The organism is Pseudarthrobacter enclensis (genome assembly GCF_001457025.1).
Classification (GTDB): Bacteria; Actinomycetota; Actinomycetes; order Actinomycetales; family Micrococcaceae; genus Arthrobacter; species Arthrobacter enclensis.
In genome coordinates this window covers 113,991-170,282 of record NZ_KQ758605.1, presented here as the reverse complement: position 1 = coordinate 170,282, position 56,292 = coordinate 113,991, and the positions used below count along the sequence as shown (strand labels likewise).

General features: G+C 67.7%; 56 protein-coding genes and 1 pseudogene (2 of these 57 running past the window's edge). 10 read left to right on the top strand and 47 right to left on the bottom strand.

All coding sequences use genetic code 11. The features are described 5' to 3' along the window. From AS031_RS16210 to AS031_RS16180, 8 genes are all read right to left on the bottom strand, one after another. Positions 1-184 carry the 5' end (the start) of an MFS transporter gene (locus AS031_RS16210; RefSeq protein ID WP_058269188.1) on the bottom strand. Its footprint begins 1,103 nt before the window's first position, so 184 of the gene's 1,287 nt are visible here — the first part of the coding sequence; its start codon is at positions 182-184; the stop codon falls past the left edge of the window. Positions 185-239: 55 nt separating this feature from the next. After that, complete coding sequence (locus AS031_RS16205; protein WP_058269187.1) at positions 240-1,121, bottom strand: SseB family protein; 882 nt, start codon at positions 1,119-1,121, stop codon at positions 240-242. A gap of 18 nt (positions 1,122-1,139) precedes the next feature. Next, a complete protein-coding gene (priA, locus tag AS031_RS16200; RefSeq protein WP_058269186.1) occupies positions 1,140-1,886 on the bottom strand; it encodes a bifunctional 1-(5-phosphoribosyl)-5-((5-phosphoribosylamino)methylideneamino)imidazole-4-carboxamide isomerase/phosphoribosylanthranilate isomerase PriA in 747 nt (248 codons plus the stop codon). A 79-nt stretch (positions 1,887-1,965) separates the two neighbouring features. After that, a complete protein-coding gene (locus AS031_RS20055) occupies positions 1,966-2,124 on the bottom strand; it encodes a hypothetical protein (protein WP_169793886.1) in 159 nt (52 codons plus the stop codon). After that, complete coding sequence (gene hisH / locus AS031_RS16195) at positions 2,125-2,874, bottom strand: imidazole glycerol phosphate synthase subunit HisH (protein WP_058269185.1); 750 nt, start codon at positions 2,872-2,874, stop codon at positions 2,125-2,127. Next, complete coding sequence (gene hisB / locus AS031_RS16190; RefSeq protein ID WP_058269227.1) at positions 2,871-3,497, bottom strand: imidazoleglycerol-phosphate dehydratase HisB; 627 nt, start codon at positions 3,495-3,497, stop codon at positions 2,871-2,873. The genes hisH and hisB overlap by 4 nt, the downstream gene beginning before the upstream one ends. A gap of 60 nt (positions 3,498-3,557) precedes the next feature. Then, positions 3,558-4,676, bottom strand: a complete 1,119-nt coding sequence (locus AS031_RS16185) for a histidinol-phosphate transaminase (RefSeq protein WP_058269184.1) — start codon at positions 4,674-4,676, stop codon at positions 3,558-3,560. A 97-nt stretch (positions 4,677-4,773) separates the two neighbouring features. Then, positions 4,774-5,184, bottom strand: a complete 411-nt coding sequence (locus AS031_RS16180) for a LysM peptidoglycan-binding domain-containing protein (protein ID WP_082642030.1) — start codon at positions 5,182-5,184, stop codon at positions 4,774-4,776. Between the two features lie 336 nt (positions 5,185-5,520). On the opposite strand from AS031_RS16180, the gene lexA reads away from it, so the two are divergent. Continuing rightward, complete coding sequence (lexA, locus tag AS031_RS16175) at positions 5,521-6,267, top strand: transcriptional repressor LexA (protein ID WP_058269183.1); 747 nt, start codon at positions 5,521-5,523, stop codon at positions 6,265-6,267. Between the two features lie 150 nt (positions 6,268-6,417). On the opposite strand, the gene AS031_RS16170 is transcribed toward lexA, so the two are convergent. After that, a complete protein-coding gene (locus tag AS031_RS16170; RefSeq protein WP_058269182.1) occupies positions 6,418-8,475 on the bottom strand; it encodes an ATP-dependent DNA helicase in 2,058 nt (685 codons plus the stop codon). After that, complete coding sequence (hflX, locus tag AS031_RS16165) at positions 8,468-10,039, bottom strand: GTPase HflX (RefSeq protein ID WP_058269181.1); 1,572 nt, start codon at positions 10,037-10,039, stop codon at positions 8,468-8,470. Before hflX ends, AS031_RS16170 begins: the two co-directional genes overlap by 8 nt. 455 nt (positions 10,040-10,494) lie before the next feature. On the opposite strand from hflX, the gene AS031_RS16160 reads away from it, so the two are divergent. Continuing rightward, complete coding sequence (locus AS031_RS16160) at positions 10,495-11,118, top strand: class I SAM-dependent methyltransferase (protein ID WP_058269180.1); 624 nt, start codon at positions 10,495-10,497, stop codon at positions 11,116-11,118. Here the strand turns inward: AS031_RS16160 and dapF are convergent. The 6 genes from dapF to AS031_RS16130 form a co-directional block, all read right to left on the bottom strand. Beyond that, the gene (dapF, locus tag AS031_RS16155) at positions 11,090-12,034 is read right to left on the bottom strand and encodes a diaminopimelate epimerase (RefSeq protein WP_058269179.1); all 945 of its coding nucleotides are present in this window, start codon (positions 12,032-12,034) and stop codon (positions 11,090-11,092) included. The two genes, AS031_RS16160 and dapF, sit on opposite strands and share 29 nt — an antisense overlap. A gap of 84 nt (positions 12,035-12,118) precedes the next feature. Beyond that, a complete protein-coding gene (gene miaA, locus AS031_RS16150; protein WP_058269178.1) occupies positions 12,119-13,015 on the bottom strand; it encodes a tRNA (adenosine(37)-N6)-dimethylallyltransferase MiaA in 897 nt (298 codons plus the stop codon). A 3-nt stretch (positions 13,016-13,018) separates the two neighbouring features. Next, entirely contained in the window at positions 13,019-14,569 is a 1,551-nt protein-coding gene (gene miaB / locus AS031_RS16145; protein WP_228379657.1) for a tRNA (N6-isopentenyl adenosine(37)-C2)-methylthiotransferase MiaB, read from the bottom strand. A gap of 76 nt (positions 14,570-14,645) precedes the next feature. Next, positions 14,646-15,134, bottom strand: a complete 489-nt coding sequence (locus AS031_RS16140; RefSeq protein WP_141688854.1) for a regulatory protein RecX — start codon at positions 15,132-15,134, stop codon at positions 14,646-14,648. A 135-nt stretch (positions 15,135-15,269) separates the two neighbouring features. Further along, positions 15,270-16,328 (bottom strand): recombinase RecA, encoded by a 1,059-nt coding sequence (gene recA / locus AS031_RS16135; RefSeq protein ID WP_058269223.1) that lies wholly within the window; start codon positions 16,326-16,328, stop codon positions 15,270-15,272. Positions 16,329-16,523: 195 nt separating this feature from the next. Then, a complete protein-coding gene (locus tag AS031_RS16130) occupies positions 16,524-16,748 on the bottom strand; it encodes a DUF3046 domain-containing protein (protein ID WP_058269177.1) in 225 nt (74 codons plus the stop codon). Between the two features lie 40 nt (positions 16,749-16,788). On the opposite strand from AS031_RS16130, the gene AS031_RS16125 reads away from it, so the two are divergent. Next, on the top strand, positions 16,789-17,313 hold the full coding sequence (locus tag AS031_RS16125) for a MarR family winged helix-turn-helix transcriptional regulator (RefSeq protein WP_058269176.1): 525 nt from the start codon (positions 16,789-16,791) through the stop codon (positions 17,311-17,313). Between the two features lie 109 nt (positions 17,314-17,422). On the opposite strand, the gene AS031_RS16120 is transcribed toward AS031_RS16125, so the two are convergent. The 7 genes from AS031_RS16120 to AS031_RS16090 form a co-directional block, all read right to left on the bottom strand. Further along, positions 17,423-17,869, bottom strand: a complete 447-nt coding sequence (locus AS031_RS16120) for a helix-turn-helix domain-containing protein (RefSeq protein ID WP_058269175.1) — start codon at positions 17,867-17,869, stop codon at positions 17,423-17,425. 167 nt (positions 17,870-18,036) lie between these two features. After that, positions 18,037-18,516 carry a CinA family protein gene (locus AS031_RS16115; RefSeq protein WP_058269174.1) on the bottom strand — a complete coding sequence of 160 codons (480 nt, stop codon included), beginning with the start codon at positions 18,514-18,516 and terminating at the stop codon, positions 18,037-18,039. After that, positions 18,513-19,157 (bottom strand): CDP-diacylglycerol--glycerol-3-phosphate 3-phosphatidyltransferase, encoded by a 645-nt coding sequence (gene pgsA / locus AS031_RS16110; protein WP_058269173.1) that lies wholly within the window; start codon positions 19,155-19,157, stop codon positions 18,513-18,515. Before pgsA ends, AS031_RS16115 begins: the two co-directional genes overlap by 4 nt. Before the next feature lie 23 nt (positions 19,158-19,180). Further along, positions 19,181-22,093, bottom strand: a complete 2,913-nt coding sequence (locus AS031_RS16105) for an FtsK/SpoIIIE family DNA translocase (protein ID WP_058269172.1) — start codon at positions 22,091-22,093, stop codon at positions 19,181-19,183. A gap of 165 nt (positions 22,094-22,258) precedes the next feature. Continuing rightward, positions 22,259-23,950 carry a ribonuclease J gene (locus tag AS031_RS16100; RefSeq protein ID WP_058269171.1) on the bottom strand — a complete coding sequence of 564 codons (1,692 nt, stop codon included), beginning with the start codon at positions 23,948-23,950 and terminating at the stop codon, positions 22,259-22,261. Positions 23,951-23,991: 41 nt separating this feature from the next. After that, positions 23,992-24,900 (bottom strand): 4-hydroxy-tetrahydrodipicolinate synthase, encoded by a 909-nt coding sequence (dapA, locus tag AS031_RS16095; protein WP_058269170.1) that lies wholly within the window; start codon positions 24,898-24,900, stop codon positions 23,992-23,994. A gap of 79 nt (positions 24,901-24,979) precedes the next feature. Then, on the bottom strand, positions 24,980-25,315 hold the full coding sequence (locus AS031_RS16090) for a hypothetical protein (protein WP_058269222.1): 336 nt from the start codon (positions 25,313-25,315) through the stop codon (positions 24,980-24,982). Positions 25,316-25,435: 120 nt separating this feature from the next. On the opposite strand from AS031_RS16090, the gene AS031_RS16085 reads away from it, so the two are divergent. Beyond that, positions 25,436-26,677 carry a heparan-alpha-glucosaminide N-acetyltransferase domain-containing protein gene (locus AS031_RS16085; RefSeq protein WP_058269221.1) on the top strand — a complete coding sequence of 414 codons (1,242 nt, stop codon included), beginning with the start codon at positions 25,436-25,438 and terminating at the stop codon, positions 26,675-26,677. A gap of 9 nt (positions 26,678-26,686) precedes the next feature. Here the strand turns inward: AS031_RS16085 and AS031_RS16080 are convergent, their stop codons facing one another. From AS031_RS16080 to AS031_RS16050, 7 genes are all read right to left on the bottom strand, one after another. Further along, complete coding sequence (locus tag AS031_RS16080; RefSeq protein WP_058269169.1) at positions 26,687-27,166, bottom strand: hypothetical protein; 480 nt, start codon at positions 27,164-27,166, stop codon at positions 26,687-26,689. 2 nt (positions 27,167-27,168) lie between these two features. After that, positions 27,169-27,939 carry a 4-hydroxy-tetrahydrodipicolinate reductase gene (gene dapB / locus AS031_RS16075; RefSeq protein WP_058269168.1) on the bottom strand — a complete coding sequence of 257 codons (771 nt, stop codon included), beginning with the start codon at positions 27,937-27,939 and terminating at the stop codon, positions 27,169-27,171. A gap of 83 nt (positions 27,940-28,022) precedes the next feature. Next, the gene (locus AS031_RS16070; RefSeq protein ID WP_058269167.1) at positions 28,023-28,493 is read right to left on the bottom strand and encodes a molybdenum cofactor biosynthesis protein MoaE; all 471 of its coding nucleotides are present in this window, start codon (positions 28,491-28,493) and stop codon (positions 28,023-28,025) included. Then, positions 28,483-29,031, bottom strand: a complete 549-nt coding sequence (locus AS031_RS16065) for a MogA/MoaB family molybdenum cofactor biosynthesis protein (protein WP_058269166.1) — start codon at positions 29,029-29,031, stop codon at positions 28,483-28,485. The genes AS031_RS16070 and AS031_RS16065 overlap by 11 nt, the downstream gene beginning before the upstream one ends. After that, a complete protein-coding gene (moaC, locus tag AS031_RS16060) occupies positions 29,028-29,522 on the bottom strand; it encodes a cyclic pyranopterin monophosphate synthase MoaC (protein WP_058269165.1) in 495 nt (164 codons plus the stop codon). The genes AS031_RS16065 and moaC overlap by 4 nt, the downstream gene beginning before the upstream one ends. After that, positions 29,510-30,754 carry a molybdopterin molybdotransferase MoeA gene (locus AS031_RS16055; RefSeq protein WP_058269164.1) on the bottom strand — a complete coding sequence of 415 codons (1,245 nt, stop codon included), beginning with the start codon at positions 30,752-30,754 and terminating at the stop codon, positions 29,510-29,512. Before AS031_RS16055 ends, moaC begins: the two co-directional genes overlap by 13 nt. Before the next feature lie 23 nt (positions 30,755-30,777). Then, positions 30,778-32,274 carry a molybdopterin-dependent oxidoreductase gene (locus AS031_RS16050; RefSeq protein ID WP_371325993.1) on the bottom strand — a complete coding sequence of 499 codons (1,497 nt, stop codon included), beginning with the start codon at positions 32,272-32,274 and terminating at the stop codon, positions 30,778-30,780. Between the two features lie 328 nt (positions 32,275-32,602). Between AS031_RS16050 and moaA the strand changes: the two genes are divergently transcribed. The 3 genes and pseudogenes from moaA to AS031_RS16035 all read left to right on the top strand — a co-directional run bounded on the left by moaA (position 32,603) and on the right by AS031_RS16035 (position 35,827). Continuing rightward, complete coding sequence (gene moaA / locus AS031_RS16045) at positions 32,603-33,745, top strand: GTP 3',8-cyclase MoaA (protein WP_176716562.1); 1,143 nt, start codon at positions 32,603-32,605, stop codon at positions 33,743-33,745. Positions 33,746-33,750: 5 nt separating this feature from the next. Then, on the top strand, positions 33,751-34,017 hold the full coding sequence (locus AS031_RS16040; RefSeq protein ID WP_058269161.1) for a MoaD/ThiS family protein: 267 nt from the start codon (positions 33,751-33,753) through the stop codon (positions 34,015-34,017). Positions 34,018-34,067: 50 nt separating this feature from the next. After that, positions 34,068-35,827 (top strand): annotated as a pseudogene (locus AS031_RS16035) (DUF222 domain-containing protein). Positions 35,828-35,963: 136 nt separating this feature from the next. Here the strand turns inward: AS031_RS16035 and AS031_RS16030 are convergent. The 10 genes from AS031_RS16030 to truB all read right to left on the bottom strand — a co-directional run bounded on the left by AS031_RS16030 (position 35,964) and on the right by truB (position 46,152). Further along, entirely contained in the window at positions 35,964-36,560 is a 597-nt protein-coding gene (locus tag AS031_RS16030) for a DUF1579 family protein (protein ID WP_228379656.1), read from the bottom strand. Between the two features lie 212 nt (positions 36,561-36,772). Next, entirely contained in the window at positions 36,773-38,116 is a 1,344-nt protein-coding gene (locus AS031_RS16025) for a M16 family metallopeptidase (protein ID WP_058269160.1), read from the bottom strand. 112 nt (positions 38,117-38,228) lie between these two features. Next, on the bottom strand, positions 38,229-40,487 hold the full coding sequence (locus AS031_RS16020) for a polyribonucleotide nucleotidyltransferase (protein ID WP_058269219.1): 2,259 nt from the start codon (positions 40,485-40,487) through the stop codon (positions 38,229-38,231). Positions 40,488-40,728: 241 nt separating this feature from the next. Then, complete coding sequence (rpsO, locus tag AS031_RS16015) at positions 40,729-40,998, bottom strand: 30S ribosomal protein S15 (protein WP_009372966.1); 270 nt, start codon at positions 40,996-40,998, stop codon at positions 40,729-40,731. 204 nt (positions 40,999-41,202) lie between these two features. Beyond that, positions 41,203-42,456 carry a kynureninase gene (locus tag AS031_RS16010; RefSeq protein WP_058269159.1) on the bottom strand — a complete coding sequence of 418 codons (1,254 nt, stop codon included), beginning with the start codon at positions 42,454-42,456 and terminating at the stop codon, positions 41,203-41,205. Beyond that, positions 42,453-43,307 carry a tryptophan 2,3-dioxygenase gene (gene kynA / locus AS031_RS16005; protein WP_058269158.1) on the bottom strand — a complete coding sequence of 285 codons (855 nt, stop codon included), beginning with the start codon at positions 43,305-43,307 and terminating at the stop codon, positions 42,453-42,455. Before kynA ends, AS031_RS16010 begins: the two co-directional genes overlap by 4 nt. Before the next feature lie 33 nt (positions 43,308-43,340). Continuing rightward, the gene (locus AS031_RS16000) at positions 43,341-44,324 is read right to left on the bottom strand and encodes a bifunctional riboflavin kinase/FAD synthetase (protein WP_058269157.1); all 984 of its coding nucleotides are present in this window, start codon (positions 44,322-44,324) and stop codon (positions 43,341-43,343) included. Positions 44,325-44,417: 93 nt separating this feature from the next. Next, on the bottom strand, positions 44,418-44,846 hold the full coding sequence (locus AS031_RS15995; RefSeq protein WP_228379655.1) for a hypothetical protein: 429 nt from the start codon (positions 44,844-44,846) through the stop codon (positions 44,418-44,420). A 19-nt stretch (positions 44,847-44,865) separates the two neighbouring features. Beyond that, positions 44,866-45,219: a hypothetical protein gene (locus AS031_RS15990; protein ID WP_058269155.1), complete on the bottom strand. Its 354-nt coding sequence runs from the start codon at positions 45,217-45,219 to the stop codon at positions 44,866-44,868. After that, positions 45,220-46,152 carry a tRNA pseudouridine(55) synthase TruB gene (gene truB, locus AS031_RS15985; protein WP_074447002.1) on the bottom strand — a complete coding sequence of 311 codons (933 nt, stop codon included), beginning with the start codon at positions 46,150-46,152 and terminating at the stop codon, positions 45,220-45,222. Positions 46,153-46,254: 102 nt separating this feature from the next. Here truB and AS031_RS15980 point away from each other — a divergent pair, with 102 nt between their 5' ends. Next, the gene (locus tag AS031_RS15980) at positions 46,255-47,430 is read left to right on the top strand and encodes a pyridoxal phosphate-dependent aminotransferase (protein ID WP_176716561.1); all 1,176 of its coding nucleotides are present in this window, start codon (positions 46,255-46,257) and stop codon (positions 47,428-47,430) included. 21 nt (positions 47,431-47,451) lie between these two features. Here AS031_RS15980 and trxA read toward each other — a convergent pair whose 3' ends face one another. Both trxA and AS031_RS15970 read right to left on the bottom strand, forming a co-directional pair. Next, positions 47,452-47,889, bottom strand: a complete 438-nt coding sequence (gene trxA, locus AS031_RS15975) for a thioredoxin (protein WP_058269152.1) — start codon at positions 47,887-47,889, stop codon at positions 47,452-47,454. Between the two features lies 1 nt (position 47,890). Further along, the gene (locus tag AS031_RS15970; protein WP_058269151.1) at positions 47,891-48,376 is read right to left on the bottom strand and encodes a nucleoside deaminase; all 486 of its coding nucleotides are present in this window, start codon (positions 48,374-48,376) and stop codon (positions 47,891-47,893) included. Between the two features lie 179 nt (positions 48,377-48,555). Between AS031_RS15970 and AS031_RS15965 the strand changes: the two genes are divergently transcribed. Beyond that, entirely contained in the window at positions 48,556-49,716 is a 1,161-nt protein-coding gene (locus AS031_RS15965; RefSeq protein ID WP_058269150.1) for a ScyD/ScyE family protein, read from the top strand. Positions 49,717-49,797: 81 nt separating this feature from the next. Here AS031_RS15965 and rbfA read toward each other — a convergent pair whose 3' ends face one another. From rbfA to AS031_RS15940, 5 genes are all read right to left on the bottom strand, one after another. Continuing rightward, entirely contained in the window at positions 49,798-50,322 is a 525-nt protein-coding gene (gene rbfA, locus AS031_RS15960; RefSeq protein WP_058269149.1) for a 30S ribosome-binding factor RbfA, read from the bottom strand. Between the two features lie 235 nt (positions 50,323-50,557). Further along, positions 50,558-53,419: a translation initiation factor IF-2 gene (infB, locus tag AS031_RS15955; protein WP_058269148.1), complete on the bottom strand. Its 2,862-nt coding sequence runs from the start codon at positions 53,417-53,419 to the stop codon at positions 50,558-50,560. Positions 53,420-53,571: 152 nt separating this feature from the next. After that, a complete protein-coding gene (locus AS031_RS15950) occupies positions 53,572-53,919 on the bottom strand; it encodes a YlxR family protein (protein ID WP_074447004.1) in 348 nt (115 codons plus the stop codon). A 188-nt stretch (positions 53,920-54,107) separates the two neighbouring features. Beyond that, entirely contained in the window at positions 54,108-55,088 is a 981-nt protein-coding gene (gene nusA, locus AS031_RS15945) for a transcription termination factor NusA (RefSeq protein WP_058269146.1), read from the bottom strand. After that, a complete protein-coding gene (locus AS031_RS15940; RefSeq protein WP_058269145.1) occupies positions 55,088-55,705 on the bottom strand; it encodes a ribosome maturation factor RimP in 618 nt (205 codons plus the stop codon). The genes nusA and AS031_RS15940 overlap by 1 nt, the downstream gene beginning before the upstream one ends. Positions 55,706-55,813: 108 nt before the next feature. Here AS031_RS15940 and AS031_RS15935 point away from each other — a divergent pair, with 108 nt between their 5' ends. Then, on the top strand, positions 55,814-56,292 hold the start of the coding sequence (locus AS031_RS15935; RefSeq protein ID WP_228379654.1) for a DUF4439 domain-containing protein. 745 nt of this gene lie beyond the right edge of the window; only the first 479 of its 1,224 coding nucleotides appear in the window; the start codon lies at positions 55,814-55,816; its stop codon lies off the right edge, out of view.

Genomic DNA, 56,292 nt, shown 5'->3' with positions numbered 1-56,292 from the left:
TGCCGATGGTCATCACCGCGGCAGCGGCTCCGGCGGCGGCGTAGCCCTGCCCCAGGGTGAGGACGATGTGCAGGGTCAGCAGCACCCCGGCCGCCGAGTGCGGAATACGGGCAATCATGCCCACCAGCAACAGCCGCCGGATGGGCCGGACGGCGAGCAACTCCCGGTAGAGAGCGAAGTTCACGACAAGGTTCCTTACGTATGCCGCAGGAACCCGGGGATCGTCCCGTTCCTGCCGGCTAGCCTGTTGCGCGCCGCAGCTTGACCTCGAGCGAATCGACCCGCTCCCCAAACAATACATTCCGGGACCACGCCTCCTGCAGCGCGGCCACCAGCTGCTGCACGCCCGCGGCATCGAGCCCGTCTTCCAGGTAGAGCACCACCTGCAGTTCCGGTCCGGCACCGCCTCCCGGCAGCACGGCGCCGTCGGCTCCCCGGGAGGCCACTCCCCCGCCGGGCCTGAGTTCGACACGCCGGACGGCAGGGAACGCGGCGGCCGCGGCGCCCATTTCGGCGGCGAGCTCACCGTCCGCGTAGGACGGCGTCCAGTCACGCTGCTGGGCCAGGGCCCACACGGCCGGCCTGCGGACCACGAAGGTGACGTCCGCACCGGGATCCAGGACCAGCAGCTCGGCGCCCTCCGCCACGGCGGACAGGGCCGCCCGCGCGGCATAAACGGCGACCGGGCGGGCTTCCGGATGCCAGGCCGCCAGCGCTGCGGCCGAGGTGAAGGCCGGCAGCGCTGTCCTGCCGTCGGCTGCCTTCAGGGTCACCAGGGCCATGTCTGCCTGCTTGTCGGCCTGCAGGCCGTGGCTTCCCTCCGCCTCTTCAGCCAGCGTGGCCACGATGGGGATGAACACCCGTGCAGTGGCCAGGGATGCCACGACGGCGGCTTCGTCACCGGCTCCTCCGCGGATAGCGGCGATGGCGGCGAGGTAGCCGGCGTTGGCCGCGCCGTCGTCGTCCTCGAAGTTGTGGATCTTCGCGTCCCCACCTGCGAGGCTGCGGCCCGCCCAGGGCTGTCCTGCGGAGTCCGCCGCGCCGCCTGCGCCGGCCAGCGCGGCCGCGATGTGGCCGGGCAGCTGGCGGGGCGCCGGTGAGCCTGAGTCGTGGCTGGCCATCCTGGGAATCCCGGCAGCCTAGCGGCGGCCGGCCACGTCGAGTGCTTCGGGCAGCGTAAAGGCGCCGGCGTACAGCGCCTTGCCGACGATGGCCCCTTCAACGCCCAGCGGGACGAGGGACCGCAGGACCTTGAGGTCTTCGAGGCTGGAGATGCCGCCCGAGGCCACCACCGGTTTGCCGGTCTTCTCCACCATCTGGCGCAGCAGTTCAACGTTGGGGCCCTGCAGGGTTCCGTCCTTGGTGACGTCGGTGACAACGTAGCGGGCGCAGCCGGCCTCTTCGAGGCGTGCCAGTACGTCCCACAGGTCGCCGCCTTCCTTGGTCCAGCCCCGGCCGGCCAGGGTTGTTCCGCGGACATCGAGGCCGACGGCGATCTTGTCGCCGAAGCGCTCGATGGCCCGGCCCGTCCACTCGGGATTCTCCAGCGCGGCGGTGCCCAGGTTCACGCGGGCAACACCCAGGTCCAGGGCGGCTTCGAGGGATGCGTCGTCGCGAAGCCCGCCGGACAGCTCCACCTTGATGTCCAGCCGGCCCACCACCTCGCGGAGCAGCTCTGCGTTGGAGCCTCGGCCGAAGGCGGCGTCGAGGTCCACCAGGTGAACCCATTCCGCACCCTGCTGCTGCCAGTTCAGGGCGGCCTCCAGCGGGGTGCCGTAGCTGGTTTCGCTGCCGGCCTCGCCCTGGACCAGCCGAACGGCCTGGCCATTGACAACGTCGACGGCGGGCAGCAGTTCGAGGACCGGCAGGTCTTGTGCGGTGGTCATGTTCATCCTTGGTGTCGTGGGCGGTCGCTGCCGGCGCGTGCCGGACAGAAGTGCGGGGCGTGTGGCCACGCGGAAAGCGTCAGGTGGCCGGCAGTGTCAGCAGGTACGCGGCCAGCAGCGCCATGCCGGCCAGCACCCAGAACGATATCTGCGTCCACAGCGGCTTGTGCTGCTGCCTGAAGGACAGGGCCCCGCCCACCAGCAGGCCGGCGAGCCCCATCAGGACTATGGACCACATTCAGGCGTCGCCGCCGGTGGCACCGGCGGCCGGGCCTGCGGGCTTGCGCAGGGCATCGACCCAGTTGCGAAGCAGGCGGGCGCCGGCGTCGCCGGACTTCTCCGGGTGGAATTGGGTAGCGCACAGCGGGCCGTTCTCGACGGCGGCAATGAAGGGTGCGCCGTGCTCGGACCAGGTGACGAGCGGCGGCGCCATCCGCGGCTGGATGACGTCAAAGTTCCATTGCTGGACGCCGTAGGAGTGCACGAAGTAGAAGCGTTCGCCTTCCACTCCTTCAAACAGCCGGGACCCTTCCGGCACCTTGACGGTGTTCCAGCCCATGTGGGGTACCACCTCTGCCGGCAGCAGTTCCACTTTCCCGGGCCATTCGCCGATGCCCTCGGATTCGGTACCGTGTTCGACTCCCGCCTCGAAGAGCACCTGCAGGCCCACGCAGATCCCCAGGACGGGGCGGCCGCCCGCGACGCGGCGCCCGATCAGCCGGATGCCGTCCACGGCCTTGAGCTCACGCATGACCGTTTCGAAGGCTCCAACGCCGGGGACCACCAAGCCGTCCGCGTTCAGGACGTCTTCGGGCTTGGCGCTGAGGATGACCTCGGCACCGGCCCGCTCCAGGGCGCGCACTGCGGACCTGACGTTGCCTGAGCCGTAATCCAGCACGGTGACGGTGGGCTTGCCTTCCGGTGACACGGGCCGCCTCGACGCGGAGGGGTCGATGATGGCGCCGTCTTTCAGGATCTGGCCGCTCACAGTGCCCCCTTGGTGGACGGAATGCCCTCGACCCGCGGGTCCGGTTCGATGGCGGCCCGCAGGGCGCGGGCGAAGGCCTTGAACTGGGCTTCGACGATGTGGTGGGGGTCGCGGCCTGCCATGACGTTCATGTGGAGGCAGATTCCTGCGTGCAGGGTGATGGCTTCGAAGACGTGCCGGGTCAGCGAACCGGTGAAGTGGCCACCGATCAGGTGGTATTCCTGGCCTGCTGGCTCGCCGCCGTGCACCAGGTAGGGGCGGCCGGAGACGTCCACCACGGCGTGTGCCAGAGCTTCGTCCAGCGGCACGGTGGCTTCGCCGAAGCGTCGGATGCCGGCCTTGTTGCCCAAGGCGGTGCGCAGCACCTCGCCGAAGGTGATGGCGGTGTCCTCAACGGTATGGTGGACGTCGATGTGGGTGTCCCCGGTGGCCTTGACCGTCATGTCGATCAGGGAATGCTTGCACAGGGCCGTCAGCATGTGGTCGTAGAACGGCACTGAGGTGTCGATGTCCGAGACGCCGGTACCGTCGAGGTTGATTTCCACGAGCACGGACGACTCGCTGGTGGCGCGCTCCATGCGCGCGGTCCGGGCGGCTGCCGGGTTCGGTCCGGTGGAAGTCATGGTCACATGTCCTTTTGGGGCGAAGGGGTGGTTCAGGGCGTCAGAGCCGATGGTTCAAGTTTAGGCGCGGACTGCCGGCCGGTTGGCAAGGATGCTCTCCAGCGAAGTCAGGAAAGCTGTGGTTTCCGTCTCAGTGCCGGCTGTGACGCGCAGGTGTCCGGGGATGCCGACGTCGCGGATCAGCACACCGGCATCGAGCAGGTCCTGCCACACCTGGTGGGGGTTTTCGAGCCCGCCGAAGAACACGTAGTTAGAGTCCGATGCTGCCGGGGAGAGGCCCATGCGGGTCAGTTCCGAGACGATGCGGTCGCGCTGCTTTTTGATGTCCTCGACGTCGGCCATAAGGGCTTCGCGGTGCTGCAGCGCGGCAAGGGCTGTTGCCTGGGTGATGGCGGAGAGGTGGTAGGGCAGCCGGACCAGGCGCAGGGCATCGGCAACTTCGGGGGCTGCTGCCATGTAGCCCAGCCGGGCGCCGGCCAGCGCGAAAGCCTTGCTCATGGTGCGGGAAACGATGAGGCGTTCCCTGCCGGGCAGCAGGGTGAGGGCGCTGGGCGTGCCGTCATGGGCAAACTCGTGGTAGGCCTCATCCACGATCACGATGGTTTGGCTTTCGTTGCCGGCCTCGTAGACGGCCTCGACGACGTCCAGGCCAAGGCCGGTGCCGGTGGGGTTGTTGGGCGAGCACAGGAAGACGATGCCGGGCTTGAGTTCGCGTACCTGGCGCGCCGCCGATTCGGCACTGAGTTCGTAGCCTTCTTCGCGTTCGCCCTTGATGTACGTCGTGTCTGTGCCGCTGGCAAGCAGCGGGTACATGGAATACGTGGGCGGGAACCCGAGCGCGGTGCGGCCGGGGCCGCCGAACGCCTGCAGGATCTGCTGGAGCACCTCGTTGGATCCGTTGGCGGCCCAGATATTTGTCTCATCCAGTCCGTGGCCGAGGTAGTCGGCCAGTGCCTTCCGGAGCTCGGTGAACTCCCGGTCCGGGTAGCGGTTGAGGCCCATGGCAGCTTCGGAAACCGCGGCGGTGATGGCGGCCCTGACGTCCGCCGGCACGCCATGGGTGTTCTCGTTGACGTTGAGGAGGATGGGGACGTCCAGCTGCGGGGCGCCGTAAGGCGTCAGCCCGCGAAGGTTGCTGCGGAGGGGAAGACGGTTCAGGCGCTCAAGCTGGTCATTCACCTGAACAGTTTAGTGGGCGCCCGGGCCGCCGGAAAATGTGACGGTCCGGAGGCGCCCTGCCGGCGCCGGCGGGGCCTCCTGCCGGCGCGGCCTGTTCCTAGCGGGTGGGAACATACAGCTGCTGCCCCGGGAGGATCTTCCCGGCGGGCAGGTTGTTCAGCTGGACGATGTCCGCCACGACATCCCGCGCATCACGGTCCGGTGCGACAGCGCCGGCGATACCCCAGAGGGACTCCCCCGGTTGCACAGTCACCGTCACGGCAGGAGTCACTGCAAGGTCAGCCGCCGACTCGGATGCCTTGGCCGGCGAGTTGAAGAATCCGCCCAGGGAGAGCAGCAGGGCCGCCAGCAGCACCAGGGGGATGCCGAACAGCACGATCTTGCCGCGCCGGGTGAGGCGGAGCGGGGGCAGGGCCGCCTGGTTGTGCCGGGCGGATGGTGCGTGGTGCTCCGCCTTGGCGTTCGCTGCTCCGGATTCCCGCGCCGTGAATGCTGATGTAGCTGACATGACCTTAGCCCTCCTGGACCGTTCTGTTCCGCCCCGTGCCGCTCTGCGCCGCTTGCGCTGCTGCCGGCCTGGCGGGCCGACTGGTGTGTGTGTTCGAAGGTATCCCACATCCTTAGAACACATGTTCGAATACAGCCTGTTCCATTTTTAGCACTTATGGACGAACAATGTCGAGACTCGCTAGAACAAATGTTTGAAAATGCCCTGTGGCTGACCTAGTTTTGAGTGCAGGAACAACCACTCCTGAAGTTGATCAGCAGGGTCTGACAATGAGGGCAGAACCACCCAGTCCGGTGCACTTGTGAGCCCGGTGGCAACCGAAAGGCAACGGCAAACATGGCAGCAGCAGCCACCGGCGGCAGGGCAGCCCCCCAGCCCAAACGCACCGTCAAGGGGCTGACACCCCGGCAGAAGAAGATCCTGGAAACCATCCAGCGTTCGGTCAACGTCAACGGCTACCCGCCGTCAATGCGTGAAATCGGGGACACCGTCGGCCTGGCCAGCCTGTCCAGCGTGACCCACCAGCTGTCCCAGCTGGAGAAGCTTGGTTACCTCCGCCGCGATCCGAAGCGTCCGCGCGCCATGGAAGTCCTGATGCCGCTGACGCTGGACGGAGGCGCAGCAGGTGCAGCCGGCAAGGGCACCGCCGAACCCGCATCGCCAAAGAAAGCGCCGGGCGCTTCGGTCACGGAGCTGCCCACCGCATTGGATACGGCAATGGTCCCCTTGGTGGGCCGGATCGCCGCGGGCGGGCCCATCCTCGCCGAACAGATGGTTGAGGATGTCATGCCGCTGCCCCGCCAGCTGGTGGGGCAGGGCGAACTGTTCATGCTCAAGGTGGCCGGAGACTCCATGGTTGACGCAGCCATCTGCGACGGCGACTGGGTGGTGGTTCGCCGCCAGGCGGACGCGGCCAACGGTGACATCGTCGCCGCGCTCCTTGATGATGAGGCGACCGTCAAAACCTTCCGCCAGCGCGACGGCCACACCTGGCTGCTGCCCCAGAACACCCAGTACGAGCCCATCCTCGGTGACCACGCCACCATCATGGGCAAGGTGGTCTCGGTCCTCCGCTCGCTGTAGCGGCGCCGCCCGGAGCCAAACTGCGTCCACGCAAGTTCAAAACCGAAAGAGGCACTTTCCCCACGGGATGGTGCCTCTTTTCCGTATTGGCCGCAGGGCCTGCGGTGGGTTCGCGCCCCAGGTCAGCAGCCCAGGTCAGCATCCCAGGGGTCACGGTGTGCCGCCAGCCAGCCTCTGCAAGGCCGCGACCGCCGTCGTCCGGTCCGTTGTTGCCCAAAACGGCGGCAGGGCGCCGCGCAGGAAACCGGCGTAGCGTTCGGTGGCGAGCCGCGAATCCAGCACGGCCACCACGCCTTTGTCTCCCGTGGACCGGATCAACCGGCCGGCTCCCTGGGCCAGGCGGATGGCAGCGTGCGTGGCGGACACAGACATGAAGCCGTTGCCGCCTGCCTGGGCGACGGCGCGTGACCGGGCGGTCATCAGGGGATCGTCCGGACGGGGGAACGGAATCCGGTCGATCACCACCAGCCTGCAGGACACACCGGGAACGTCAACGCCCTGCCACAGTGACATGGTGCCGAACAGGCAGGTGTCCGGCTCGTCCGCGAACTGTTTGACCAGCGCCGTCATGGTGGAGTCACCCTGGCACAGGACGGTCATGTCCAGCTTGGGACGGAGCGCTTCAGCGGCGTCCTCCGCCGCCCGGCGTGACGAGAAAAGGCACAGGGCGCCGCCGTTGGAGGCCCGGATCAGCGCCTCGAGCTCGGCCAGCGACTCGGGGGAAGTCCCCCGGCCCGGCTTGGGCAGGTGCCCGGCGACGTAGAGGATGCCCTGCTTGGGGTAGTCGAAGGGCGAACCGACGTCCACCCCGCTCCACGAGGGCGCGCCGTCCCCCACGAGCCCCAGGCCGCCGGCCGCAGGTTCGAAGGCAGAGCCTATCGCCAGGGTGGCGGAGGTAAGGATCACGGTGTGGCCTGCGAACAGGCCTTCCCGCAGCCTGCCTGCCACGGACAGCGGCGCGATGTTGACCAGGGCCGGAGCGTTCTCGTCCGGTTGGGTGTAGCCCTGTGCGGGATCGAAGGAACCGGTGCGTGAGATCCATACGACTTCCCTGTTCTCGCGGGCGGCAAGCAGCCGTTCACACAGTTCAAGGATCAGCATCAGCCGTGAACGCGCCAGCTGCCTGCCGCCGTCGGCCGTGTTGCTGCTGTCGCCCTTGGAATCGGAGAGGGCCGCACGGCACGCCTCGCGGAGTTGGTCGACGCAGTCGAGCTGTTCATCGTTCAGCCCGTTGGGAAGCAACCCGCCGGGCGCGCCGGCCAGCGCCAGTTCAAGGTTGGCTGCGGCGGCGTTGAGGGCATCGACGGTGATGGCCGTGTGCTTGCGCGCACCGGCGGCGGCAGCGTGCACCATGGCGACGGACAGCTGGCCGGACACCGCACCCGTGACCCGGTCCTGCAGTTCGTGGGCCTCGTCCACCACCACGACGTCGTACTCGGGCAGGACGGCGAGGCCCTCAAAGGCACTGACGGCAAGCATCGCGTGGTTGGTGACCACCACATCGGCCTCTGCAGCGTCCTGGCGGGCCAGTTCGCTGAAGCATTCCTCCGCGAGGGGGCACTTTTGGGCACCCAGGCACTCCATGGCGGTGACGGAGACCTGCCGCCACGCCCGGTCCGTTACGCCGGGGAGGAGCTCATCGCGGTCACCGGTGGCGGTCTTTTCCGCCCACTCGCGCAGCCGTACAACCTCCTTGCCCAGTTGCGAGGACGGACCGCCGACGGCGGCCGCGAAGTGGGGAACACTGGTGTCCTCGCCCAGGGAGAACAACTGGCCCTCGGATGGTTCCTCGGACGGGAATCCGCCCTCCAGCTTGTGCCTGCACACGTAGTTGGAGCGGCCCTTGACCAGGGCCACCTTGACGGGCCGGTCCAGTGCGGGGGTGATGGCCTTGAGCAGCCGCGGCAGGTCGCGCCCAACGATCTGGGTCTGCAGTGCCAGGGTTGCCGTGGACACCAGGGCCGGCCTGTTGCTCTTCAACGCATGCGCGATAAGCGGGATCAGGTAGGCGAGTGATTTGCCGGTTCCGGTGCCGGCCTGGACCAGCAGGTGGTTGCCCGTTTCAATGGCGTTCGCCACCTGCCGGGCCATTTCATGCTGCCCGCTGCGGCTTTGGCCGCCCATGGCGGAAACGGCCCGGTCGAGCAGTTCGATGGCGAACTGCCCGCCGGCCGTTTCCGTTTGTCCTTTGGCCACAACCTCAGTCATTGACGGCGAAGGATTCCAGTTCGGCGGCGAGGCCCTCGCGGACCATCACCACCGCCCGGGTGCCGGCTTCCACATGGTCCATGCTGATGATTTCGGCATCGGAGTCATGCAGTTTGCTGATCAGGTCGCCGCGGTTGTACGGGATGAGCAGCTCAAGCTTGACGCCGGGCCGCGGTATCGAGTCGCTGATGGCTTTCAGCAGTTCCGCGATGCCCTGGCCCGTGCGGGCGGACACCACCACGTGCCGCGGCTCGCGCTGCTTCAGCCGCTCCAGCACGAACGGGTCCGCGGCGTCGGCCTTGTTGAGCACGATGATCTCGGGGACCTTGCGCGCGTCAACCTCGGCGAACACTTTGCGGACCGCGGCGATCTGGCCCTCGGGGTCCGGGTGGGAAGCGTCCACCACGTGCAGGATCAGGTCGGAATCCGCCACTTCCTCCAGCGTGGACCGGAAGGCCTCCACCAGCTGGGTGGGCAGTGAACGGACGAACCCCACCGTGTCAGCCAGGGTGTAGCCCAGCCCGTCTGCAGTCTCCGCCTTGCGGACTGTGGGATCCAGGGTGGCGAACAGGGCGTTCTCCACCAGGACGCCGGCATCCGTCAGTCGGTTGAGCAGCGATGATTTCCCGGCGTTTGTGTAGCCGGCAATGGCTACGGACGGGACGGCATTACGACGGCGGTTGGCGCGTTTGGTTTCGCGCGCCGGCTTCATCGCGGCGATCTCGCGCCGCAGCTTCGCCATGCGCGTACGGATCCGCCGCCGGTCCAGTTCGATCTTCGTCTCACCGGGACCGCGCGAACCCATGCCGGCGGCCGCGCCGCCAACCTGGCCACCGGCCTGCCGGGACATGGACTCGCCCCAGCCGCGGAGCCTGGGCAGCAGGTACTCGAGCTGCGCCAGCTCCACCTGCGCCTTGCCCTCACGGCTCTTGGCATGCTGGGCAAAGATGTCCAGGATCAGTGCGGTCCGGTCTATGACCTTGACCTTGACGATGTCTTCGAGGCCACGCCGCTGCGACGGGGCCAGCTCTGCGTCCACCACTACGGTGTCGGCGCCGGTGGACATCACCACATCCTTGAGTTCCAGGGCTTTGCCGGATCCCAAAAAGGTGCCGGGGTCCGGCTTTGCCCGGCGCTGGACAAGCCCGTCCAGCACCTCGGACCCGGCGGTTTCGGCCAGTGCGGCGAGTTCCCGAAGGGAGTTTTCCGCGTCCGCAAGGGTTCCGTCGGACCACAGTCCGGCCAGGACCACACGTTCCAGGCGGAGTTGGCGGTATTCGACTTCGGTGACGTCTTCGAGCTCGGTTGAGAGGCCTGCGGTGCGGCGCAGGGCCCGGCGCTCCTCGAGGTCCTGCTGGTCGCCGTCGTATTCGGAGTGTTCCTCGTCCAGGAAGGAGATGGCCTGGGCCTTCCCCAGGACAGCTTTTCCGTTGCCGGCACCGCCTGACGTCCTGGACTTGGCCGGTACGTCCTTGGCGAGGATCCTGTCGATAACAGCTTGGATCTCCTCAGGACTCATGTCCTGGGCTGCTGGGTCGGATCCTGTGTTGGGCTGGCTGGTCATGGTCTCCTTTGAAGGTTCGGCACTTCCAGAATAGTGCCGTTCGGTGGAAAGTGGTGAAGTATTCGCGCTGGGCTGACGGGCTGCGGTCATGCAGTACTCCTGTGCTGGAGGCCGGGGCGGCAGCAGTGCCGCCGGCGTCGTGGGTGCCGCGGGGCGGCAGTCGGCAAAATGGGGGCCGGAGGAACGGCGGAAGGGCAGCGGATCAGGCTGGCTTCGAGTGTGTGTCCGGCGTCCGGGCAAGCGGTTCGGCTTGGTCCGGTGCACAAGCGGAAGGCGGGAGGCCTGCGTCGCTGTGGGCAATGGCGCTGTGCGGGAATGGTCACCGCGGGACGTGGGTGCGGGTCGGGCTGGGCCCGGGCCGGCTACTCGAAGATCAGGAACATGCCTCCAAGACTAACAGAGGCGGTATGGCGCGGTTTTCCATTACGCTGCAAGGGGAACTACTCTGGCCAGTTATGGAGTCCGCACACTATTTCAGCGCTACGCCCGCCGGTCCCTTTACCCGCAAGCCGCTGACGGTGGAACTCGCGGGGGAAACGCGCCGGCTGCAGACTTCATCGGGGATCTTCAGCCCGGACGGCATCGATAAGGGAACCGCAGTGCTGCTTGCCGAGGTGCCGGCACCCTCTCCCACGGGAAACCTTCTCGACATTGGCTGTGGCTGGGGTCCCATTGCGTTGACCATGGCGCTGAAGGCACCGCACGCCCACGTCTACGCGGTGGACGTCAACGAACGTTGCATCGCGCTGACCGGTGAAAACGCGGCGGCGCTTGGGCTGTCCAACGTCTCGGCCAGCACCCCCGAGGCAGTGGATCCCGAGGTCCGTTTTGACACCATCTGGTCCAACCCGCCCATCAGGATCGGCAAGGACGAGCTGCATTCGCTGCTCAAGCTGTGGCTGCCCCGCCTTGCCCCGGGAGGTACGGCTTACCTGGTGGTGCAGAAGAACCTGGGTTCGGACTCGCTGCAGCGCTGGCTTGCCGCGGAACTGGACGGATCGTTCACGGTGACCCGCGAGTCGACGTCGAAGTCGTTCCGCATCCTGAAGGTCAGGAAAGCGTCCCTGACGCCACAATAACCGCCGGACCGCTGAGCTCCACGTGCTCGTGGCCGCCCGGACCGGCAAAGAACTTCACGCCGACCACACCGCCCGGCACGGTTACGCGCCACGCGTCTGGTGCGCCGGCGCCGGCCCAGTGGCGGGTGGCGACGGCGGCAGCGCACGCCCCGGTGCCGCAGGACTGGGTCTCCCCCACACCGCGCTCGTGGACCCGCATGGTGACCGACCCGACGCCGTCGTGCACCAGCGGCTCTGACGGCACCACGAACTCGACGTTGGTGCCGTTGGCGGGGACCGGCTCCACGGCGGGGGCCGTGTAGAGGCGCGTCGCCTCGAGTTCGGCCAGTTCAGCCAGGGCTACCACCGTGTGGGGGTTGCCCATGCTGACGGACAAGGCCGGGCGCGGCACTTCCAGCCCTTCGGCGGTGACCAGGGAATCCATCGCCTTCGCGGTGGCTTCACCCGGGAAGATGAATTCCCAGGGACCCATGTCCACGGCGTAGCCGTCGGCCGTGCGGACCACCGTTTTCAGGCCGCCCCGGGTGCCGATGGCGAGTGCGCCGCCCACGGGAAGGTCGATCAGCCCTTCGGTGCGCAGGAAGTGGACGAACACACGGACGCCGTTGCCGCACATTTCGGACAGCGAACCGTCACCGTTGCGGTAGTCCATGAACCACTCGGCTGCCGGATTTGCGGCCAGGATGTCACGGCCTTCGGGCAGGAACCGGGACGGTACGGCGCGGATCAGGCCGTCCCCGCCGATGCCGCGGTGCCGGTTGCACAGGGCTGCCACCTGCTGGGCGTCAATGCTGTGCGCGCCCTCGGGATCGGCCACGAGGACAAAGTCGTTGCCGGTGCCGTGCCCTTTCGAGAAGCGCAGCCCGGCCAGCGTCTGGAAGGCGGATCCGGTGGTCTCGGTGAGGGTTGCGTCCATGCCTTCAAGCCTACCGGCCGCGCTGTGGACCCGGGAAACCGGTGAATCGGGAAAGCCGGGACCCTTTGACCGCCACGGGCTGCGTCAGCGGCAGAGGGCGGCGGCGCGGCCGGCCAGGCCGGGGTCCTGCCAGTCCAGCCAGGTGATCCGGGGGTCTGCGCGGAACCAGGTGAGCTGGCGGCGGGCAAACTGCCGGGTGGCCACGATCGTGGCCTCTGCGGCCTCGGCAACGGTGGCGGATCCGTCGATGACCTGGAGGAACTGGGCATAGCCGAGGGCCCGGCAGGCGGTCTTTCCCGCCCGCAGGCCTGCTGCGTCCAGGCGGCGGACTTCCTCGAGCAGCCCCGCGTCCACCATGGCGTGGACCCGGGCGGCGAGGCGCTCATGCAGGGCAGCGCGTTCCACCGCCAGGCCAATCTGGACGGCTGGCTGGTAATACTCGCGCCGGGGCATGAAGGAGCTGAAGGGCCTGCCGGTCAGCTGGTGGACCTCGAGGGCCCGGATGATACGCCGGTCGTCTGATAAGCGTTCGGCAGATGCGGGGTCGACGTCCCGCAGCCGTGCCAGCATGGCCGCCCGGCCATGCGCAGCGAGTTCCGCCTCCAGGGTGCGGCGCACCGTTGGGTCCGTGCCGGGGAATTCCAGGACGTCCAGTGCTGCCCGGACATACAGCCCGGATCCGCCCACCAGGATGGCCCGCTTCCCGCGGGCGTGGATGTCCGCGATGACCTGACGGGCCTGGTGCTGGAAGTCGGAGACGCTGGCCTCCTGGGTCACGTCAAGAATGTCCAGCAGGTGGTGCGGGACGCCCTTGCGCTCGGCGTGGGTGATTTTCGCCGTGCCGATGTCCATGCCGCGGTAGAACTGCATGGCGTCGGCATTGACCACCTCACCGCCCAGTTCCAGGGCCAGGGAGACGGCGAGGTCTGATTTTCCGGATCCGGTGGGACCGACGACGGCGACGACGGGCGGGGTGCCCACGGGTCAGGAGGCGCGGACGGGCAGCGACGGCATCCCGAGGGATACGCCCTTCCGGCCGTTTGTGCCGGGAGCGGGCACACCGCAGGAGTCGGCCTGCGAGCGGTCCCACGCGTCCCCCGCACGGGACCGGCGGAGGCTGTACTCGTCAGGCGCGGGATCGGCGATCAGGTGGAACGCTCCTGCCTCGGTGATGGTCACGGTGACGAGGTCCCCCGGGCGGGGTTCCTCTGCGCCGCCGGGAACCGAGAAATGGACCAGGCGCTGGTCGCGTGAACGCCCGGACAGGCGGTGGGTTTCTTCGGCTTTCCGGCCGGACTGGGCGGTGACCATGACTTCGACGCGGCGGCCGAGCTGCTTCCGGTTTTCCTCCGCGGCGATCCTGTCCTGCAGCGCGGTCAGGCGCTCGAAGCGTTCCTGGACCACCGCCTTGGGCAGTTGGTCCGGGAGGTCGGCGGCCGGTGTTCCGGGCCGCTTGGAGTACTGGAAGGTGAACGCGGTGGCGAAGCGTGACTTCTCCACGACGTCGAGGGTGGCCTGGAAATCTTCCTCGGTTTCGCCCGGGAATCCGACGATGATGTCCGTGGAGATGGCAGCGTGCGGGATCCTGTCCCGCACCTTGTCCAGGATGCCCAGGAACTTCGCGGACCGGTAGGAGCGTTTCATGGCGCGGAGGATGCTGTCCGACCCGGACTGCAGCGGCATGTGCAGCTGCGGCATGACGTTGGGGGTTTCCGCCATGGCATCGATGACGTCATCGGTGAAGGCTGCGGGGTGTGGGCTGGTGAAGCGGACCCGTTCGAGGCCTTCGATGTCGCCGCAGGCACGCAGCAGCTTCGAAAATGCCTGGCGGTCGCCGAATTCCACGCCGTAGGAGTTCACGTTCTGGCCCAGGAGGGTTACCTCAATGGCGCCGTCGTCCACCAGCGCCTGGATCTCGGCGAGGATGTCGCCCGGCCGCCGGTCCTTCTCTTTGCCTCGCAGGGCGGGCACGATGCAAAACGTGCAGGTATTGTTGCAGCCCACGGAGATCGACACCCAGCCCGCGTAGACGGAATCGCGTTTGGTGGGCAGTGTGGAGGGAAAGACGTCGAGGGATTCGAGGATTTCCAGCTGGGCTTCGTTGTTGTGCCGGGCCCGGTCCAGCAGCGCCGGAAGGGCGCCGACGTTGTGGGTGCCGAAGACGGCATCCACCCACGGAGCCTTCTTGAGGATGGTCTCGCGGTCCTTCTGTGCGAGACACCCGCCCACCGCGATCTGCATCCCCGGGTTGGCGGCCTTGACGGGCGCCAGGATGCCGAGGTTTCCGTAGAGCTTGTTGTCTGCGTTTTCGCGTACGGCGCAGGTGTTGAACACCACGATGTCCGCCTGGTCGCCCTCCGCGGGAACATAGCCGGCGTCCTCGAGCATGCCGGCCATCCGTTCGGAGTCGTGCACGTTCATCTGGCAGCCGAAGGTTCGCACCTGGTAGGTGCGGGGCTTCGGTTCGCTGGGCAGGCCGGCCACCGGTTCTTCGGTGGGGGCGCCGGACAATGAAGGAGGAATGGTCAAACTCACCCGTTAAGGGTACCGGGTGTATCCGGCGCGCGCCGTGCCGGGTCCCGCCGGCCTTCCGGCTCGCGGGCTGCCGCGTTCAGTCGTCGTCCTGCCGGCCGGCCCTCGCGTCCAGCACTTCCCCGACGATCCGGAAAGCCTGCCCCGGCTGGTAGCCCTTGCGGGCCAGCATCGATGCGAGGCGCCTGGCAGTTTTATCCCGTTCCGCCCGGTCCTGCAGGTCCATGCCGGGGCGCAGCTTTCGTTCGACGAGGGTACGGGCGGCGGCGTCCTCGTCCGCGTCGGAGAGTTGTTCCAGCGCCGCGGCGGCCGTTTCCTGGTCAATGCCCTTGTCCGCCAGTTCGCGGCGCAAGGCGCCCCGGGCCAGTTTGCGGGATTGGGCCCTGCTGCGGACCCACATGGCGGCGAACTCGGCGTCATCGATGAGCCGGGCGGCTTCGAATTTGTCGAGCACCGCTTCGGCCACGTCCTCGGGGACGTTCCGTTCCGCCAGTTTGCGGGCCAGTTGCAGCCTGCTCTTGGCCGAAGCTGTCAGTTGCCGGTAGACAATCGTCTGTGCCACCGTCACGGGGTCCGGTTCGCGGTCCCCCTGGACGGGTGAGTCGGAGGACGGACCGTTCTCCTGCCGGGCAGCTCCGCTGCCATTCCGCCGGCGGCGGGCCTGCGAGGACCCGCCCCGGCGGTCTTCAAAGCCAGTCAACCGTTAGAACCCGTCAACAGCCTTCAGCTTCGGGGAGTCCTCTTTGGACTCGGCGTCGCCGGCTTTGACACCCACGCCCAGCTTTTCCTTGATGAGGCGCTCAAGTTCGGCGGCGAGCTCAGGATTGTCACGCAGGAACCTGCGGGAGTTCTCCATGCCCTGGCCCAGCTGGTCGCCGTCGTAGGTGAACCAGGAGCCGGACTTCTTGATGATGCCGTGCTCCACGCCCATGTCGATGATGCCGCCTTCGCGGGAAATGCCCTGGCCGTAGATGATGTCGAATTCGGCGACCTTGAAGGGCGGCGCCATCTTGTTCTTGACGATCTTCGCCTTGGTCCGGTTGCCGACGGAATCGGCACCTTCCTTGAGGGTCTGGATGCGGCGGACGTCGATGCGCACCGACGCGTAGAACTTCAGCGCTTTACCACCGGTGGTGGTTTCCGGGGAGCCGAAGAAGACGCCGATCTTTTCGCGGAGCTGGTTGATGAAGATGGCGGTGGTCTTGGTCTGGCTCAGGCGGCCGGTGATCTTACGCAGCGCCTGGCTCATGAGGCGGGCCTGGAGGCCGACGTGGCTGTCGCCCATGTCGCCCTCGATTTCGGCGCGGGGCACCAGGGCGGCGACGGAGTCGATGACGATGATGTCCAGGGAGCCTGAGCCCACCAGCATGTCCATGATTTCCAGGGCCTGTTCACCGGTGTCCGGCTGCGAAACCAGGAGGGCGTCCGTGTCCACGCCAAGCTTGGCCGCGTAGTCCGGGTCCAGGGCGTGCTCGGCATCGATGAACGCCGCAATGCCGCCGGCGCGCTGCGCGTTGGCCACGGCGTGCAGGGCAACGGTGGTTTTACCGGAGGATTCCGGTCCGTAGATCTCGATGACGCGGCCGCGCGGCAGGCCGCCAATTCCGAGGGCGACGTCCAGGGCGATGGAGCCCGTGGGGATGACCTCGATCGGGGCGCGGACTTCGTCACCCAGGCGCATGACCGAGCCCTTGCCGAACTGCTTGTCAATCTGGGCCAGTGCTGCTTCCAGCGCTTTTGCACGATCCGGGGCTGCCGCCATGGTTGACACCTCTAATGCTTTCTCGATGGTGGCCTTCGCGGCCGTTTATTGGTCATTTCTGACGCTAAGGGGACCCACTGACATTCCGGCCGGACAGTAGCGGCTATGTGGATAACCCCATGTAAAAATCATAGTCATATCCGAACAGGTATTCGAACAGCGCCGCGGCGTGTCAGCACAATGCATGGAGCCGGATCAGTCGCGGCGGGGCTTGATGTCCCTGCCAAGCCGCCGCTCGGCGGGGACGTCCTGGACATCACAGACGGCCAGCCAAACCTTGCGCGGTTCCACCCCGGCGGCCAAAGCCTGGTCCGCGGTCCTGCCGCCCACTCCGGCCAGGACCAGGGTGCTGCTCAGGACACGGGAGTAGCCCGCACCGAACTCATCGTCCATCAGCCGCCAGTAGTCGCTCAGTCGCATCGGAAAATTCTCTCATGCGGCGGCACCTAGAATTGTTGCCATGAGCAACTCCCCCGACGCCCTGCCGGACAGCGCCCCGGACCATGACAACGTCGATGCTGCGCTGGAGAACGTCGAGCACCAGATCAGCCTTTTTTGGCGCCGGGCGCGGGCCATCTCCAACCAGTTGTCGCGTGAAGTCCACCCGGACATGGAACCGGCGGCCTACGGCCTGCTGACCATCATCCGCCGTGAGGGCACCATCCGTCTCACCGATCTGGCCATGGTCATCGGGGTGGGCAAGCCGTCAGTCAGCAGGCAGATCGCTTTCCTTGAGGGCCTGGGCCTGGTGTCAAAGGAAGCCGATCCCCTGGACGGCCGGGCTCAGGCCATCCGGCTGACGCCCAAAGGCGAGGAAAAGATGCACCAGGTGCAGGACGCCCGGCGGCAGGTCTTCCGGGAACGGCTGGGCGAATGGCCGCTGGGCGACCTCCAGGAACTGGCCCGCTACATGGCCAAGTTGAATGCCACGTACGAACGGGACGGCTTTCCCCAGGACGGACCGGCGGAGGACCTGCGCGACTGACCACCGGGGCCGGCGGGGCTGCCCGGCCGACGGCCCGCAGACGGACGAAGCCCCCGGCCGGTGGCCGGGGGCTTCGTGCGTTCCCTTCCCGTCCGCGGACGGGCTGCCCTTAGCGGGCGCCGGAGAGAAGGCCGGTGGAAAGTTCGTCGTTCAGTTCCAGGTCGCTTTCGAGATCCCGGCCGTAGCGCTGGGAGAATTCCTGCGGGACGGTGTCCGGAACCGCTACGCCTTCAGCGACTGCCACCCGGTCGCTGACCTCGCGGAGCATGCTTGACAACGGCACGTCCAGCGCCGAGCAGATGGATGACAGCAGTTCGGACGACGCTTCCTTCTGGCCGCGTTCAACTTCGCTGAGGTAACCGAGGGAAACCCGGGCACTGTGCGAAACTTCGCGGAGCGTGCGCCCCTGACGCTGGCGGACATCGCGCAGGACATCACCGATTTCGTGACGAAGTACAACCATCTTGCGCTCCTTCTGTTCGCTCTTTGCCTGATCGGCGAGGCCCACATCCTTCCAGCGGACAACGCCGTTTACGGATACGGGCTGCTTTACCATCTGTATCGCCTTGCTCCCTCATGTGTCAGGTCCGCTGCGGAGCGAACCCTCGTGGTGGTTTCATCCTAGGCGCCTCCGCTCTCCGGAAGCGACACAATGTAATAACTAATCGGTACCGGCTTTTGTTCCCGGCAACTTTACGCCCGGTAACCTGGCGCATTCCCGGATCAGCCCGGGAGCACCTGCAGTAGGCGTTCCAGGGCGGCGCCGCAGGCCTGCCCCCGGATGTCGGCGCGGCTGCCCTGGAACGAGTAGCCGTGGGCGCCGGAGCCCGCAGCGGTGGCGATGCCGATGTAGACGGTGCCGACCGGCTTGCCGTCGTGGGCGTCCGGACCGGCCACGCCGGTGGTGGCCACCCCGATGTCGGCGCCGAGTGCCTCGCGGGCGCCGGCCGCCATGGCCGCGGCAACCTCGGCGTCCACGGACCCGGCACGGGCCAGCAGTTCGCCGGAGACGTGCAGCACCGCCTGTTTGACGGTGTTCTGGTAGGCCACGACGCCGCCCTGCAGCATGCCTGACGCGCCGGGCGTGTCCGCCAGCACGGCGGACACCATTCCTGCGGTCAGCGACTCCGCGGTGGCTACGGTTTGTCCGGATGCAATGGCCCGGCGGACTGCCTCGGAAGCGAGTGCGTGAAGGTTGGTCACGGCTGATCCTCCCCGAGGCTGTCCGGTTCGTGGCGCTTGCCTTTGGCGCGCAGCCGTAGGGCCTCAACGACGTATTCCACCCCGGTCCACACGGTGATGATGACGGCCGCGAGCATGACGGCAAATGCCATCCAGCCAAGCCACGGCGCCAACGCTCCCAGGGGCAGCAGGTAGAGGAAGATGGCAGCCGTCTGGACCACGGTCTTGAGCTTGCCGCCGCGGGAGGCCGGGATGACGCCGTAGCGGATCACGAAGAACCGGAGCGCAGTGATCCCCCATTCCCGGACCAGGATCACCAGCGTCATCCACCAGGGGAGTTCGCCAAGGAGCGAGAGCATCACCAGGGCGGAGCCGGTGAGGAGCTTGTCGGCGATGGGATCGGCAATCTTGCCAAAGTCGGTGACAAGGTTGCGGCTCCTGGCAATGTCGCCGTCGAGCTTGTCCGTATAGATGGCGACGGCGAAGGCCAGCACGGCAGCCCAGCGCCACGGCCCCGATTCACTCCTCAGCCCCGGGGCGTCGGCCACCAGGAACCACACGAAAAACGGCACCAGGACGATGCGGATCATGGTCAGGATGTTGGGAAGGTTCCAGACCCCGGCTCGGCCCTGGCCGGCGGCGGTTGCATCGGTGCTAGTCACGTTTCTAGGCTACAGTCCCCCGCCTAGCGTCCCGTCAGGGACCAGGCGTCCTCGGACCCGTCATCGTCGTCTCCGTAGCCGCCGGGCGCGGAATCGGAGCCGTCGTAATATTCCACGTTCTGCTTCCGGGCGTCCAGGTCCGCTGCCACGAGGTCCTCGGCATAACCGCCCTTGGCCACGTTGGCGTTGGCGTTGTCGCTCAGCGCGGCGGTTTGTGAATCCGGCGCGGCGGGGGCTTCCTGGCCCTTCATGGCGGCCAGCACAGCGGCGAGGTCGTCCGGCTTGACCAGCACGTCGCGGGCCTTGGAGCCTTCGGACGGGCCTACCACTCCCCTGGATTCCAGCAGGTCCATGAGGCGCCCTGCCTTCGCGAAACCGACGCGGAGCTTGCGCTGCAGCATGGAGGTGGACCCGAACTGGGTGGTGACCACCAGTTCGGTGGCCTGCAGCAGCACCTCGAGGTCGTCCCCGATGTCGTCGTCGATCTGCTTCTTTTCCGCTTCGGGCGCAACATCGTCCCGGTAAACCGCCTGCAGCTGGCCCTTGACGTGCTCAACCACCTTGTGGATCTCGGATTCGGAGACCCAGGCGCCCTGGACGCGCATGGCCTTGGAGGCGCCCATGGGCAGGAACAGGGCGTCGCCCTGGCCGATCAGTTTTTCGGCGCCAGGCTGGTCCAGGACCACGCGGGAGTCCGTGACCGAGGACGTGGCAAAGGCCATGCGGGAGGGCACGTTGGCCTTGATCAGGCCGGTGACCACGTCCACGGAGGGCCGCTGGGTGGCCAGCACCAGGTGGATGCCTGCGGCACGGGCCAGCTGGGTGATACGGACGATCGAGTCCTCGACGTCGCGTGGCGCCACCATCATGAGGTCCGCGAGTTCGTCAACGATCACCAGCAGGTACGGGTAGGGCCGGATCACGCGCTTGGAGTCGGGCGGGGGCTGCACCTTCCCGGCGCGGACGGCCTTGTTGAAGTCGTCGATGTGCTTGAAGCCGTAGTTGGCGAGGTCGTCGTAGCGGGCGTCCATTTCGCGGACCACCCACTGCAGGGCCTCGGCGGCTTTCTTGGGATTGGTGATGATGGGGGTGATGAGGTGCGGCACGCCCTCGTAGGCGGTCAGTTCCACCCGCTTGGGGTCCACCATGACCATGCGCACCTCGTCGGGGGTGGAGCGCATCAGGATGGAGGTGATCATCGAGTTCACAAACGATGACTTACCGGCACCGGTAGCGCCGGCCACCAGCAGGTGCGGCATCTTCGCGAGGTTGGCCACCACGTAGCCGCCCTCGACGTCCTTGCCCACGCCCATGACCATGGGGTGGTCCGTGCGGCGCGCGTTCTGGCTGCGCAGCACGTCGCCCAGGGAGACGGTTTCGCGGTCCGTGTTGGGGATCTCGATGCCGATGGCGGATTTGCCCGGAATGGGGCTGAGGATCCGGACATCGCTGGAGGCGACGGCGTAGGAGATGTTCTTGGACAGCGCGGTGACGCGTTCCACCTTGGTGCCCGGGGCAAGTTCGATCTCGTACCGGGTGACCGTGGGGCCGCGGCTGAACCCGGTGACGGTGGCATCGACGTTGAACTGCTGCAGGGTATCGGTCAGGGCCGCCACCACGGCGTCGTTGGCTTCCGTGCGCTCCTTGGGGATGGAGCCGGGGGTCAGGAAGTCCGACGCCGGCAGGGTGTAGGTCACATCGCCGGCCAGCGAGAGCTGCTCGGTGCGCTGCGGAATGGGCACGGGCGGCGGGGCCGGAGCGACAGGGTTGGACGGCACAGTGGCGGCTGCCGCACTGCTGGCAGCCGCGTTGGGGGCGCCCGGTGCGTGGCCGGGGCGGGCGCCGGCGGCTGCCATCCCGGGCGTGACCATGGGGATGGCCTCCGTGGCGTTGTCCGCCGGTGCTGCGGCGGCCGCGCCAAGCCCTTGCGCCGCCTTGATCTTTTCGACGGCGATTTCGGCCTGGGTGGGGCGCCGGACGCCGGGCGCCGGGCGGACGGGTTCGGGGTCGTCGTCAATGACGGCATGCTCGAAGGCTTCGTCGCCGACGTAGCCGTCCAGGCCTTCCTCGGCGTCACCGTCCTTGCCGAACCTGCGCCGCTTCTTCTTTTTGGGCGCGGCGGGCGGGGTGCGGTCCAGGTAGCTGCGGTCGTGCGTGTCGCCGGGCTCCTGGTCCATGAGGTCGATGCCCATGAGGTGTTCGTAGGCGCCGCGCAGGCGCCGCGGGATGGCGGTGAACGGTGTGGCGGTGATGATCAGGAGGGAAACAAAGGCCAGCAGGCTGTAGAGGACCACGGGGACCGCGGGGTGGATGGCGGCCAGCGGGGTGGCCACCAGGAAGCCCAACATGCCGCCGGCCTGGCGGAGGCCGTCGAAGCCGTCAGCCACGGTGGGCTGGCCGCCGAGGATGTGGGCCAGCCCGCAGCCGGCGAACGTCATGACCAGGAAGCCGATGCCCACGCGGTTGTTGCCCCGGCCGTCGGAGGGCACACGGAACAGCCGGAAGGCGCAGACAAAGAGCATGAGAGGCAGGAGCAGGGAAATCCAGCCGAACGTGCCGTTCACCACTGCATAGACGGCGTCGGGGAACCATCCGGTCAGGCCCCACCAGGCGAAGGTGGCGATGAAGACGCCAAGCGCGAGGTTGAACAGTGCCGCCCCGTCGCGCCGTTCCTCGGCGGGGATGTCGCTGACGTCGTAGCCGATGCGGCGGACTCCCCCGCCCACCATGTGCCCCAGTCCCAGCCAGGCCCCGCCCACCACGCGGGCCAGCCAGGGCTGGTGGTGTTCGACGGCGGGAAGCTGTCGGGTGCGTGCGGTGCTGGATGATCCTCCCCGGCCCGTCTTGCCTGCCGATGAGCCGGTTCCGCGGCCGGTGGAGCTGCCGGAACCGGCCCTGCCGGTACCTTTGGGCGCGGAAGTAGTACGTGTGGCCATGCTTTCACGCTACCGGAAATGCGCCCTGATTCCGGGGATATCGGCGCCGTCCGCCGCCGGGCCGGTACGGTGCCTGGTACGGAACGGGCCCGGTCCAGGTGGACCGGGCCCTTTGGCGCCGTGGATTTCCGGTGGACCTGCGTGCGGCCGCACCGGCAGTACTGCTTAGGCCTCCAGGACCACGGGAATGATCATGGGGCGGCGGCGCAGCTTGCGGTTGACCCAGGTGCCCACCACGCGGCGGACCACCTGCTGGAGCTGGTGGGTGGTGTGGTCAGCGTTGCTGAGCACGGCTTCCTCGAGGGCTGCGTTGATCTTGGGGATGATGTCGTCGAACACGGAGTCGTCCTCGGCAACGCCCCGGGCATGGATTTCCGGCCCGGAAACCACCTTGCCGGTGGCGCGGTGGATGACGGTGATGATGGAGATGAAGCCTTCGTCTCCCAGGATGCGCCGGTCCTTGAGGTCGGCGTCCGTGATTTCGCCCACGCTTGAGCCGTCAACATAAACGAACCCGACCTCAACCTGGCCCACGACGTCGGCACGGTGGTTGTGCAGGTCGATCACCGTGCCGTTGTCCGCCAGGATGACGCTGGCTTCCGGGACACCCGATTCGATGGCGATCTTGCCGTTGGCCAGCAGGTGGCGGGTTTCGCCGTGCACCGGCATGGCGTTGAGCGGTTCGAGGATGTTGTAGCAGTACAGCAGCTCACCGGATGCCGCGTGGCCCGAGACGTGGACCTTGGCGTTGCCCTTGTGGATGACGTCCGCGCCGAGCTTGAGCAGGCCGTTGATGATCCGGAACACAGCGTTTTCGTTGCCGGGGATCAGGCTTGAGGCCAGGATGACGGTGTCGCCGTCGCCAACCACCACCCGGTGGTCGCCGTTGGCCATGCGGGACAGCGCCGCCATGGGTTCGCCCTGGGAGCCGGTGGACATCAGGACGACGCGGTTGTCCGGCAGGTTGTCGATGTTCTTGATGTCCACGATCAGTCCGGCCGGGACATCGAGGTATCCGAGCTTCTCCGCGATTGCCATGTTGCGGACCATCGACCGGCCCACGAACGCCACTTTGCGGTTGTGCTTGGCGGCGGCGTCCAGCACCTGCTGGACGCGGTGTACGTGGGAGGAGAAGGACGCCACGATGATCCGCTTGGTCGCCTGGCCGAAAAGCCGCTCCAGGGTGGGGCCGATTTCCTTCTCGGCGGTGGTGAAGCCGGGCACGTCGGCGTTGGTGGAGTCCGACATGAACAGGTCCACGCCTTCTTCGCCGAGCTTGGCGAAGTGCCGCAGGTCGGTGATGCGTCCATCCAGCGGCAGCTGGTCCATCTTGAAGTCGCCGGTGTGCAGGACGGTGCCGCCCGCGGTGCGGAGGAACACGGCCAGGGCGTCCGGGATGGAGTGGTTCACGGCCACGAACTCGCACTCGAAGGGCCCGAACTTTTCCACCTGGCCCTCTTCCACCGTGAGGGTGTAGGGGCGGATGCGGTGTTCCTGGAGCTTGGCCTCGATGAGGGCGAGGGTCAGCTGGGATCCCACCAGCGGGATGTCGTTGCGGAGCCGCAGCAGGTACGGGACAGCACCGATGTGGTCTTCGTGGCCGTGGGTCAGGACCACGGCCACGATGTCGTCCAGCCGGTCCTCGATGTACGAGAAGTCAGGCAGGATCAGGTCGACGCCCGGCTGGGTTTCCTCCGGGAAGAGGACACCGCAGTCCACGATCAGCAGCTTGCCGCCGATTTCGAACACGGTCATGTTCCGGCCGATCTCCCCCAGCCCGCCAAGCGGGACGATCCGCAGCGTGTCCTGGGGCAGGCGCGGAGGGGTAACAAGGCCGGTGAGGGCGGTTTGGGTCATGTTGCACTACTTTCCAGGCGGGAGGGTGCCGGTCGTCGTCCTCAGGAGTAGACCAGCCCCGCTTCCGCCAAATCCCCGCGGATGGTTTCGATCTCGGCTTCGTCCGGCTCCACGAGGGGCAAACGGACAATCGAGTTGGGCAGGACTCCCTGCCATTTAAGAATCTGCTTGGCGGCCACGGCGCCCTGGACCCGGGTCATGGTGGCCCGGACGACCGGCTGGAGTTCAAAGTTGATCTTCCGCGCCGTGCCGAGGTCGTTGGCGTTGACGGCGTCGATGAGTTCACGGAACCGGCGGGTGGCCACGTGCGTGGTGACGCCCACCAGGCCGACGGCGCCCAGGGCCATCCAGGGCAGCGTCAGTCCGTCATCTCCCGAGTAGAACAGGAGGTCGGTTTCGGCCATGACCCTGGAGGCCGCCACCATGTCGGCCTTGGCGTCCTTGACGGCCACGATGTTGGGGTGCTGTGCGAGGCGGATCATGGTGTCCGGCTCGATGGCAATGGAAGAGCGTCCCGGGATGTCGTAAAGCATGACGGGAACGTCCACGGCCGAGGCGATGGTTTCGAAGTGTGCCCGGACCCCGGCCTGGCTCGGCTTGTTGTAGTAGGGGGTCACCAGCAGGAGGCCGTCGACACCGAGGTCTGCAGCCTGCCGGGAAAGGTGCACCGAGTGGGCGGTGTCGTTGGTTCCGGTGCCGGCAATAATGGCAGCGCGGCCACCCACCGCGTCCTTGACCGCGCGGAACATGCCCAGGTTCTCTTCGTCCGTCAGGGTGGACGTTTCACCGGTGGTCCCGGTGACCACCAGTCCGTCGCAGCCGTCGTCCACGAGCTTGCTGGCCAAAGCTGCTGCCTGGTCGTAATCGACGGCGCCGTCCTTGGTGAACGGCGTGACCATGGCGGTCAGGAGCGTACCGAGGGCAGGGATGTGCGCGGAAGAGTCAGCCATGGCAAAAACGTTACCCTGTCCCCCGCTGGTTAGGACAATGGCGGGGGCGTGATGAACGTCAAATAATGGCCGCGGCCCGTCACGGGGTGCCGCAATACCTGGCCACGGCCGCCTGGCGCAGCCCTTCGGCCCAGTCCGCCAGCCTCTGCGCGGCGCGGACGTAGTGGAACAGTTCCACTGGGGTCAGCGCCTCAAGGTCCGTCTCGGCGAGCCGGCGGGCCAGTTCGGCACCTTCCGGCTGGGCGGCGAGGCTGACGCCTTCGCGTTCCCATTGGACGTCCTCCGCCGGCCTGCCGGCCACCAACTGACGGAACAGGAAGTCAACCACTCCCGGACTCATGGCTTTCAGGACGCCCGCACCGGGTTCGGGTCGCCGCGGCCCCGCAGCGGGGATACCTGGGGTTGGGGTTTGCATGCCGTCCAGCATATTCGAACATATATTCGAAAACAAGGGTCGCGGCCGCGTTGCTTTCGTTGACCTGCGGCAGGAGCCGTGACAACGGACCGCCCGGCCGCATGTGAGACGATGCGGTTCATGACTTCCCGCAACCCTGCCCGGGCGCCCCGCGCAACGGCGGCCCGCCGGACCCAGGGGCGGCTCTACGGCATCGACGCGGCGCGCGGGATCGCCCTGCTGGGCATGATGGCCACCCATCTCCTGCCCACCTTCGAATCCAACGCCGACCTGACGCCCACGTGGATCGGACTGGCGTTCTCCGGACGGGCGGCAGCGCTGTTTGCCGTCCTGGCCGGCGTCGGACTTGCCCTGTCCACCGGCAAGGAGAAACCGCTGGAGGGCGGCAGCCTGGCAGCAGCCCGGCGCGGGGTTGCCCTGCGTGCCGTGGTGATTGCCGCCGTCGGGCTCAGCCTGGGCAACCTTGAGGTCAATGTGGCGGTCATCCTGGTGCATTACGCTGTCCTGTTCCTGTGCATCCTGCCGTTCCTGGGAATGGGGCTGAAGCCGCTGTGCGCCTGGGCGGCCGGATGGATCCTGGGGTCACCGGTCCTGGCCTACCTGCTGCGCCCGTGGCTGCTGGCCGCGGAACCGCCCCTGCAGCTGGGCCACAACCCGGGCTGGGAGGACCTGGCCACGCCGGGCCGCCTGCTGGCCGACGTCTTCCTCACCGGCTACTACCCGGTGTTCCAGTGGATGTCCTACCTGCTGGTGGGCCTGGTGATTGGCCGGCTGGCGCTGGGAAAGGCGCTCGTGCCGGTGCTGCTGCTGCTGGCCGGGACGGTGGTGGCGGCCGCAGCCAAGGCGCTGGGCGTGACGGCGATGGAGTCATGGGGCGGGCGCGCGGCACTGGAGGCGGTGTTGAATGCACCCGGGTATCCCCTGGACAGTGTCTTGCAGGTGAACCTGACCGGCATCAGGCAGGAGGGTTCGTGGTGGTGGCTGGCGTCCGCGGCCCCGCACTCCGGAACGTCCCTGGACCTGCTGCACACCTCGGGCGTGGCAGCGGCCGTCATCGGCGCCTGCCTGCTGCTGGAGCGGCTGGGTGAATGGATCGACCTGGACCTGCTGCTGCCGCTGCGCGGTCCTGGGGCAATGACCCTGACCCTGTACACGCTGCACGTGTGGGTGCTGTCCGGGTTCTACCTCAAGCCCCTGCCGGCGGGCTGGACCGAGGACGGCATGTACTTCGCGCACGCGGCCACAGCCATCATCGTGGGGACGGCGTTTGTGCTGCTCAAGTGGCGGGGGCCGCTGGAGTGGCTGGGCCACGCCGCCACCCGGCTGGGGCGCGGCCAGCTCCGGCTGCCGGGCCTGGGCTAAGCCTGCGGATCAGGCAGGGACCTTGCCGCGGAACAGCCGGCCGGCCTCGCGCATCGAGGCGCGTGCCCGCTTGCGGTCCCCGGCGGCGTCATAGGCGCAGCTCAGCCGGAACCAGGACCGCCAGTCCCCGGGAGCGGCCTCGGCTTCGGCCTTGTACTTTTCGAACTCGGCATCTGCGGCTTCCCTGACAATCCGGCCGCCGGGCGTGCGCGGCAGTTCATCCACGGGCAGCCCGCCTTCGGCTTCCAGGACCTTGGCCATCTGTTCGGTCCGGGCACCGAACATGAGCTCGCGGATCAGCGCCCACGCACCAACGACCGGCAGGACCAGGTAGGCGGCGCCGATGGCCCGGGCCGTCAGGTTGCTGTCCGTCAGGAGCAGGATGGAGCGCTGGAAGGACACCACGAGGTAGAAGACCAGCAGCAGGGTGACCAGGGCCACCCAGATCTTGGTCCGGTTCTTCCGGAAGGCGGCAAGGAAGCCGGCCACGGCTAGAAACCCAGGTCCAGGTAGCCGTCCAGGCCCACGGTGAGGCCGGGATGCGCATCCACGTTGCGGATGCCGATCAGGACGCCGGGCATGAACGAGGCGCGGTCAAAGGAGTCGTGCCGGATGGTCAGCTGCTCGCCGGAACCGCCCAGCAGCACTTCCTGGTGGGCCACCAGGCCGCGGAGGCGCACGCTGTGCACGCGGACACCGTCAACCTCGCAGCCCCGCGCGCCGGCAAGTTCGCTGGTGGTGGCGTCCGGGCTTGCCGGGACGCCGGCCGCTTCACGTTCCGCGGCGATGAGCTGCGCGGTGCGGACGGCGGTGCCGGACGGGGCGTCCACCTTGTCCGGGTGGTGGAGTTCGATGACTTCCACTGATTCGAAGTACCGGGCGGCCTTGGCGGCGAAGGCCGAAGCCAGCACCGATCCCACGGCGAAGTTTGGCGCGATCAGCACGCCGGTTCCGGGGTGCGCGGCCAGCAGGGCTTCAAGAGCGGACAGGCGCCCGGCGTCCCACCCGGTGGTGCCGACGATGGCGTGGATGTTGTTCTCGACGGCGAAGCGGACGTTGGCTTCGGTGCTGTCGGGAACGGTCAGGTCCACGAGGTACTGGGCCCCGGCGGCCGTCACCTGGTCCAGGGAATCACCCCGTCCCAGGGCTGCCACGAGCTTCATGTCGGGTGCGGCTTCAACGGCTTTGACGGCTTCGGCGCCCATGCGGCCGTTGGCGCCGAGGACGGCGACAAGCTTGGGTTCGGAGTGTTGTTCGGTCATGGCGTTAACCCTACCGTCGGGCCCCGGAAGGTCCTGAACCGGGCCGTGTGCGTTACCTCGCAGGAACCCTTCGCAGGCCGGCATCAGCCGCCGGCGCCCACCCACTCCACGGTTCCGTCCGAGAAGAACTGTTCCTTCCAGATGGGGACCTGTTCCTTGATGCGGTCCACGAGTTCGGCACAGACGGCGAACGCCTGTCCGCGGTGGGCTGCGGAGACGGCGCACACCAGCGCGGGATCGCCGATCTGCAGCATGCCGATGCGGTGGGCTGCCCAGATGCGGACAGGCTTCGCCTCCGCTTCCCCGTCCGCACCGCCGGCGTTCTGCTCGGCAACCAGCCGGGCCACGACGTCGGCCATCACCTGGTGCGCCGTGGGGTGCGCACTATAGCTGAGGCGGTCCACCGGCTTGCCGCCGTCGTGGTTGCGGACCACTCCGCTGAAGCTGACCACCGCGCCGGCGGTGTCGCTTTCCACTGCGGCGATCGCCTGGTCTACGGAAATCGGTTCCGGGCTGAGGACGGCGGATACCACCTCGAATGCTTCAGTGCCCATGGTTCCCTTCCAACTGGTCGCAGAGGTGCCCGATCACCGGGTCGAGGACGGAGAGTCCGTCCATGACCCCTTTGGGTGAGCCGGGCAGGTTAATAATGAAGGTCTTTCCCGCCGCGCCGGCATGTCCACGGCTCAGTGCCGCCAGCGGCGTTTTGGCCGCGCCGGCGTGCCGGATCGCTTCCATGATGCCGGGAATTTCACGGTCCAGCAGGGGCCGGGTGACCTCGGGGGTCCGGTCGTCCGGGTTCAGGCCGGTGCCGCCGCTGGTGATGACGACGGTGGGATGCTGGGTCAGGAGGGCACGGATCGCGGCGCCCACGGGCTCGCCGTCGGGGACCACCATTGCCGGGAACACCTCGAAGCCGTGTTCGGTGAGCCAGTCCGTGATGACGGGCCCGGTCTCATCCTCATAGATGCCGGCCGCTGCCCTGGTGGAGGCAATCACCACGCCGGCCTTCCTGCCCTGGACGTCGCCGTGCCGGTGCGGTTCCGCTGCGCCGAATGCCTGCGCAGCTCCGTGGCTGCCCTGCGGTGTCACAGTGCCCAGTCCCCGCTCTTGCCGCCGCTCTTGGCCAGCACCTTGATGTCGGTCAGGACGGCGTGCTTGTCCACCGCCTTGATCATGTCGTACACGCTGAGGGCGGCCACGGAAGCCGCCGTCAGGGCCTCCATCTCCACGCCGGTGACGCCCCTCGTCTTCACCGTGGCCAGGACTGCCACGGACTCGGCTTCCAGGTCGAAGTCCACCGTGACTTTGGAGAGCGGCAGGGGATGGCACAGCGGAATCAGCTCGGGAGTCTTTTTGGCGGCCATGATGCCGGCCACCCGGGCCACGGCCAGGGCATCACCCTTGGGGAGCCCGCCCGTGCCCAGGAGGCCCATCACCTCCGCCGTGGTCCGCACGGTGGCGGTGGCAATTGCTTCGCGGGTGGTCTCTGCCTTGGCGGACACGTCCACCATCTGCGCGCTGCCGTCCCGGCGCAGGTGCGTCAGTGCGGCAGGGGTCTGTTCTGCATTCACAGCATCCATACTTCCACCTCGTCCCCTGCCGCGAGTTCCGTTACGCCCTCGGGGACGTGGACCAGGGCGTTGGAGCCGGCCAGCGCGTGGACCAGGTGCGAACCCTCGCCGCCTTCGAGCCGCACCGTGCCGTCCGGCTGCAGGTTGCCGCGGCGGACCTGGTGCTTGCGTTCCGGGGAGGTCAGCCCGTGGCCAAGCCTGGCGCGGAGGGGTGCCCTGGGGGCGGGAGCACCCAGCAGTGCCGAGAGCGCGGGCCGGAGGAACATTTCGAAGGACACCAGGCAGCTCACCGGATTGCCGGGGAACCCCAGGAAGGGGACGCCGTCGAACGTGCCGATCCCCTGCGGCCCGCCCGGCTGCATGGCCACATGCAGGAAGTCCACCGGCTGGTCCTCCATCGCCTGCCGGACCACTTCGTAGGCGCCCTTGCTGACGCCGCCCGTGGTGACGATGAGGTCCGCTTCCGTGGATGTGGCCCGCAGCAGCTTCCGCAGTTCCCCGGGCTCGTCGGTGGAAATTCCGGTGCGCCGGACGTCGATGCCGGCCTCCGCCATGGCGGCCTCGAGGAGCGTGCCGTTGGCGTCATAGATCTTGCCGTCCGGCAGTTCCCGGCCGGGTTCCACCACCTCGTCGCCCGTGGTGACCAGGAGGACCGTGACGGCCTTGAAGACCTCGACGTCCGCGCGTCCGAGCGCGGCCAGGAGCCCCAGCTGGGCGGGACCGAGGTGGGTCCGGGCCGCAAGGGCGCGCCCGCCGGCGACGATGTCGCTGCCCGCCGGCCGGACGAAGGTTCCCGCCGGGACGGCCGGCAGGGTGACGCTGGCCTCGCTGCCGGCCGCGGGGAAGCTGTCCGGCACAGCGCGTTCAATAGGGACGACGGCGTCCGCGCCGTCAGGCAGCATCGCACCGGTCATGATGGGCGCCGCAGTCCCGGTCAGCAGCGCGGGCGGCCTCGACCCCGCAGGTACCGGGGGCGCAACGCGAAGGTCCGTGCCGCCGTCGTGCAGGTCCGCGGAACGGACGGCATAACCGTCCATCTGCGAATTGGCGAACGGCGGCAGGCTGACCGGCGCCACGATGTCGTGCACGAGCGCCCTCCCCAAGGCCGCACGCAGCGGAAGGACCTCGGCGCGGGACTCTGCGGCCAGCGGTGCCAGGAGGGCGGTGACCGCCGCCAGGTGGCCGGCAACGGAACGGGACTGGTGGGCCGTGCCGGCCCGAAGGGGGTGGGCAGTGGTCATGGATCCGCCTTAGGTTGCGGCCGTCAGGATTTCACGTCCACTCTAACCGTGTGGAATCCGGTGGCCCCGTCGGGGACCACAGGCCGGACATCCTCCACCTGCGGCCGGCCCGTGAGGTCGGTGGCCCGCACCTGCACTTCGTACTGCCCGGGGGTGAGGTCCAGGGTGAGCTTCCACTGGTACCAGGTGTCGGTGGAGATTCCCGGGGACAGCTCGGCGGCCTGCCACCTGCCCCTGTTGACGCGGAGCTCCACTGCCATGATGCCGGTGTGCTGCGCCCAGGCGACTCCCCCGAACGTCACCGCTCCGGCGTTGACCGGGCGGCCGCTGCGGGGGACGTCGATCCGGGAGGACAGCTTGATGGGTCCGTGGTCGGACCAGCCCCGGCCCGTCCAATAGGCCTGGTCCTCCGCAAACCTGGTCACTTTCAGTTCGGTGACCCACTTGGTGGCAGAGACGTAGCCGTAAAGTCCGGGCACCACCAGCCGCACGGGGAACCCGTGCTCGAGCGGCAGCGGGGCGCCGTTCATGCCGACGGCCAGCAGCGCGTCCCGGCTGTCCGTGAGCACTTCCAGCGGCGTGCCGGCCGTCCAGCCGTCCGCGCTGGTGGAAAGGACCATGTCGGCGTCCCTGGCCGGCCCCGCCAGCGCAAGGAGGTCGCGCACCGGCCAGCCCAGCCAGCGGGCAGTGCCGATCAGGTCCCCGCCTACGGGATTGGACACGCAGGCGATGGTGACATGGCGTTCGGCCAGGGGTTTGGCCAGGAGGTCCGCGAGGGTCAGTTCGACCGTCCTCTCCACCATGCCGGTGACCCTCAGGACCCAGGTAGCGGGATCGAGGGCCGGAGGGATAAGGGCGGTGTCGATCCGGTAGAAGTCGCTGGCCGGGGTGACCAGCGGAGGCATCCCCGCCACCCCCGCCTCGGCACCGGCAGGGATGGGCGGAGCGGGATCGGCGGGCGGCGGCAGCACCACCCGCGCACGGGCTTCACTGACGCGCAGCACGGTACCGCGCCACAATCCGGCAAGGACTCCCCCGATGAGCACTGCTGCGGCGCTCCCGGCCAGGTGGCGGAGGAAGCTGCGCCGTGCCCCGCCCTGGCCGGGTTCAGGTGTCCCGTCCTCCCACGCCCGCAGTTTCCGGACCAGCAGGCTCAGCGGCAGGGCCGCCACGGCCGCTGCGGCGACCGGCAGGGCAAAGGCCACGGCCGTGGCCTGGGCGCGGCCGCCAACTGCTGCCACTCCGGCCACCCCGAACACCGCGATGACCGCCAGGCCGGCAAACGGCCGCCGGCGTTCCACCACGCCGGCCAGGGCTGCCAGCGCGGCAATGACCAGTGCCATGCCCACCAGGAGGGCGATTTTGTCCGCCGTACCGAACAGCGACACCGCCCAGTCCTTCACCCCCGGCGGGACGGCATCGATGACGGCCCCGCCCGCCGCCGTCAGCGGTGACAACGACGGGCTCCACACCGCGGCCAGCAGTTCTCCGGCGGTGACCCCGCCGGCCGCGGCCACCACTCCTGTAGCGGCAGCCGGCCAGGCGTTGGCGTTGGGTGGGGACTGCGCGCCTGCCGGTCCGGCGTCTTCGGGCGGTCCGCCGGCGGCGTCGGAGGAGGTTTTCGGCGCCTTATCCGGCCCGTGCCCGGGCGCGGGCGCTGGTACTGGGGCGGTCCCGGCGTGGCGGGTGCCGCCGTCGTGCGCGTCCTGCGGTGGCCGGCGGGTGTTCACCCTTCAAGCATAATTTCGCCCGTGCCGCAGCAGCGCTGTGCACCGGGAATTCCTGCCCGCCGGGGACGTGCGCCGTCACGGGTGTGATGAGGAGCCCATCGTGGCGTAGCCTGAATTTATGAGTGTCCAGCTAGGCATGCCGCAGCCCCGCGAAGAAGCGGGCGCGGCGGTTCCGTCCGTACCGTCCCGCCGTCCGGTGGACGCCCCGGGGGGCCTGGTGGACCGCTACGGACGCAGGGCCACCGACATGCGGCTTTCCCTGACCGACAAGTGCAACCTCCGCTGCACCTACTGCATGCCCGCCGAGGGCCTGGAATGGCTGGCCAAACAGGCTGTCATGACGGCGGAGGAGATCGTTCGGATTGTACGGATCGGCGTGGAGCACCTGGGCGTGCGCGAGCTGCGGCTGACCGGCGGCGAGCCGCTGGTACGCCACGACCTGGTGGACATCATCGCCGCGTTGCGCAGCAACCACCCGGACCTGCCCATCTCCATGACCACCAATGCGGTGGGGTTGGCCCGGAAGGCCGCTGCGCTGAAAGAAGCCGGCCTGACCCGCATCAACGTCTCACTCGATTCGCTGCACGAGGAGACGTTCACCCAGCTGACCCGCCGCCCGTTCCTGAACCAGGTCCTGGACGGCGTGGACGCCGCCTGGGCTGCCGGGCTGGGACCCGTGAAGCTCAACGCCGTCCTGATGCGCGGCATCAACGACTCCGAAGCGCCCTCGCTGCTGGCCTGGGCGTTGGACCGCGGATACGAACTCCGTTTCATCGAGCAGATGCCGCTTGACGCCGACCACGGCTGGACCCGCCGCAACATGATCACCGCAGCCGAGATCCGCGGCATCCTGTCCACCGATTTCTTCCTGAGCCCCGATCCCCGTGAACGCGATGGTGCCCCCGCGGAACGCTTCGAAGTACGACGCCGGGTGGCGGGGCCGGGTGCTTCCAGCGACCCGTCCGCGCACGGCCCCGTCCTGGGAACCGTGGGGATCATCGCCTCGGTCACCGAGCCGTTCTGCGCGGACTGCCGCCGCACCCGGATCACCGCTGAAGGCAAGATCATGAGTTGCCTCTTCTCCCGGGAGGAGTACGACCTGCTGGGACTCCTGCGCTCCGGCGCCGACGACGACGCCTTGGCGCAACGCTGGCAGGACGCGATGTGGATTAAGCCAAAAGCCCACGGCATGGACCACGTGGGACTGGACGCTCCGGACTTCGTCCAGCCGGACCGCAGCATGAGCGCCATCGGGGGCTGACCGGAATGCATGTACGTTACTTCGCTGCCGCGCGCGCCGCTGCAGGTTTCGACGAGGAAAAGTTCGATCTCCCTGCCGGGGCAACCGTGGCGGACCTGCTGGAGGCGGTGCTGGCCGTGCCGCGTGAGGACCCTCCGGCGGGCACGCCCCGGCTGGCCACGATCCTTGCACGCAGCAGCTTCCTGCTGAACGAGGTTGCCGTCCGCGACCACGCCACGGTGTTGGGTGCCGACGACGTGGTGGACGTCCTGCCCCCGTTCGCCGGAGGGTAGCCCCTCCCGCTGCACCTTTCATTGTCGGACCCTCGCGGCAGACTGTGGTTATGGGAAACGTGGCGGACTCGGTGGCGGTGAAGGAGGGTCTTCGGGCTGCCGTTGCCGCGCTGAATGCGCTCTTTTTGACGGATGCGGACCTGGAGCGGGTTGGCCTTGATGCCGTACCCGGGGAAGCAGTTGATGTTCTGGAGCGGAAGTCGGAGCTGCGGTTGGAGCGGTTGGCGGTGTGGAGCCGGCTGGAAGCCCAAGTCGCGGCCGGCAAGGCACGTGACGCTGCAGAGTACGCGGAATTAGCAGAAGCGATGACGCCGCCGGAGGCCACCGGGTCGGAGCGGGCGTTCGTGGAGATGTCCACGGTGGCGGAGGTCGCCGGGGTCCTGACCATCGCTGAGGGTGCCGCGGCAGCGTTCATCAGCCAGTCCCGGAAAGTCTGCGCGATGCCGGCGGTCGCGGGTGCGCTGGCGGCGGGGGCGATGTCCTGGCGGCATGCTGTAATTGTGGCCGACGAAACGGACTGCCTCGCCCCCGAGAGTGCTGAGGCGTTGGTGGCGCATTTCTTCGACCCGGACGCACCCCACCGTGCCCGGGGGTCGGAGCCCGGGGACCTCGTCCCGTCCCAGTTCCGCGGGAAAGTGCGGTCCTGGCGCGAACGCACCTATCCCGACTCCGTCCAGGAACGGCATATCAAGTGTGTGGCGGACCGGCGGATGGAATACCGCCCGGACGCCGACGGGATGGCATGGATCAACCTTCACCTGCCCGGGGACACCGCCTGCGCCATCTGGAACAAAACCACAGCCATCGCCCGCGGCCTGCAGGGACCCGACGAGACCCGCACCCTCAGCCAACTCCGCCCGGACGTCGCCGCAGCGCTCCTGCTCGGCGCCCACACCGGTACCGCTGACCCGGCCCGGCACGACGACGGCCAAGAACCAGGCAAAACAGCAGACGCCCACGGCACCGGCACGCACGGCACCGGCATTCAGGGCACGGGCATCCAGGGCACCGACCCTTATGCCGTTGAGCTCAGCAGGATCCCCGCCCCCAAGGCCGACGTCCTGGTCACCATCCCGATATTCACCATGCTGGGCAGCACCGACGAGCCAGCCGACCTGGACGGGTACGGGCCCATCCCCGCCGCCATGGCCCGTCAACTCGTCGCCAACGGGGCCAGCTCGTTCTACCGGGTCCTCGTCGACCCCCGCGACGGTGCACCCCTGGAGATCGGCCGGACCAGCTACCGGCTCACCGAAGCAATGAAACGCTGGATCCGGATGCGCGACGGACACTGCACCTTCCCCGGCTGCACCAACCCCAGCACCGACAACGACACCGACCACCTCACCGCCTGGCACCACCACGGAACAACCGGCGTCAGCAACCTGGCACAACTCTGCCCCAAGCACCACAGGCTCAAGCACAACAGCGGTTGGACCCCCACACCCGCCACCACAACCGAACCACCCGGCTGGACCTCACAGGCCGCCACTACCCAGCCCAACACCCCGACCCACAACCACCCCACTGGCCACCCGGAACGCCATGTGTTCCCAACATGCACGGTGAGAGCGCCGCACAGCCTGAAACCCTCCCTGCTGCGGGAGGGGCTGACGAGCTGAAGGCTACGGAGTCCCTGGAGCAACGGGTCCTTTCCGGTCTGGTCAGCTTCCCGGACTACCTCCCCCTGAATTCACCCGGTGATGACGAACCTCCCGAAGAAGAGCTGGCCGGGTCCCACCGACCATACCTGGACGACCCCGTGTGGGAGGCCTTCTACGCTGCACCACGTGGGTCACCGCAGGCTTGATGCTTTGGGTGGCCGCTGATGTCCGAAATGCCTGGGATGCCGTCATTTCCCGGGCACGGTGGTTCTAGGGTGGGCCATTGATCCGATGAACCGGGAGGCGGGGCAGCAGTGCAGCCAGCCTGTCTGGACGGTGCGGTCAAACCCGACGGAAGGTGGACGTCATGAACGGGACGAAGGCCGGATTTTTTCCGTTCGCGAGGGCCTTCCCCGGTTCACCGGTGCCCGGCCGGGGCGCGGACCCCAGCTCGGTGACATGCAGGAGCACGGTTTCCGGAACCGGCACGGCCCGGGATCCTTCGCTGTGCGCTGGTGTATCACCATCTGCCAGCCGGATGCTGTGCCGTGTCCAGCCCGCGGCTCCGCGGCGCTCTACCCTCAGCACTCCGTCATGCCAGGTGCACCGCGTGGGAGTGTCAGGCACGGTACCGGTGCTGTCCACGTAGTACCAGAACACGTCCCGGTGGTCGGGATCGAGGGTGAACACACCATGGCCCTCGTAGTGGGAGCCGTCGGGTTCACGATGCCTGTAGCTCTGCACCACAGCGAATCCTCCGGCCACGCGGCGGTACGTCACCTCGGCGTCCACGGTGCGGGCGGGGCCCCACGGTCCGGCAGCAAGCTCCGTGGTGCCCTGCCAGGAACCCAGGAGCCTGTCCAAGGCCGGATGAATCGCCCCGTGGGCGGGCCGCAGCGGTACCTGCGCGCTGTCCTGGCCCTGACCGCTTGCTGCCACGCCTTCCACCCCTCACCACACGGCGGTGTGTCGGATGGCTTTATCGTAGTCCGCCGTGGGCATCCGGCGAAGCACTCAAGACAGCACTCAGGACAGCACTCAGGACAGCACTGAGGGCGCCGGCCGGCGGGATGGCTCTGTCAGCTCCTGGGCCCACCCGGCGCCGGCCCGGGTTCGAGCCTGCTCCTGGGCCCACCCGGTGCCAGGCCGGGTCAGAGGCCGAAGGTCTCCGTTTCCTCGAACGGACCAACGACGGTCACGGTCCGGGGCGCGGCAGCAAGCTCGGCCGCCAATTCCTGGACCTGCTCCGCGGTAACGGACTTGATGAGCCGCAACGTCTCGTCGATGTCCTGGTATTCGCCGGAGACGAGTTCGGCACGGCCCAAGCGTGACATCCGGGACCCGGTGTCCTCCAGCGCCAGGACGATACCGCCAGACAGTTGCCCCACGGCTTTGCGCAGTTCCTCGTCCGTAATGCCGTGCTCAGCGAGTTTGTCCAGCTCGATGCCCAAGAGCTCAAGGACCTGCCGCACCTTGGACGGGGTGCAGCCCGCGTACATGCCGAAGTAGCCGGCGTCAGCGTAGGAAGAAGCAAAGGAGTAGGTGGAGTACACCAGCCCGCGCTTCTCCCGGATCTCCTGGAAAAGCCGGGAGGACATCCCCCCGCCGAGGACGGCGTTCAGGACACTCATGACGTAGCGGCGATCATCGGTGGCCACAATCGTGGGGCAACCCATGATGATGTTGGCCTGTTCAACGGCGCGCTTGACCACCTGCAGCCCGGCGGTACCGGTAATCAGTGCGCGTTCAGTAGAACGCCGCTCCACCGGCGCCGCATTCGTTTCCAGGTCCCAGCCGGCGGATTCCAAAGCGTCCACGACCAGCCCGCAGACGACGTCGTGCTCCAGGCCTCCGGCGGCGGTGATCACCAGCTCGTCCGGCTTGTAGTAGCGGCGGTAGTGTTCCCAGACCGAGTCCCGGGCAACGGCCTTGATCGCGGCGGGGGTACCGCCAATGGGCCGGCCCAAGGGGTGGCTGCCCAGGACGGCTGCGACGAAGTGTTCGTGGGCGACGTCGGTGGGGTCGTCGCTGTCCATGGCGATTTCCTCGAGGATGACGTCGCGTTCCTGCTCCATCTCGTCGGGGTCGAGGACGGCCCCCGTAATCATGTCAGCGATAACGTCGATGGCCATGGGCAGGTCCGTGTCCAGGACGCGGGCGAAGTAGCAGGTGCTTTCCTTCGCCGTCGCCGCGTTGGATTCGCCGCCCACCTCGTCGAAGGCAGAGGCGATTTCGAGGGCTGTACGCCGCTTGGTGCCTTTGAACAGCAGGTGCTCAAGGAAGTGGGTGGAACCATGCTGCCCGGGCGCCTCGTCGCGCGAGCCGACGCCGACCCAGAAACCGATAGTGGCCGACCGCTGCCCGGGCATCGCTTCAGTCAGCACCCGCACTCCCCCGGGAAGCACCGAGCGCCTGACTTCGGAGCCGCCGTCGGAACCGTGGACCAGGGTGTCGCCGCGGTGGTTCTGCTCAAGCGGCAGGGGAACAACAGTCATTGATGCCTTTCACAGGGCAGCCGGGATCTGGCTGCCATCGTAACAGCGGCGGGGCCGGTGGATCATCCACCGGCCCCGCCGATTTATTCACGTGTACGCGAGGGCGCAGTTGCTACGCGTCGGCGCCTTCGGCAGGCTCAGAGGCGTGGGCACGCTCGGTGTCGCCGGCGCCTTCTTCCTCGGCCACAACCGGGGCCAGGGACAGCTTGCCGCGGTCATCGATCTTGGTGATCTCGACCTGGACCTTCTGGCCCACGGAGACGACGTCATCCACGTTGTCCACGCGCTTGCCGTTGGCGAGCTTGCGGAGTTCGGAGATGTGCAGGAGGCCGTCCTTGCCCGGAGTCAGCGACACGAAGGCACCGAAGGTGGTGGTCTTGACGACCGTACCCAGGTAGCGTTCACCGACTTCCGGAACCTGCGGGTTCGCGATGGCGTTGATGGCGGAGCGTGCTGCCTCGGCAGACGGGCCGTTGGTGGCGCCAATGTAGACCGTGCCGTCGTCCTCGATGGAGATGTCGGCGCCGGTGTCTTCCTGGATCTGGTTGATCATCTTGCCCTTGGGGCCGATGACTTCACCGATCTTGTCGACGGGGATCTTCACGGCGATGACGCGCGGTGCGAACTCGGAGAGCTCGTCCGGGGTGTCGATGGCCGAGTTGATGACGTCCAGGATGTGCAGGCGGGCTTCGCGTGCCTGCTTCAGCGCAGCCGCCAGGACCGAGGCGGGGATGCCGTCGAGCTTGGTGTCGAGCTGGATGGCGGTGACGAACTCGGAGGTACCGGCAACCTTGAAGTCCATGTCGCCGAAGGCGTCTTCGGCGCCGAGGATGTCCGTCAGGGCGGCGTAGCGGGTCTGGCCGTCAACCTGGTCGGAGACCAGGCCCATGGCGATGCCTGCGACGGCGGCCTTCAGGGGCACACCGGCGTTCAGCATGGACAGGGTCGAGGCGCAGACGGAACCCATGGACGTTGAACCGTTGGAACCGAGGGCTTCGGAAACCTGGCGGATGGCGTAGGGGAATTCCTCGCGGGACGGCAGGACCGGGACGAGTGCGCGCTCGGCCAGGGCACCGTGGCCGATTTCGCGGCGCTTCGGGGAGCCGACGCGGCCGGTTTCACCGGTGGAGTACGGCGGGAAGTTGTAGTTGTGCATGTAGCGCTTGGTTTTCACCGGCGACAGCGAGTCGATCTGCTGCTCCATCTTGAGCATGTTCAGCGTGGTGACACCCATGATCTGGGTTTCGCCGCGCTCGAAGATGGCCGAACCGTGGACGCGGGGCAGGACCTCGACCTCGGCGGTGAGCTGGCGGATGTCCGTCAGGCCACGGCCGTCGATGCGGACCTGGTCCTTGAGGATGCGCTGGCGCACAACCTGCTTGGTGACCGAGCGGAATGCTGCGGACAGTTCTTTCTCGCGGCCTTCGAATTGGTCGGCCAGTCCGGCAAGGACCTCGTCCTTCAGGGCGTCGGAGGCGTTGTCGCGCTCCTGCTTGTCGGCGATCTGGAAAACAGCGGTCAGCTTCTCCGTGGCAGCGGCTTCCACTGCTGCGTACACGTCGTCCTCGTAGTCAAGGAAGACCGGGAACTCGACCGTGGGCTTGGCGGCGCGGGCGGCCAGGTCGGCCTGGGCGTCGCACAGTGCCTTGATGAACGGCTTGGCGGCCTCGAGGCCCTCGGCCACAACCTCTTCGGTGGGGGCGGTGGCGCCCTGTTCCTTGATGAGGTTCCAGGAGTTGTCCGTGGCTTCGGCTTCCACCATCATGATGGCGACGTCGTCACCGGCAACCCGGCCTGCAACCACCATGTTGAACACGGAGTTTTCCAGCTGGGAATGCTTGGGGAAAGCAACCCACTGGGAGCCGTTTTCGTCGGCGACCAGGGCAACGCGGACGCCGCCGATGGGGCCCGAGAACGGCAGGCCGGAGAGCTGGGTGGACATGGAGGAGGCGTTGATGGCCACCACGTCGTAGAGCTCGTCGGGGTTGATGGCCAGGACGGTCACCACGATCTGGACTTCGTTGCGCAGGCCCTTGATGAAGGCGGGGCGCAGCGGGCGGTCCATCAGGCGGCAGGCCAGGATGGCTTCGGTGGACGGGCGGCCTTCACGGCGGAAGAACGAGCCCGGGATGCGGCCGGCAGCGTACATGCGCTCTTCGACGTCGACCGTCAGCGGGAAGAAGTCGAAGCCTTCGCGCGGGTGCTTGCCGGCGGTGGTGGCGGACAGCAGCGCGGTGTCATCGTCGATGTACACCATGGCCGCGCCGGCTGCCTGCTTGGCGAGGCGGCCGGTTTCAAAGCGGATTACGCGCTTGCCGAAGCGGCCATTGTCAATAACGGCTTCTGAGAACTGGATTTCGGGACCCTCCAAGAGAGTCACCTCCGTTTCTGTTTCACGGAAGTCCAGCCGCATCAACCCAGCCCAGCATCTGTCTACTGGCCCTGCACCCGGTCATCGATCGAGACCCACGGGCCGGCGGCTTCACCAAAGAAGCCGTTCCCGGGGATCACTACCGAGGACCGCGAATGCGTGATGCGGTTGATCCTCCTGTTGAGTTTTGTGTGAAGAAGGCGGCCCGATCCGTGAAGGAAAGGGCCGCCCCAAAGTCAGACTAGCGGCGCAGGCCGAGGCGCTCGATGAGCGAACGGTAGCGGGCGATGTCGGTCTTCTTGAGGTAGCTCAGCATACGCTTGCGACGACCAACCATGGCCAGCAGACCGCGCTGGGTGTGGAAGTCGTGCTTGTGCTCCTTCATGTGCTCAGTCAGATCCTTGATCCGCTGGGTCAGGACGGCAACCTGGACCTCGGGTGAACCGGTGTCGCCTTCGGCGGTTGCGTATTCCTTGATGATGGACTGCTTTACAGCGGCGTCAAGTGCCACGTTTACTCCTTGGGATGTGCCGTGAGGGCCCGGTCAGAAACTCACTGCCGGGTCTGCCGCCGCAGCCGGGACCGGTTGAACCGGGGATGGGATGCAGGCAACAGGACCCAGCCGCCACGGACTGCAGCCGGATCCGTCGTCCAGTTTACCGGCCCGGACCTAACCTGTCGAAACAGAATGCGGCGGCGCGGGCCGCCTGGCCTGTCAGCCCTGCAGACGGTCCCGGATCGCGGCCATGCCCTGGAGCACTTCGCCGAAGCTGGTGCTCAACGGCGAGAGTCCCACCCTGATGCCGTGCGGGGCGCGGAAGTCCGGGATGACATCCCCGTCCCACAGGTCTTCGACGGTGGCCTTGGTGAAGTCCGGGTGGTCCACGGTGATGTGGCTGCCGCGCTCCCCCGGTTTCCGGGGCGAGGCCAGCCGGGCGCCCAGTGGAGCGAGCCAGGCGTCGAAAACCTCGACGGCGAACGCGGTCAGCATCTCCGACTTGGTCCGGATGGCCGCCATGGAGGCTTCCTCGATCAGGTCCAGGGTGCCCTGCATGGCCAGCATGCCGAAGATCGCCGGGGTGCCGCTGAGGAACCCGCGGATGCCCGGGGCAGGCTCATAGCCGGCCGCCATGTCGAAGGCGTCCTTGCGTCCCATCCATCCCCAGATGGGCTGGTTCAGTGATGCTAGGTGCCGTTGGTTGACGTACGCGAAAGCCGGTGAGCCCGGGCCGCCGTTGAGGTACTTGTAGGTGCATCCCGCGGCGAAGTCCACATCCGCGCCGTCCAGGTTGATCTCCACGGACCCCGCGGAGTGGCAGAGGTCCCAGACCACCAGCGCACCGGCGTCGTGCACTGCTTTGGTGATCCCGGCAAGGTCCGCGAGGTGCCCGGAGCGGTAGGCGATCTGGCTGAGGAGTACGACGGCGGTGCGCGGCCCGGTTGCCGCCCGGACCTGCTCCACGGTCACCCCGGCCGCGGGATCCGTTTCGATCCACCGCAGGGTCAGCCCTTCCTCCAAGGCGATGCCCTCGACCAGGTACCGGTCCGTGGGGAAGTTTTCGGTGTCCAGGACGAGTTCGTTCCGGTCGGGATCGGCCACGGCCGCCAGCGCGGCCCGGATGAGCTTGTACAGGACCACTGTGGTGGAGTCGGCGATGATGGTCTGCCCGGGTGCCGCCCCCAGGACGGCGCGGCCAAGCTGGTCACCGATGGCCTGGGGCAGGCCCAGCCACTTTTCGTCCCATCCGCGGATCAGGCGGCCGCCCCATTCGTCCCGGATGAACGCGGCGATGTCGTCCGCGGTGCGCTTCAGCGGCCTGCCGAGGGAGTTCCCGTCGAGGTAGGACAGGGGGGTGTCGGTGCCGATGAAGTGGTCGCGGTAATGCGCCAGCGGATCCTGCGCATCGAGCCCGTCGGCCCGCTGCCGGAGTGCCTGGTCCGCACCGGTGTGCTGGTGGTCGATGCTCATTGTCCGATCTCCGTCCTGACCGCGAACAGCTCCGGGAAAAACGTCAGTTCCAGCGCTTTTTGCAGGAAGGTCACTCCGCTGGATCCGCCGGTGCCGGTCTTCATGCCGATGGTCCGCTGCACGGTGCGCAGGTGCCGGAAACGCCAGAGCTGGAAGTTGTCCTCCAGGTCGACGAGTTCCTCGCAGGCCTCGTAGGCGCCCCAGTTGTCGGCTGCGTGCTCGTAGATGTATTTGAAGAGCGGGACCAGCGCAGGCGTGAATTCGTGGGCGCGCGTGACGTCCCGGGTGAGGACGGAAGCCGGCACGTCGAAGCCCTGCCGCGAGAGGTAGGCGAGGAATTCGTCGTAGATGCTGGGCGCCGCCAGGAGTTCCTCCAGCATTGCGTGGGCTTCCGGGTCTGATTCGAAGACCGGCAGCATCTTGCGGTTCTTGTTGCCCAGCACGAATTCCACGGCACGGTACTGGGCGGACTGGAAGCCGGAGGAGTTGCCCAGGAACCCGCGGAACTGCGAATACTCGGTGGGCGTGAGCGTGGCCAGCACGGACCACTGTTCAGTGAGGGTCTTCTGGATGTGCTTGACCCTGGCGATTCCCTTCAGCGCGGAGCCGAGATCGTCCGCGCGGAGCCAGGCCGCGGCGCTGCGGAGCTCGTGCAGCACCAGCTTCAGCCACAGCTCCGTGGTCTGGTGCTGGATGATGAACAGCAGCTCGTCGTGGTGCTCCGGTTCACTGACCGGCTGCTGGGCGCTGAGCAGGGTGGGAAGCTGCAGGTAGGAGCCGTAGCTCATCCGGGAGCTGAAGTCGCGGACAATCCCCTTGTCCAGCTTCCGGGTGTTCTTCTCGACGGACACGTCCTGCCTTTCGCCTGCTTCGAGGGGATGGCCCTAGCGCCGGGCCAGCAGCCCGTGCGCCTGGACCACGTCCAGTTTCATCTGGTCAACCAGTGCTTCAGGCCCACGGTAAGCCACCATGCCCCGCAGCCTGGCCACGAATTCGACAATGACTGTCTGGCCGTACAGATCGAAGTCCTCCACGGCTTCCTTGGGCCGGTCGATGACGTGCGCTTCAACCTGCCGGCTCACGCCGTCGAACGTGGGATTGGAGCCGACGGAAATGGCGGCCGGCCAGCGTTTGCCCGCCTGGTCCACCAGCCATCCCGCGTAGATGCCGTCGGCCGGGATCAGGCCGGTCGAGGTGGCGGCAAGGTTGGCGGTGGGGAATCCGAGGGCGCGTCCGCGGGCTGCCCCGTGGACCACTTCACCGCGCATGCGGTGCGGCCGGCCCAGGACGGCGGCGGCAGTGGCAACGTCGCCTTCCTGCAGCGCCTCGCGCACCCAGGTGGACGAGCAGCGGCGGTCCGTGCCGTCGTCGTCGTGCAGGGGGTAGCCTTCGGAACCGAATTCGCTGATGACCTGGACGTCGAAGTTGAACTTCGCGCCCAGCTCCTTCATGGTGTCCAGGTCGCCGGAGTTGCCGCGGCCGAAGCGGGCGTCGTGCCCGATGACGACGTGGCTGGCATGCAGGCAGTCCACCAGGTACTGCTGCACGAATTCTTCGGCAGTGAGGCTGGCCAGGTCGAGGGAGTACTTGACCACCAGGATGCCGTCCAGGCCCAGTTCGCCGAGGGCTTCGAGCTTGTCCTCGAGTCCCATGATGAGGCGGGGGGCGCTCTCGGGGCGGTGGATCACGGCCGGGTGGGGGTCGAAGGTGACGGCGACGGCTTTGGAGTGGGTGAGCCTGGCGGAGCGGATGAGCTGCGAGAGCACCTGCTGGTGCCCGCGGTGAACGCCGTCGAAGTTGCCGAAAGTGACAACTGATGGGCCGAAGTCCTCCGGGACTTCGGACGGATCGTTCCAGATGTGGACCATCTACCTCGCCTTAAACTGCCTGCAGCATCAGTAATCCGCAGCCATCAGGGCCGCGGAACTCTTCAAGGGTACCCGCATTCCCGGGGCCGGTTTTCACCGGGACGGCCTGCGCCGGTACAGCCACACCAGGCCCAGGACGGGCAGCACCAGCGGGATGAAGCCGTAGCCGCGGCCGAACAGGGACCACACGGTTTCATGCGGAAACGCCACGGAGTCGAAGATGCTGAGGGCTCCGACCACCAGGACGCCCACCAGCTCAACCAGGACAGCGGCGACGGAAACCTTGAACCAGGTTTTCCCCGCCTTCGCCAGGGAGACGGTGGCCACGGCGTATACCAGGGCAGCGAAGGCGGACAGCAGGTAGGCTGCCGGCGCCTCAGAGAACTTGGTGAGGATCTGGTAGCCGGCGCGGGCCGTGGCGGAGATGGCGAAAATGGCGTACACCGCAATCAACAGCCGGCCCGGCCCGGTGTTGCGGGTGTTTCCGGGCGCCGCTGCCGGCTGGGCGTGCTGGTTTTTCACGTTGCGTGCTTCTTCCACTTCAGTACCAGATCTGGTTCATGCGGGCGGCCATCACCAGGGCGGTCACGCCGACGGCGGCCAGGACAAAGTTGCTCCACCGGGTCCGTTCCAGGATGGACCAATAGACGGCGGCAGGGGGCAGGAGCATGGCGGTGACAAGGTAGCCCCAGAACTCCCAGGCTTCACCGGCAATGGATTCTCCGGCGATGACCCGGATGATCGATCCCACCAGGTAGACCACCAGTGCTGCCTCCACCGCCACGACGGACAGCAGGGTGGCGTCGTTGGGGGCTTTCTTCATGATGCCTGCGGCGGCGCAGATGACCGTGGAGATCAGGCCCACGGCAAGGATGAGGTAGAAGAACCCGTCCACTCAGGCCTCCCCGGCTGCTGCGGGGGCGCCGTTGCCCGGGGCGAAGACCAGGACGGGCTTGGCATAATTGCCGCTGTCCGCGAGCAGGGCCACCAGGTTCCCGTCGGGGGCGAACGCGGCGGCGGGGTGCTCTGCGGTGGCGGCGTCCGGGCTGCCCGCGGGGGCCCCGGCCGGGATCCTGCGGCCGTAGGAGATTTCCGTGGTTTCCGCGGCGGTCAGTTCACGGTTGGGCATGAGCGCACGGGCCGCCTGTGACATCTCCAGGACGTCCAGGTCCCCGGCAAGCTGCTCCAGGGTGCGTGCCTGGTCCAGCGAGTAGGGGCCGACCTTGGTGCGGCGGAGTTCGGTGAGGTGTCCGCCGACGCCGAGCGCGTTCCCCAGGTCCCGGGCCAGGGCACGGATATAGGTTCCGGAGGAGCATTCCACGGTGACGTCGAGGTCAATGACGTCCGCGGCCGCGTCGCGGCGGATGCTGTGGATGTCGAAGCGGTGGATGGTCACCGGGCGTGCGGCCAGCTTCACGTCCTCGCCGGAGCGGACCCTCGCGTAGGCGCGTTCGCCGTTGACCTTGATGGCGCTGACGCTGCTGGGCACCTGCTGGATGGCGCCGGTGAGGGCCGCGACGCCGTCGTGGATGTCCTGGTCCGGCACCGCGGAGGTGCCGGCGGTGGCAACCACGTCCCCTTCGGCGTCGTCCGTCACCGTGGACTGGCCCAGGCGGATGGTGGCGGTGTAGGTCTTGGACGTTCCCACAATGTAGGTGAGCAGGCGGGTGGCCTTGTTGATGCCGAGCACCAGGACGCCGGTGGCCATGGGATCGAGCGTCCCCGCGTGCCCTACTTTCCGGGTCCCTGCGATGCGCCGCATCCGGCCAACCACATCATGGCTGGTCCATCCCTGCGGCTTGTCCACTATCACCAGTCCAGAAAGCACGCCTACCAGTATATGGGTGCCGCCGCGGGCCCCGGCGCCGTCCCGCGGCCCCGCCGCCAAGGCGCCGGGTGGGAGGGGCTGCTCCCGGCTAGGATGGCAGGCATGCCTGAGCTTGCCGCCCATGTCCGCGACGTGCCCGTCAACCAGATCCGGGAGATCACCGAGGCCGCCTGGCGCACTCCCAACGCCCTGGTCCTCAGCATCGGTGAGCCGGGTTTCGCACTCCCCCGCCACGTCCTGGACGCCGGCATGGCGTGCCTGGACAGGGATGAGACGAACTACACGCCCAACGCCGGGATCCCCGGCCTCCGGGAGGCCTTCGCTGCGCGTTTCCGGGAAGAGCAGGGCGTGGACGTCGGCGCTGACCGGGTGTACGTGGTCTCCGGCGCCCAGCAGGGGCTGCACTTCGCGATGAGCCTGTTGCTGTCCCCCGGTGATGAGATCCTCATCCCCAACCCGGGTTACCCCACGTTCGCGATGACCAGCCGGCTGCTGGGCGCGGTTCCGGTTGGCTACCCGCTGTTGCCGGAGAACGGGTTCCAGCCCCGCACCCGGGACATCGAAGCGCTCATCACGGCCAGGACCCGTGTCCTGGTCCTGAATTCCCCGTCCAACCCGTTGGGGGCCGTCCTGGGCGAGGAGACTGTCCGTGACCTGATGGACCTGGCGCGCAGGCACAACCTGTGGGTCATTTCGGACGAGTGCTACGAAGCGTTCACCTACGATGTGCCGCATGTCAGTCCGGCGCGGTTCGACGGCGGCACACCGGCCGAGGCGCGCGTGTTCACCTCGTTGACGCTGTCCAAGACCTACGGGTTGACGGGGCTGCGGATCGGCGCGCTGATCTGCCCGCCGGGATTGCAGCAGCAGATGGACAACGTGATGGAGTCGATCGTTTCGTGCGTGGCGGCACCCTCGCAGTATGCGGCGCTCGCCGCCCTCACCGGCCCGCAGGACTATGTGGAAACGGCGCACCGGCATTACCGGGAGAACCGGGACGCCGCCTCCGCCGTGCTCGACAGCAAGGACATTCCCTACCTGCAGGCACAGGGGGCCTTCTACCTGTGGGCCGACGTGTCGCACGTTAGCGGCGGCGATGTCCGGGCCTGGGTTCGCCGGTTCCTGGCCGACGCCGGCGTGGCGCTCGCCCCTGGCACCGCGTTCGGCTCCATCGGCGAGGGCTGGGTCAGGATCGCGCTCTGCGGCCGGAAGCAGGACCTGCTGGACGGGCTGTCCCGCCTGCCGGCGCGTGCACCCGCGGGCGGCACGGCCGGATAACTCCTGGCGACAGGGGGCCGGTTAGCGCCCTGACCCGGCCAACGCCCCGTCCAGCCAGGACCGGAGCGCAGCGGCCGGGGCGGCGCCGGCCTGGCGTGCGGCAACCTTGCCGTCCACCAGCACCATCAGGGTGGGGATGGCCTGGACATCGAACCGGCGGGACAGGGCGGGGGAAGCGTCCACATCAACTTTGACGAGTTTGATGGCTCCGGCCCGTTCCCTGGCCAGTGTGTCCAGGACCGGGCTGACCATCCGGCACGGCCCGCACCAGTCGGCCCAGAAGTCCACCAGCACGGGCACCGGCGACTGCTCGGCGACGGGGCCGAAATCGGCGTCGCCGGCGGCCACGATCCAGGGCAGTGCTGCCTTGCAGTGGCCGCAGCGGGGCCGTCCGCCGGCCCGCGACGGGATCCTGTTGGTCTTTCCGCACGAGGGACAGGCCATAAGGGTGCTTTCCATGTCAGTACTCCGTCCTGTCCTGCTGGGCGCCCCACGCCTGGAAAGGTGCGTCCGACGCCGGGAAGTCGCTGCAGATGACCGGCATCAGGTCCGCGCGCGTGCCGGCGAAGTATTCGTAGAACAGGGCGTCGTCGAAACCTGCCGCCGCGGCGCCGTGCCGGTCCGCTGCGAAATACACACGGCCAATCCGTGCCCACAGCGCCGAGGCCAGGCAGAGCGGACAGGGCTCGCAGCTGGCATAGAGGACCGCCCCGTCCAGGTTGAAGTTGGATGTTCCGGCGGCCGCGGCACGGATAGCCACCACTTCGGCGTGGGCAGTGGGGTCATTGTCACGGGTCACCCGGTTGACGCCTTCGAAGACCCGCCCGTCGGGCATCACCACCACCGCACCGAAGGGGCCGCCGCCCTCGGCGACGTTCCGTGTTGCCAGGCCCACTGCCTGCTGGAGGTACCCCGCGGGGCTGTTGTTGTCCGGTGCCGTGGTCATAGTCAGATCCTAGCCAGTCTGCCGCCGGATAGGGGATGGATCCGGGGGCCTGTTAGGGGGGAAATCACCGATGACAGGACGTCAACCCGGGCATATCCTTGCGCCGGGGGAATCCGCATTTTTTGCCTCCAGCGAGGCTTCGTATCCGGCCCGCCAAGGGCATGCACCCGGAGAACCCAATGAACAAGAGAATCACTATTATCGGCCTGGTGGCTGCCGCCATGGCGTTCGCCCCCGCAGGCCCGGCGGCGGCATCGGACAAAGGCAGGGACGATGTCAAACCCCAGGAGGTGGCCTCGGGCCTGGTCACCCCGCTCCACCTGGCAGTTGGAACAGCAAAGTCCCTCTACGTGAGCCAGGACTTTGCCGGCAAGCTCAGCCGCGTCAGCCGCGGCGGTGACATTGAGGACGTGTACACCAACCCCGGGCAGGGATGGGACGTGGCAGGGGTGGACACCCGCGGCGCCACCACATTCTTCCTGGAAAGCAAGGGCGCAGGCCTGGGCAAGCCGGATCAGCTTGAGGGATACCTGAAGGCCATCGGTCCGAACGGCAAGGTCAGGGAGGTCGCCGGCTTCGCCGACTACGAGCGGGAGAACAACCCTGACGGCGACCAGCAGTACGGGCTCGATGACAACGTCGGTGACGCCTGCCTGCAACAGTGGCCCAAGGACTTCCCCGCCCCGGCGCGCTACACCGGTACTGTCGACTCCCATCCCTACGCGCTCGCCGTGCAGGGCAACACCGCCTATGTGGCAGACGCCGGCATGAACGCCATCCTTGAGGTGGACCTGCGATCAGGCGACGTTTCCACGCTGGCCGTCCTGCCGCCACGGCCGGCGGTCGTTCCGGAAGGTGCAGACAAGCCTGAGTCGGAGGGTGGCCTGGGAGTCCCCGCCTGCGTAGTGGGCCACGAGTACGCCTTTGAACCTGTTCCCACCGATGTGGAGATCGGGCAGGACGGGTGGCTGTATGTGACGTCGCTGCCCGGCGGCCCGGAAAGCGCCGCGCTCGGCGCCCGCGGTGCCGTGTTCCGGATCAACCCATGGAACGGCCGCGTGAAGGTGTGGGCGGATGAGATCCTCAGCCCCACGGGCCTTGCCATCGCGAACAATGGCGACGTCTACGTGGCGTCACTGTTCGGCGGACAGATCCTGAAGTTCGTCGGCCGGGACGGTGACCGTTCGGATTTCCTGACGGTCAACCAGCCTGCCGACGTTGAGATCCGGGGCAACACCCTGTACGCGACGACGGACGTGCTGCCGCCCATGACGGGCCCCGAACCGCCCGCCGGTCCCCCGCCGGCGACAGGGAAGGTCATCAGGGCCGATCTCCGCTGACGGGCAGCAAACCACCCCGGACACGCGTAAGGCCCGGACTGGCGTGATCCGTCAGTCCGGGCCTTGGCGAGCGGCGATGCCCTACTTGGTGCCGCCGTCGGTGTTGCCGTCTTCTTCGATATCCTCGTCCGAGGTGAGGTCCAGGTCCTCTTCGTCGAAGTCGTCCTCGTCGATGTCGGCGTCAGCCGGGGCGTCGCTTCGGTAGGGGTCGGCGTCGCCCGCGTGCTTGGCGTTGGCTGCCAGTGCGGCCACCTCGGCGTCACGCTTCTTGGCTTCGCGCAGCAGCTCCTCGAGGTTGGAGGCGTTGACCGGAATCTGGTCGGCAACGAACTCAAGCGTGGGCGTCAGGCGGGCGGTGATGTTCCGGCCGACTTCCTGCCGGAGCACGCCCTTGGCCTTCTCCAGCCCCTTGGCCGCGTCAGCCTGCAGGGCCTGGTCGCCGAAAACGGTGTAGTAGACGGTGGCATGCTGCAGGTCGTTGGTCACCCGGGCATCGGTAACAGTGACACCCTCAACCCGGGGATCCTTGATCCGCCGGCCCAGGGCCTCAGCAACAACAACCTTAATCCGCTGCGCCAACTTGGCAGCACGTGCCGGATCAGCCATGAATAACTCCTAAAAAGAAGAAGGGTTACGACGACGGCGCATGGGCTGCGTCGTACGTTCCAGTTGAATGCCACGCACCCAAGGCGAGCCGACGACGGACCCGGCGGGATTCTTTCCGGCGGCCAGGGAGTGGCATCGGGCCTGCCGGAGCTGGGCGGCGCGGGATCGAAGATCCCAAGCCGCCCAGCGAAGGGGCGGGGCCGCCGGAAAAATCCCGACGGCCCCACCAAGGAGACTAGACGCGCGGCTTCTCGCGCATCTCGAAGGTCTCGATGATGTCACCTTCAACAATGTCGTTGTACGAGCCAAGGCCGATACCACACTCGAAGTCCGTGCGGACCTCGGTGGCGTCGTCCTTGAAGCGCTTGAGCGTCTCGATGGTGAGGTTGTCGCCGATGACCTTGCCGTCGCGGCTGATGCGTGCCTTGGTGTTGCGGCGGATGATGCCGCTGCGGACGATCGAGCCTGCGATGTTTCCGAACTTGGAGGAGCGGAAGACTTCGCGGACCTCGGCGGTGCCCAGCTGGAATTCTTCGTATTCCGGCTTGAGCATGCCCTTGAGCGCCATTTCGATGTCGTCGATGGCGGCGTAGATGACCGAGTAGAAGCGCATGTCGACGCCTTCGCGGTCTGCCAGTTCGGCAACCCGCTCGGCGGGCTTGACGTTGAAGCCGATGATGACTGCGGAGTCGACCGTTGCCAGGTTGACGTCGTTCTGGGTGATAGCACCCACGCCGCGGTGGATGACGCGCAGCTGCACGCCTTCGCCGACGTCGATCTTGAGCAGGGCGTCCTCGAGGGCTTCCACTGCACCGGACACGTCACCCTTGAGGATGAGGTTGAGGGTGTCGATCTTGCCGTCGGCCACTGCCTGGTCGAAGTCTTCCAGGCTGATGCGCTTGCGGCGCTTGGCGAGCTGGGCGTTGCGCTCTGCTGCTTCACGCTTTTCGGCGATCTGGCGGGCGGTGCGCTCGTCGGCGGTCACCAGGAAGGTGTCGCCGGCGCGCGGCACGTTGGACAGGCCGAGGACCTGGACCGGGCGGGACGGCAGTGCGACGTCGAGGGCCTCACCGTTTTCGTCGAACATGGCGCGGACGCGGCCGTGGGCCGTGCCGGCGACGATGGTGTCGCCGACGGCGAGGGTACCGGACTGGACCAGGACGGTCGCAACGGCACCGCGGCCCTTGTCGAGGTTCGCTTCGATGGCGATGCCGCGGGCAGCCTTGTCCGGGTTGGCCCGGAGGTCCAGGGCGGCGTCTGCGGTGAGCAGCACGGCGTCGATCAGTTCGTCGATGTTGAGGTTCTGGCGGGCAGAGACCTCAACGAACATGGTGTCGCCACCGTATTCTTCCGGAACCAGGCCGTACTCGGTCAGCTGGCCCTTGACCTTGTCAGGGTTGGCGCCTTCCTTGTCGATCTTGTTCACTGCCACGACGATCGGCACGTTGGCCGCCTGGGCGTGGTTGAGCGCTTCAACGGTCTGCGGCATGACACCGTCATCGGCTGCCACCACGAGGATGGCGATGTCGGTGACCTTGGCACCACGGGCACGCATGGCGGTGAACGCCTCGTGACCCGGGGTATCGATGAAGGTGATGTCCCGCTCGGTGCCCTCGTGCTCGTGGGTGATCTGGTAGGCACCGATGTGCTGGGTGATGCCACCGTGCTCGCCGGCAACGACATCCGAGTTGCGGATGGCGTCGAGGAGGCGGGTCTTACCGTGGTCGACGTGGCCCATGACGGTGACCACGGGAGCCCGCGGTTCAAGTTCCTCGTCGCCTTCGGCCTCGAGTTCAGCTTCAACGTCGATATCGAAGGTGGAGAGCAGTTCGCGTTCCTCGTCCTCGGGCGAGACGACCTGGAGCTTGTAGCCCAGTTCCTCGCCAAGCAGGGCGAACGTGTCCTCGTCCAGCGACTGGGTGGCGGTGGCCATTTCACCGAGGTGGAACAGCACGGTCACCAGCGCGGCGGGGTTTGCCTCGATCTTGTCGGCGAAGTCCGTGATGGACGAGCCGCGGCGCAGGCGGATGACGGTGTTGCCGTCGCCGCGGGGCACGCTCACGCCGCCCAGCGACGGTGCGCTCATCTGCTCCAGTTCCTGGCGCTTGGCACGCTTCGACTTGCGCTGCTTGCCGCGGCCTGCGCCGCCCTTGCCGAAGGCACCCTGGGTGCCGCCGCGGCCGCGGCCGCCCTTACCGAAACCGCCGCCGGCAGGTGCACCGCCGCCACCGGGACCACCGCTGCCGGGGGCACCCGGACGTCCGGGGCCGCGTCCGCCGCCGGGACGGCCGGCACTTGCGGGTGCGGGACGCTCGGTGCGGTTGGGCATCATGCCCGGAGTAGGACGGGGACCGCCGGGACGCGGTGCACCCGGACGGGGACCACCTGCGCCTGCGGCAGGACGGGGTCCGCCTGCGCCGGGCGCGGGGCGGGGACCACCGGGACGGGGGCCGCCGGCACCTGCCGCCGGGCGGGGACCGCCGGGACGTTCACCGTCGGTGCGGCCACCGCCGGGGCGGGGCATGCCCTGGGAGGTGGCAAACGGGTTGTTGCCGGGACGGGGTGCACGGTCTCCGTCGCCGCCGCGGCCGCGGGGCATGCCCTGCGAGGTGGCAAACGGGTTGTTGCCCGGACGGGGTCCGCCGGGGCGGGGTCCGGAGGAACCCTGGGAGGCGCCGCCCTGGCGGGGAGCCGGGGACGGGGTTTCTGCCTTGGGACCGGGGCGTGCTCCCGGCTTTGCGCCGGTGGACGGGGCAGCGGGGGCAGCTGCAGATGCCTGCGGAGCTGCCGGTGCTGCGGGTGCCGCGGGAGCGGGCGCTTCAGCCTTGGGGGCCGGAGCCTTGGGCGCAGCAGGGCCGGGGGCCGGAGCTGCCGGACGGGACTCAGCCGCGGGGGCGGATGCCTTGGGCGCGGCGGGAGCGGCAGCCTTGTTTGCTGCGGCGTCGGGGAAGGCGTTGCGGAGCTTCCGCACGACGGGGGCCTCAATGGTGGATGAGGCGGAGCGAACGAATTCGCCCAGTTCCTGCAGTTTGGTTACTGCATCTTTGGAAGTGATACCGAGCTCTTTGGCGAGCTCATGTACGCGGACCTTGGCCACATTTCTCCTGTCTCGGTCCGCACCGAGCCAGGTACGAACCGTCTACTTCTTACTGCGGACCCCGGCCGCGGTTTGTGCGGAGGGGCCCATTGCAGAGCGCAACAAAGTTGTCATCGTTACGCACTCATCGCTGGGAACTCATCGGGTTTCCATCAGATTTCTGACCCGCTTTCAGGTTGGACGGTTGGTGCTGCAGCCACCGGGGCGCCTGCGGCGTTCGGACCTGCCATGATCCGGCGTTCCACGGCGGCGGTTCCGGTGGCGCCCCTGAGGGCACGCCCGAACGCACGCCGTTTGATCGCCAGTGCCAGGCACGATTCGCTGGGATGCAGCCATGCACCCCGGCCAGCCATCCGGCGTCGTTCGTCCACCAGGACAGCGGATGAACCGCTGGCGTCGGCGACGAGCCGGAGTAACTCAGACCGCTGCCCTTTCTTCCGGCAGCCGATGCAGGTACGTTCCGGCTGATTTCCGCTGGTAGGTACTTCTGCCACGGTCATCGTCCTGACGTTCATATCTGCTGGCCAACATCGGGCCTGTTCCGCTGCTGCGGTCCAGGTACGCGAAGGCACACTGCTGCCGGCCGTAAGGCGCGGACCATTCCATTCTAGACCCTCCGGGCGGTTCTGCCCGAACCGGCGCCCGTCCGCGGCGCGGCCGGGCGCCACGGCGGACGGGTCAGGCCGGCCTAGTTTTCCTTCTGGGGTGCTGCGTCGGAGACGATGTCGATCCGCCAGCCGGTCAGTTTTGCCGCGAGGCGGGCATTCTGGCCTTCCTTGCCGATGGCCAGGGAGAGCTGGTAGTCCGGCACCACAACGCGCGCGGACCGGGTGGCCTCATCCGTGATGGTGACCGAATTCACGCGCGACGGCGACAGGGCGCTGGCGATGAAGGTCGCCGGATTGTCGCTGAAGTCGACGATGTCGATCTTTTCGTCGTTCAGTTCGGTCATCACGGCGCGGACGCGGGAGCCCATCTCGCCGATGCAGGCACCCTTGGCGTTGATGCCCGCGGCGTTGGCCTTGACGGCGATCTTGGTCCGGTGGCCGGCTTCGCGGGCCAGCGCAACGATCTCCACGGAACGGTCGGCGATCTCGGGAACTTCGAGTTCGAACAGCTTGCGGACCAGGCCCGGGTGCGACCGTGACAGGGTCACCGACGGACCCTTGGTGCCGCGGTGCACATCGATGACCAGCGCGCGCAGGCGATTGCCGTGGATGTACTTTTCGCCGGGGACCTGTTCGGGCGGCGGAAGCAGTGCTTCCAGGGAACCGAGGTTCACCTGGATCATGTGCGGGTTGTTGCCCTGCTGGATGGTGCCGGACACCAGTTCGCCTTCGCGGCCCTTGAACTCGCCCAGGACGTTGTCGTCCTCAACGTCGCGGAGCCTCTGCAGGATGATCTGCCGTGCGGTGCTGGCGGCGATGCGGCCGAACCCTTCCGGGGTGTGCTCGAACTCGCCGATCGGCGCGCCGTCGTCGTCCAGTTCCACGGCCCAGATGGTCACGTGGCCGCTCTTGCGGTCGAGTTCGGCACGTGCCTTCTCGAAGGCGCCGGGCGACTTGTGGTAGGCCACCAGCAGTGCCTGCTCGATGGTGGGGATGAGGAGGTCCAGCGGAATTTCGCGCTCACGCTCCAACAGCCTCAGTGCGCTCATGTCAATATCCATCAGGCCTCCTCGGAAGGTCCATTGTGTTCAGGTTCCAGACCGTCCTCGGAAAGGTGGCTGAATTCGATCTCGACTTTTCCGTTGCGGATCCTGTCGAAAGGAAGCTTGACGGGCTCGCCCTGCTTGGGTTTCATGCCCTTCTTGACGGCGATTTCCGGAACGAGGGTCACTCCGGCGTCGTCCACGGACTGGATGCGCCCGGTGATGTTCTCCCCCTGGATGACGTTGACCTTGGCCATCCGGCCCTTGGCGCGGTGCCAGTGGCGCGGTTCGGTCAGCGGCCGGCCGACGCCGGGCGAGGAGACCTCGAGGTCATAGGGCCGGCTGTCCGATGCGGGGTCGCTGTCCATGACGTCGGAGAGCACCTTGGAAATGTCCGCGATGACGTCGAGGCTGACCCCGCCGGTCTCCTCCTGCGGGAGGTCCACCACGACGTGGACTACCCGGTGGGAGCCGGCGACGTTGATGGACACGTCCTCGAGGTAGAGCCGGTTGGCCAGGACGGACGGTTCAAGGAGCGCCCGGATCCGGTCGGCTTCCCGGTTGTGGGCCGTTTCAGAGCCGCCCCCGCCCTGTGCGGTGTGGTCTGATGAAGCCGTGGCTTCTGCGTTGCTCACGATGCCGGCCGCCTCCCGTATAGATGATGTGGTGTTTACTAGCGTAGCCATTTTACCGGCAGGGTGGTTGCACCGGGTCCCCCTGCCGGCGTGACACCATGGTCTGTTGTGAAAGACGACAACCAGGGAACCCGTTCGCCCATGCGCTACGTCCGGTACACCGTCTTTGCACTCGCCGGCCTGCTGGTCCTGACGCTCGGATTCGCCGTGATTCCGGGCCAGCCGCCCGCCCAGGAGCCCCCGTCGCTGACCGAACAGGCCCGCGCCTCGGCACTGGACGATGCCCTTGCCCTGCGGTCCGCCGGGCTGGACCTGGCGGATGCAGCGCCCGCCGGCAACCCGGTTTCCGGCCCTGCGGACCGGGTTGTGACCTTGCTGACGTTCCAGGCCCGGGCGCTGCTTCCCGCGGGGTCTCCGTCTCCGTCGGGCCCGGCACCGTCCGGGCCCGCCACGGCCACCACCGCCCCTTCCGCTGCGCCGGATCCGGCCCGCACCGCCATTGACCTCGCCAAGGCGGTCGCCGCGAGCGGTTCCCGCCGGCTCGAGGACGCGGCGACGGCCGACGGCGGAATGGCCCGCCTGCTGGC

What these genes read in the sequence shown, in the direction of transcription:
- moaC (WP_058269165.1), bottom strand. Translation starts at nt 29,522, where the DNA reads ATGGATGCTGTGAATGCAGAACAGACCCCTGCCGCACTGACGCACCTG.
- AS031_RS16130 (WP_058269177.1), bottom strand. Translation starts at nt 16,748, where the DNA reads ATGCGACTGAGCGACTACTGGCGGCTGATGGACGATGAGTTCGGTGCG.
- hisB (WP_058269227.1), bottom strand. Translation starts at nt 3,497, where the DNA reads ATGACTTCCACCGGACCGAACCCGGCAGCCGCCCGGACCGCGCGCATG.
- AS031_RS16100 (WP_058269171.1), bottom strand. Translation starts at nt 23,950, where the DNA reads ATGACCCAAACCGCCCTCACCGGCCTTGTTACCCCTCCGCGCCTGCCC.
- AS031_RS16120 (WP_058269175.1), bottom strand. Translation starts at nt 17,869, where the DNA reads ATGGTAAAGCAGCCCGTATCCGTAAACGGCGTTGTCCGCTGGAAGGAT.
- recA (WP_058269223.1), bottom strand. Translation starts at nt 16,328, where the DNA reads ATGGCGGCAGCCCCGGATCGTGCAAAAGCGCTGGAAGCAGCACTGGCC.
- trxA (WP_058269152.1), bottom strand. Translation starts at nt 47,889, where the DNA reads ATGGAAAGCACCCTTATGGCCTGTCCCTCGTGCGGAAAGACCAACAGG.
- AS031_RS16205 (WP_058269187.1), bottom strand. Translation starts at nt 1,121, where the DNA reads ATGGCCAGCCACGACTCAGGCTCACCGGCGCCCCGCCAGCTGCCCGGC.
- AS031_RS16170 (WP_058269182.1), bottom strand. Translation starts at nt 8,475, where the DNA reads ATGACTGAGGTTGTGGCCAAAGGACAAACGGAAACGGCCGGCGGGCAG.
- AS031_RS15980 (WP_176716561.1), top strand. Translation starts at nt 46,255, where the DNA reads ATGCCTGAGCTTGCCGCCCATGTCCGCGACGTGCCCGTCAACCAGATC.
- AS031_RS16025 (WP_058269160.1), bottom strand. Translation starts at nt 38,116, where the DNA reads ATGACTGTTGTTCCCCTGCCGCTTGAGCAGAACCACCGCGGCGACACC.
- rbfA (WP_058269149.1), bottom strand. Translation starts at nt 50,322, where the DNA reads ATGGCTGATCCGGCACGTGCTGCCAAGTTGGCGCAGCGGATTAAGGTT.
- priA (WP_058269186.1), bottom strand. Translation starts at nt 1,886, where the DNA reads ATGACCACCGCACAAGACCTGCCGGTCCTCGAACTGCTGCCCGCCGTC.
- hflX (WP_058269181.1), bottom strand. Translation starts at nt 10,039, where the DNA reads ATGACCAGCCAGCCCAACACAGGATCCGACCCAGCAGCCCAGGACATG.
- dapA (WP_058269170.1), bottom strand. Translation starts at nt 24,900, where the DNA reads ATGGCTGACTCTTCCGCGCACATCCCTGCCCTCGGTACGCTCCTGACC.
- AS031_RS16160 (WP_058269180.1), top strand. Translation starts at nt 10,495, where the DNA reads ATGGAGTCCGCACACTATTTCAGCGCTACGCCCGCCGGTCCCTTTACC.
- lexA (WP_058269183.1), top strand. Translation starts at nt 5,521, where the DNA reads ATGGCAGCAGCAGCCACCGGCGGCAGGGCAGCCCCCCAGCCCAAACGC.
- AS031_RS16055 (WP_058269164.1), bottom strand. Translation starts at nt 30,754, where the DNA reads ATGACCACTGCCCACCCCCTTCGGGCCGGCACGGCCCACCAGTCCCGT.
- dapF (WP_058269179.1), bottom strand. Translation starts at nt 12,034, where the DNA reads ATGGACGCAACCCTCACCGAGACCACCGGATCCGCCTTCCAGACGCTG.
- AS031_RS15950 (WP_074447004.1), bottom strand. Translation starts at nt 53,919, where the DNA reads ATGACCGTGGCAGAAGTACCTACCAGCGGAAATCAGCCGGAACGTACC.
- nusA (WP_058269146.1), bottom strand. Translation starts at nt 55,088, where the DNA reads ATGGATATTGACATGAGCGCACTGAGGCTGTTGGAGCGTGAGCGCGAA.
- AS031_RS15970 (WP_058269151.1), bottom strand. Translation starts at nt 48,376, where the DNA reads ATGACCACGGCACCGGACAACAACAGCCCCGCGGGGTACCTCCAGCAG.
- AS031_RS16070 (WP_058269167.1), bottom strand. Translation starts at nt 28,493, where the DNA reads ATGGGCACTGAAGCATTCGAGGTGGTATCCGCCGTCCTCAGCCCGGAA.
- AS031_RS16125 (WP_058269176.1), top strand. Translation starts at nt 16,789, where the DNA reads ATGAGCAACTCCCCCGACGCCCTGCCGGACAGCGCCCCGGACCATGAC.
- AS031_RS16040 (WP_058269161.1), top strand. Translation starts at nt 33,751, where the DNA reads ATGCATGTACGTTACTTCGCTGCCGCGCGCGCCGCTGCAGGTTTCGAC.
- AS031_RS20055 (WP_169793886.1), bottom strand. Translation starts at nt 2,124, where the DNA reads ATGTGGTCCATAGTCCTGATGGGGCTCGCCGGCCTGCTGGTGGGCGGG.
- AS031_RS16090 (WP_058269222.1), bottom strand. Translation starts at nt 25,315, where the DNA reads ATGCAAACCCCAACCCCAGGTATCCCCGCTGCGGGGCCGCGGCGACCC.
- AS031_RS16085 (WP_058269221.1), top strand. Translation starts at nt 25,436, where the DNA reads ATGACTTCCCGCAACCCTGCCCGGGCGCCCCGCGCAACGGCGGCCCGC.
- moaA (WP_176716562.1), top strand. Translation starts at nt 32,603, where the DNA reads ATGAGTGTCCAGCTAGGCATGCCGCAGCCCCGCGAAGAAGCGGGCGCG.
- AS031_RS16010 (WP_058269159.1), bottom strand. Translation starts at nt 42,456, where the DNA reads ATGAGCATCGACCACCAGCACACCGGTGCGGACCAGGCACTCCGGCAG.
- AS031_RS16000 (WP_058269157.1), bottom strand. Translation starts at nt 44,324, where the DNA reads ATGGTCCACATCTGGAACGATCCGTCCGAAGTCCCGGAGGACTTCGGC.
- AS031_RS16105 (WP_058269172.1), bottom strand. Translation starts at nt 22,093, where the DNA reads ATGGCCACACGTACTACTTCCGCGCCCAAAGGTACCGGCAGGGCCGGT.
- dapB (WP_058269168.1), bottom strand. Translation starts at nt 27,939, where the DNA reads ATGACCGAACAACACTCCGAACCCAAGCTTGTCGCCGTCCTCGGCGCC.
- AS031_RS15965 (WP_058269150.1), top strand. Translation starts at nt 48,556, where the DNA reads ATGAACAAGAGAATCACTATTATCGGCCTGGTGGCTGCCGCCATGGCG.
- AS031_RS16180 (WP_082642030.1), bottom strand. Translation starts at nt 5,184, where the DNA reads ATGTCAGCTACATCAGCATTCACGGCGCGGGAATCCGGAGCAGCGAAC.